Genomic DNA, 57,671 nt, shown 5'->3' with positions numbered 1-57,671 from the left:
CCTGAAGACCGACACGTACGCGACCGACGCGACCGGGAAGCTGCTGAAGAAGCGACTGGTCGGCAACATTGTCGACGGGACCGCCCAGCACCACCCGGACACCGCCATCGTGGGTGTCGCGAACCTCGGCAACGCCGACAACCTGACCGGGCACCACTTCGCCCAGGCGAACCTCTTCTCCTTCGGACGCCAGGCCTGGGACTGGACGCTCGACTCGGCGGACATCGCGACCGAATGGACGCGGATGACCTGGAGCAACGACCGGCGCGTGGTCGACACCATCCGGAAGATGATGATGGGCTCGTGGGAGTCGCTGGTCAGCTACCAGACGCCGCTGGGCATCGGCCACCAGTTCGCCGAGGGCGCCCACTACCGCCCCGACCCCGCCGACTGGGCCGGCCGCGACGACTGGAGCCCGATCTACTACAACAAGGCCGACAGCGTCGGGTTGGGCTTCGACCGCTCCCCCACCGGCAGCAACCTGGCCGCCCAGTACTTCCCCCGGTTGCAGCAGCGCTACGGGAACATCGACTCGGTCCCGGAGAACCTGCTGATGTGGTTCCACCACGTGCCGTGGGGCCACCGGATGGACAGCGGCCGGACGTTCTGGGATGAGCTGGTCTACCGCTACCAGATGGGCGTGCAGTACGTGACCTGGATGCGGGAGACCTGGGACACCCTCCAGCCCCACATCGACGCACGCCGGTTCGCGGAGGTCCGCGCCAAGCTGGCGGTCCACGAGGCGGACGCCGCCGACTGGCGGGACACCTCGGTGAACTACTGGAAGGAGTTCAGCGGGCGGGACGTCCCGGTCGACGACGCGCCGCTGTCGGCGACGATCGTCGTGAACGGGAAGCAGTTCGGCGGCTTCAACCTGTCGGACACCTCGTACACCATTCCGGTGCCGGCCGGGGCGTCGCCGACCATCACCAAGGTGCGGACGACCGACCGGAAGGCCCGCTACAAGGTCATTTCGCAGGCGGCCAGCGTGCCCGGTCAGGCGATCGTCAAGGTGACGACGGAGAGCTTCTTCGGCCCCCTCGTGAAGAACTACGTCTTCAACCTGGTCCCCGACACCACGCTGACGACCCTGCGTGTCGACGGCGAGCGGCTGGCGTCCTTCTCGCCGACCGTGCTGCGCTACAACGCCCTCACCCCGGCCGGCGTCACCACCGTCCCGACGGTCACCGCCAGCGCCGCCGACCCCGCCGCCTCGGTCGCCGTGGAGCAGGCGACCAGCCCCACCGGGCAGGCGCGGGTCACCGTCACGAACGGCGGGGCGTCGTCGGTCTACACCGTGGACCTGAACACCACCCTCACAGGCAGCGACGAGTTCGACTCGGCCCAACTCGGCCCGCAGTGGCAGTGGGTCCGACCGGACGAGAGCAGACAGCGCCTGGCCGACGGTTCCCTGATTGTCACCGCCCAGCAGGGTGACCTCCAGGGCAACACCAACACCGCGCGGAACCTGGCCCTCCAGGACGTCGACGGCGACTGGACGGCCGAGGCCCGGGTCGTCTTCTCCCGGCCCCTCGCCAGCAACAACGAGCAGGGCGGCGTGCTCGGGTACGCGGACGACAACAACTACGTGAAGCTCGCCTGGGAGATGGCCAACGCGACCGCGGCCGTCAACAAGACCCGGATCGTCTTCCTGCGCGAACAGAACGGCACGGCGTCGACCCTGGAGATCACCGGTGCCGACGCCCAGCGAATCGTCGGGGCCGACGGTGCCATCTGGCTCCGCCTGACCAAGATCGGGAACAGCTACCGCGCCTACTACTCCAACGACGGAAGCGTCTACCGCTACCTCGGCTCCACCACTCTGAACACCGAGCCGACGAAGGCCGGGCTGCTGGCCTTCAACCGGGCCGGCACCTCCACCGACCTCGACGTCGCCTTCGACTACTTCCGGATCGAGAGCCGAGGGGAGCCCATCCCCTAACGCCCACGACCGCGACGGGCCCGTCCCCAGTGGGGACGGGCCCGTCGTGCTCCCCCGGTGCGGAAACCCGTGTCGTCAGCCGCCGATCGCGATGGCGAAGATGTGCATGGTCGGCACGTTCGTCGCCGGTCGGGCGCTGATGTTGGGCAGCACCACCGAGGCCACCGCCTTGTTCTGCAACCCGACACCCACGTAGTAGATGCACGCGGCGGTGTTCTGGCGGACGTTGTTGGGCCGGTTCTGGTACGCGGACACGATGGCCGCGGTCCCCCCGGAGTGCGGCCCGCCGTACCAGTCGGGCGAGCTCAGCGTGAACGTCTGGCGGGTGCCGTCGGCGTAGACCACCGTGCCGGTCCCGGACACCGCGCCGTAGGTGCCGGTCAGGAGGAAGCCGAGCGTGCTGCCGGTGCCGGTCACGCCGATGGACTGGCCCGAGGCGACGGCGTTGTCGGGGGACCCGGAGCTGACGTTGGGCCAGCGGAAGGTGACCCCGTTGCGGCTGATCGTGCCGCCCGGGCTGGCGCCGGCCTGGGCCAGCGCCTGCGCGGAGAGCGTCGCCCCGCCGCCGTCGAAGTTTCCGACGTTGGTGTTGTTGTCGTTGGTGATACCGACGTTGCTGAAGCTCTGCTCCAGGGTGGGTGTGGTGGGCCCGGAGCTGGTGACCCGGTAGGTGCGTCCGGCCTGCACGGTGACGTCGATCAGGTCGGAGTCGATCCGGGTGGTCCGGGGCGTCGTACCGTCGGCGGTGTCGACGACCGTGACGGTGCCGCTCAGGATCCGGGAGCGCAGACGCGCGGTGCCGGCCCGGTCCGCCCGGACGAGGATCTCGGTGGCCTGCCCACTCGCCCACGTGATGCCGACCGTGTACCCGCCTCGACCGCGCAGGCCGGTCACCCGCCCGCTCGGCCAGGCCGGCGGCAGCGCGGGAAGGACGTGCAGCTCACCGATGTGGCTCTGCAACAGCATCTCGGCGATACCGGCGGTGGCGCCGAAGTTGCCGTCGATCTGGAACGGCGGGTGCAGGTCGAACATGTTGGGCGCGAGCCGCGCGGTGGTGGCGAGGTAGCGGATCAGGTCGTGGGCCCGCTTGCCCTCCTCCATCCGAGCCCAGAAGTTGATTTTCCAGGCCAGCGACCAGCCCGTCCCGTCGTCGCCGCGCAGCGCCAGGGTCCGTCGGGCGGCCTCGAACAACTGCGGGGTGCCGCGCTTGGTGATCTGGTTGCTGGGTGCCAGCCCGTACAGGTGCGAGATGTGCCGGTGGTTGGGCTCGGTCTCCACCCAGTCGTAGAGCCACTCCATGATGTTGCCGCGGGAGCCGATCTTCATGGGCGCGAGCCGGTCCCGGGTGGCGCGAACCTGTGCCCGGAAGGTGCTGTCCACGTCGAGGATCTCGCTCGCGCGAGCGCACGCGTCGAACAGGTCCCGCAGGATCTGGTTGTCCATCGTGGGGCCGGCGCACACGCTGGCGTTCGAGTGGTGGCTGAGCTCCGGCGAGTTCGACGGGTTGGTCACCAGGTAACCGAGGGTCGGCTCGGTCACCAGGGTGTTGAGGAAGAACTGCGCCGCGCCCTTCATGGCCGGGTAGTTCGTCCGCAGGAACTCGATGTCGCCGTTGAACAGGTAGTGGTCCCAGATCAACGTCGACAACCAGGCGCCGCCGGTCTGCCACATGCCCCAGAACGCGCCGTCGACCACCGCGGTGGCCCGCCACGCGTCGGTGTTGTGGTGGGTGACCCAGCCGCTGGCGGCACCGTACTGCACCTGGGCTGTCCGCGCCCCGCTGACGGCGAGGTCCCGGACCATGTCGAACACCGGGCTGTGGCACTCGGCCAGGTTGGTGGTGTTGGCCGGCCAGTAGTTCATCGGCAGGTTGGCGTTGATCGTGTACTTCGAGTCCCAGGAGGGGGCCAGCGAGTCGTTCCAGATGCCCTGGAGGTTCGCCGGCTGGGTGCCGGGCCGCGAGGACGAGATCAGCAGGTACCGGCCGAACTGGAACAGCAGCGCCGAGAACTGCGGGTCGTTGACGCTGTTGTGCTGGGCGATCCGGACGTCTGTCGTCTGGTCGGCCGCGGAGGTGCGGCCCAGGTCGAGAGTGACGCGCCCGAACAGCGCCTGGTAGTCGGCCACGTGCCGGCTGCGCAGCTGGTCGAAGCTGCTGGACCGGGCGGCGGTGAGGCGCTGCCGGGCGATGCCCTGGTAGTCGCCGCCGACGTTGCGGTAGTTGACGTAACTGGAGCCGATGGAGACCAGCAGGGTCACGCTGTTGGCGTTGGTCACCCGCAGGGTGCCGCCGGAGCTGGACACGCTGCCGCCGCTGATGGTCGCGTTGGCCAGGGCGAGGAAGCGGACCTGGCCGGTGACGCCCTCCTGGTTCCCGGAGACCCCGTCGAGGCCGATCGTGGTGCCGTCCGGGCTGGACACCGTGGTGCGCTGCGGGCTGTCGAAGGTGGCGGTGAAGCTGATCGCGTTGCTGCGGTCGGCGGTCAGCCGGATCACGATGACCTGGTCCGGCGCGCTGGCGAACACCTCCCGCTGGTGCCGAACCCCGTTCAGCACGTACGTCGTCGTGACGGTGGCGGTGGTGAGGTCGAGCGTCCGGTTGTGCTGGGACGCCCCGCTGGCGGACCCGAAGGCGAGCCGGAGGTTGCCGACGGTCTGGTAGGCCAGCTGGCCGCCGGGGTTGCCCATCATGGTCTGGTTGATCAGATCCTGGGCCTGGGTCCACTGGTTCGCGTTGACCAGCCGCCGGATCTCGGCGAGCGCGCCGGCGCCTCTGGGGTTGCTGGGGTCGTGGGGCCCACCAGCCCAGACGGTGTCCTCGTTGAGCTGAAGCCGCTCGGTGTCGACGTTGCCGAAGACCATGGCACCGAGGCGGCCGTTGCCGATCGGTAGCGCCCGCAGCCAGTCGGTGCCGGCCCCTTCGTCGTACCACAGCGCGAGATCCCCGGCGGCCAACACCTGCGGCGGTGCCACCGAGTCCGCCTGGGCCACGGCGGTCCAGGGCACCGGCAGGAGAGCGCCACCCGCGCCGGCTGCGCCGATCTTGAGGGCTTGCCGTCGGGTCAGGTCTGACATCGATCCTCCAAACGGTGACCAGTCCGGCCACCCCGAAGCGTGACAACTATGCGACTCGACACGGGGATCCGCTTGGTGGGGCCAACCGGGACCCTGCCTGAACAGACCGACGCCGGGCCACTGCAGAGCCAGACATCTGATGTGTTTCGGGAAGGTTACTCCGGGGCCACAGAATAGGCAACGGTCGATCAATGGGTGGACACTGCGCCGCTCTCGCCGGTCAGCGGAACGCATGGGCGGGTGAGGAGCAGCGGACCGGCGCGGCACCGCGCGGCGATTCGCCCGAACGGTCCCGGCGACGACCCACCCAGCCGGACATACATCAGATGTACGGGGGCGAGCAGCCGACCCGGGTGTGTCGCACGTTCCGACCTGGACCCGCTGAAGGTCAGCGCAACCCCGGGGGACCCAAGGGCGTGTAGTCGGAAATCCCGATTGCTACGCCACCGGAGGAACCATGAACCTGACCGCGCTCCGCACCCTGCTGCCCGTCGCCGCGCTGGCCGGCCTGACCGCGTGCACCACCCCCTCCCCCGCCCCCACAGCCGGGGCGGCGAGCAGCGCGCCACCGGCCAGCGCCGCACCCACCCCGTCGGCCCAGCCGTCCACCCCTGTCGCCGCGTCGCCGAGCGGCAGCGCGGCACCCGACACCACCAGGACCGCCTGCCCGGTGAGCGCAGCCACCCTGCAACGCGCCTCGGGGTTGGACAGCAGCACCCACCGGATCGACCCGGACCACATCAAGTGCGCGAGGCAGTGGGCCACCGCCGGCGTGATCGCCGTCGACCCTCAGACGCAGGGCGACGGTGTGCTGGTCTTCAAGCACTCGGACGGCAGGTGGCAGAAGCTGGGCGAGGGCAGCGCACTCGAATGCACCCCGTTCGGCATTCCCACCGAGATCGGCGACCAGGTCGGCTGCCGCGACCATTGAGCCGCCGGGGCGGGCCACGCCCGACACAGAGGAGCCCTGACCCGCTGTTTCACCGGTCAGGGCTCCTCGTCGGTCGGGACCCGTCAGTCGCAACCCAGTGTCTGCGTCGTGCGAGGCCAGGCCTCCACCCGCTGGGAATCCGGGTAGACCACGTACGCCAGGTTGTCGGAGTCGCTCGGCGCCAACCACAGTTGCTGCCCGTCCGGGCCGGTGTAATCGGTGGTGCGGGCGTCCGCCGGCAACTCGGCGCGCGGGGCGTAGGTGGCGCGGACCTCCGCGGCGAGCCGTCCCGCGGGGTCCCGGACGTACTGCCGGTTCGCCGCCGGGCCGGTCTGACCCGGCAACGGCCAGGCGATGTGCAGAAAGGTCAGGTCCTGCCAGTCACAGTGCTCGGACCCCGCGTACGACTCGACGGCCTCGCTCTGCCCCGCGCCGTTGCTCCAGTAGGCAACCTCGGCGTCGCCCGGCCCGCAGGCGGCGACGACGAGAGTGCCGCCGATCACCGCGCAGAGGAGGGGCCAGCTGGAGCGTAGGCCGGACACCGCTGACCCCCTTCGCCGATGAGCTGTCCCGTGCGAATTCGCGTACCCGCTACTTGTCGGCCAACGTATCAAGCCGGTTGACCGAGGTGGTGATCTCATTTCCCGGCAGCGAGCGCAGGCCGTTACCCGCGTCGACCAGGTACTGCCCCTGCACCGGGTTGAGCAGCGACGCCGGCTGGTCCGGGTACGTCTCCAGGAAGAGCGTGTACTGACCGTTGTCCAGTAGTGGAACGCCGTGTTCCTCGCTGTAGGTGACTCCGTCCAGTTTGCCGCCCAACTGCTTGACCTGCACGACGTCCCCCGGCTTGACGTCACCCTTGAAGACGCGGGAGACCGTGACCGTGCGGACGGTGACGACCATTCCCTCGCGACGCTCCGCCTCCACCGGCGCGGGCAGCGCCTGCCCCTGAGGTGCGGCCTGCACCAGGCGTACGACCTTGCTGGCGGGCTCGACACGGCCCTGCACGACGAGGCTCGCCCGCTCGAAGAGCTGGTCGTCGCTGGTGTAGGAGGGGTAGTCGGCGCGGTAGAGAACGTTCTGCGGGGCGTGTGCGTCGGAGCGGTCAGTGTCGGCGGAACAGGCGGCGGCTGCTGCCACCAGCAACAGTGCGCCAGCGGCGCGGACGAGCAGGTGCGGCCTCATGCGAAACTCCTGTCCAAGTCGATGAATCCTGGGTGCTGGTCCCGGTGCGCATCGTGTCGGCCGGCCGTCCGCCTAGTAGTAGGCGTTGACGTCCGCGATGTCGTGGGCCTGCGGAGTGGTCATCGAGTTCCGATTGCGGCTGTGATTCATGATCGATGCGGACAGGCTGTTGTGCGCGAGGTTCAGCGCATGACCCAGCTCGTGCACCACCACACTCGTCACGAAATTGCTGAAGTTGCTGGCGTCCCGGTTGATCGTCCGGGAGTTGACGCGCACGTACATGCAGCTGGACCCGCACGCCTGGTAGTAGCCGTACCAGGTGTCGCTGTAGTTCGTGACCGTCAAGGTGGAGCCGGACAGGGTGTCCTTGTAGAAGGACGCGGGACTGGCGGTCGCGTTCCAGTTGGACAGCGCCCGATTGAGCGGGGTCATCCAGGTGCTGTTGTAGCTGTACGGGTAGATGCCGATGTACGCGATGAGTTGGCCCGTGCCGTTCCAGTGGGCGAGCGCCGGAGCCGGCACCGCCTGCACCGCGGCGAGCGCCACGGCCAGTGCCGCCGCGACTATCGATGAGCGTTTGGCGGAAGTTCGACGAAATGGCACAAGCGTCTCCTCATCGTGAGCTCCGAACCGGATGGAGGCGCTTGGGCGTGCGACACACGGCACGCAGTCAGCTCCCCCGTTGAGCCGTCTTGCGAGTAGCGCGGTGCTGGTAGGAAGGTCACCACCGGGATGCCGGACGGCAGTTGCTCTGCCGTTCCCAGGTGGTGCGTCGCCGGCGTGCCGTCAGCATATCTGTAAATAGCCTTTGGTCAATGCCTCCATCGGCGGGCCCGACCTGCCGCACAGCGCGGGCAGCAGCTCCCGTACACAATCGGCTTGTTCTCCGCCGGCACACAGGTGACCATGGTCGGCATGGCAGGGGCGCGGCGGTGAGATCGCCGCTTCAAGGTGGCCTACCGCCGGGCGCCGCGATGGTGGTCGGGGCCGTCGTGGAGATCGCCTGCGACGAGTCGGGATTCTCCGGTACGAACCTGCTGCACTCGACCGCACCGGTGATCACGCACGCGAGCGTAGACCTCGTCCGCGACGAGGCGGTCGCGCTCATCACCGCCCTGCGGTCCGGGTTCCGGTTCGCACCGCACGAGCTCAAGTCCGGGCGGTTCCTGCGCAGCTCAGGCGCGAAGGACGCGCTGGAGTGGTTCCTGGCGGCGTTGACTGGCCGCGCACACGTCCACCTCATCGACAAGGAGTTCTTCCTCGTCACCCGAATCGTGGACTTCCTGCTGACCGAGCCGTCGTACGCGGCCGGCACCCGACTTGCTCCCGAACTCCAGCCGGCCGCTCTCGCCCTGCACGAGGCGGGACGGGCGGCCGGCAGCGACTGGACCGCCTTCCTGTCGGCGTTCGTCGATCTCGTCCGGATGAAGCGGCGGCTTCCGGTCGACCAGACGGTGCACCGGTTCTTCCAGGCCCGGGACGCGCTGCGGCGACACGGGGTCGGCGCGGCGGCCGACGCCGTCCTCGACGGGCTCGACCCGAGCCACGTGCGGGCCGTGGTGGCCCGGCTCGACACCGACGACCGCGCGGTCCCTCCCCCACTGGAGCCGCTGCTGCCGGCACTGGCCGAGACGGTGCTGTCGTGGAGCGGCGGCCGGCGGCAGGTGCTGGTGACCCACGACGAGCAGAGCGCGCTGACGGCCGACCGCCTGACCCGCCTCCAGCGGGTGCTGGCCGACAACGGCACCGCGTCGGCGGCCGACGTCAGCCGGGTCGGCGGGCTGCCGAACGGGGTGTCACCCCTGGCCGGTCTGGTGGTGGTCGACTCCCGCGACGACCCGCGCGTCCAGGTCGCGGATCTCCTCGCCGGAGTGGCCCGGCGGATGCCCGCCATCATCGACGACGCGCTCCGCACCGGCACGGTGATCTCCGAGAACCCGGCGGGCACGCCGGCCGGGAAGCACCCCGACGTCGCAAGCCGGTCGTAGTCTCATCGAATGACGGACATCCAGACGCACACCCTGGTCATACCCGGCGTCGACCTGGTCTACGACGTCCGCGGCCCGCTGCCGCCCGCTGGCGCCCATCGTGCGCTGCTCATGATCGGCCAACCGATGACGGCGGAGGGCTTCGGAGCGCTCGCTCCGCACTTCACCGACCGCACGGTCCTCACCTACGATCCGCGTGGTCTGGGCCGCAGCGTCCGCAAGGACGATCGGGCCGACCACACGCCGCAGCAGCAGGCCGACGACCTGCACGCGCTCGTCGAGGCGCTCGACGTCGGTCCGGTCGACGTGTTCGCGAGCAGCGGCGGTGCGGTGACCGCGCTCGAACTGGTCGCCAGTCACCCCGGCGACGTCGCCACCCTGGTGGCGCACGAACCGCCGATCAACGCCGTGCTCCCCGACGCCACGGCCGCCGAGCGTGCCCGAGCCGGCTTCTACGAGGCGTACCAGGCGAAGGGCTCCGGTGCCGGGATGGCCGCGTTCATCGCGATGACGTCCTGGCAGGGCGAGTTCACCGACGCCTACTTCGCCCAGCCCACCCCCGACCCGGCGATGTTCGGCATGGCCGCCGACGACGACGGCAGCCGCGACGATCCGCTGCTGTCGAAGAACTCCTGGGCGATCACCGACTACCGCCCGGACGCGAGGCTGCTCACCGCCGCGCCCACCCGGATCGTGGTCGCCGTCGGCGAGGAGTCGGCCGGCACGTACACCGCCCGCACCGCCCTGGGCCTCGCGGCGTTGCTCGGCCAGGAGGCCGTGGTGTTCCCGAGCCACCACGGCGGGTTCCTCGGCGGTGAGTTCGGCTACGCGGGCAAGCCCGAGGAGTTCGCCGCGCGACTACGGGAGGTGCTGGACGCCGGCTGACGTCTGCGGGCTAAACCGGCCTCGGACCCACCTGTCGCTCGGCGCTCGTGCAGGTGACCCGACCAGCCGTATGGTGAGATGCGGAGGCGACGATCCGCTGTCTTCGATGAAACACCACGTGCGGCGGTCGAGGAGGACGTGATGATCGGTGTGGCGACAGTCGGCGCGATCGTAGGCGTCCTGCTCGTCGGTCTCGTGGTCCTGGTTCGTCGACCGACCGACACCCGGCCGGTGTTCCGCTGGTCGGCCCTGGCGATCACCGTGCCGGTGGCCGCCTCGCTGACGCCGTTCACCGTGGACGACTCGGGCACAGCGGCCAGCTATCTGCTCGGCGTTCCCGTCGCCGCGGCGCTGCTACCCGTTCTCGCGCAACGGGCCGGTCGGCTGACTCTGGTCGCCGATCTGGTGGCCGCGCTCGTCCTCACCGGATGGGGTCTGCTGCTCGGGCTGGGCATCGGTGTCGCGTTCCTACCAGCGGTGATACTCCTGATCGCCAGCGCAGTGGGCACCTGGGCGCCGCGACCGTCCACCACGTGACCCGGTGACTCGCGGTCAGCCGTCCGGGGTGAACAGCCCCTGAACACCGACGACGATCGCCGGTCACCAGCGCCACGAGGCCGACCACCCACGCGATCGGGGCGGCCCGACCGGCGAGGCGACCCAGGTCGTCGCCGACACGCGGCAGCAGCCGCAGCACCGCCACGGCGAGCAGGAAGCCACCGACGATGTTGGCGGCTCAGCGCGTGCACCGCCACACCAGCGGCCGATACGCCTGGTTCTCGTAGACGGCCCCGACCACCGTCAGACCGTCGTCGCTGATCCCCTCGGCCGTGTACGTGCCCGCCTCGGTCGCTCGGACCTCGGGTCGGCCCGGCAACCGGCGGGAGGTGCCGTCCGGGGCCACGATCAGCGGCGCACCGTCGCCGACCAGCACCTCACCGGTGCCGGCGATGCCGCTCGCCCCGGGGAAGGGCAACAGGCTCACCGCCCCGGTGGCGAGATTCCACCGCACCGGCAGCATCCGCACGGCGCCGCCCTGCTCGTCGCCGGGAACCATGCCGATCGCCCATTCGCCCTGTGCCGATTCGACGGACGCGCGCGGGTAGCCGTCGGGCACCGCCAGCGCCGCCCCGACGCCCTGCGGGGTCCACCGGTAGGGCCGATCGCCAACGGTGCCGACGATCGTGCCGTCCTCGGTGATCCCGGTCGCGGACGACCCCCGCTCGCCAACCAGTCGGTACTTCTGTGGGTTGTCGGTCGACCACAGCACAGCCTGGTGCGAGTCGTCGGACCTGCGGGCCGTGCCGACGATGTCGCCCCGACCGTTGATGGCGTGCGCGAGCACCGCGTCGTAGCCGGGCGGGGTGGCCAGGAAACGCAGCTTCCCATCCCGGTACAGCCAGCCGGTGCCGTCGCCATTGGTGCCGACCACATGGCCACTGGCGTTGACCGCGGCGGCGTGCCGCGCGGTCGCCGGCAGGACGGCCGGCCGACCGTCGGTCCACAGCACGACCCGTCCGTCCTCCTGCCCGGTGCCGATGTCGCCGACGATGTGCCGTCCGGTGGGATCGACTCCGTTGGCCACCGCGACCGGTCCGCCGACCGGCTGCCGCAGCCATGACGCCTGGCAGGTGACCGTGGGGCGCTGCGCGGCGGGCCCGGTCTCCGCCGGTGACACCGCGAGAGCCGGCGTGGTGGGAGCCGGCGGGCTGGCGGTCCCGCCGACCTGGACGGCGCCTACGACACCAACCCCGGCCAGCACCGTCAGCGCGGCGATCCCGCCGACTCGGCGACGCTGGCGGCGGCGCCGGCCGTCGCGGACCGCCCGGCTCAGGTCGACGCGCGGCTCCGGTACGGGCGCCGACCGCAGCAGCTCCGCGATCCGCTGCTCGTCCATGGTGGTCATCTCGGACTCCTCACTGACATCTCGGCGACGTCGAGCACCTGGCGGACGGCTGCCAACGCCCGGGCCGTCTGCGCTTTCACATTGCCTTCGGAGCAGCCCATCGCGGCGGCCGTGTCGGCCAGCGACAGGTCACACAGGAACCGCAGGACCAGCACTGTGCGCTGGCCGCGCGGAAGGCGGGCGAGCGCCGCGAGCAGGCTGTCCCGCTCGGCCAGGTCGTCGTGCGGCGTCACCGGCGAGCGCTCCGGCTCCGGCACCGACCCCAGCAGCCGAACCTTCGCCCAGCTCAACCGCTTCTCATCGACGAGCTTGTGCACCAGCATCCGATGTACGTACGCGTCGACGTTGTCGGCCCGGCTGACCCGGCCCCAGTTCACATAGAGCGCCGTGACCGTCTGCTGCACCACGTCGTCGGCCAGATGGGCGTCACCGCACATCAGGAACGCGGTCCGATGCAGGCTCGGCAGTCGCGCGGAGACGTACTCCACGAACTCACCCTCGGCATCCACCATTGAGGCTCCCTCCTCCGCAGGCTCGACGGGACCGGACGACCATCAGGTTGCGTCCCCGTCGAAGAACTGTCGGAAGCCGGACCACCCGGCCGGCGCGACCGGGCCGGCGAGCAGGCACACCGTGGCGCCACCGACCGACACCGGTGCCGGTCTCAGCCGACGGCGCTGGCCATCCGGCGTACCGCCTCGGTGATGAGCTCGGGTGCGGTGGCCAGGTTGAGTCGGACGTGCCCGCCGCCGCCGGTGCCGAACGTCAGTCCGGAGTTGAGCGCCACCCGACCACGTTCGAGGGGCACGGCGGCCGGGTCGTCGCCGAGGCCCAGGGCACCGCAGTCGAGCCAGGCGAGACAGGTGGCCTGACCGGGTTGGTAGCGGACGGCCGGCAGGTGTTCGGCGAGCAGCGCGGCGAGGAGCCGGCGGTTGTCGTCCAGGCCGGCCACCAGGGCGTCGAGCCACTCGCCACCGTCGCGGAAGGCCGCGGTGTGGGCGATCACGCCGAGGTGGCTGGTGCTGACGCTGACCCCGATCGGGACGCGGGCGAGGTCCCCGGCAGCGGCCGGACCGGCGACGAGCAGGCTGCCACGCAGGCCGGCCAGGTTCCACCCCTTGGAGGCGGACATCAGTGACAGGCGGTTCGGGCACCACTGAACAGGCCACTCATGGCCCGAGCCTAAGGCGCTGCGTCCCGGCCCGACGCCCTGGGCCACCGTCCGTCCATCCACTGTGGTTTGACCGGAACAATTCTTCGGCACGTTATTGCATTGACCAGCATCTTTGCATGCTATTCCGAAATCAACGGCGAAAAACCGCTGCGAGCCGGTAGTTCGTGACCTAGGCTGCCGAACAGCCACATCGACGGCCCGCCCTCACGCCGTGCCAGCTCCCGACCTTGCACGCCGGCCATCGCCATCCTCGACGCCGATTGGAGTATCGATGACCTGGCGTCCCACCATCGCCGCCCTGGCCGGTCTGTGCCTCGCGGTCACCGCCACCACACTGCCCGCGGGTGCTGCCGCCGACGCTGCGCAGGTCAGCGCTCACGCCCCGTTCGCCGGCCCGCCCGGCGCACCGCCCGGGGTCTGCCCGACGGGGGTCGGTTACGGCCCACCGCTGCCGGCCAGCACCGTGACGGCCCCTCGGATCCAGGGCGGGTTCACGTTCCTCGAAGGGCCGGTCTGGATCGCCGACGGCGGCTACCTGCTGATGTCCGACATGGCCGCCGGCACCGGGCCGTACAACGTCCAGCCGTCGACGATCCGCCGATTGACGCCGCCAGCGTCCTTCGACACGTTCATCGCCAACTCCGGCAGTAACGGCCTCGCGCTCAGCGCCGACGCCCAGCAGCTCATCGCTGCCACCCACGACCAGCGCAGCGTGTCCGCGTACCGGCTGAGCGACCGGGCCCGCAGCACCGTCGCCGCGAACTACCAGGGTCGGGCGTTCAACTCGCCGAACGATGTCGCGGTCCGCTCGGACGGCGTCGTCTACTTCACCGACCCGAACTTCCAGCGCGGCAACCGCCCGGACCAGATGAACGGGCGCACCAGCGTCTTCCGCGTCTCCGGCGGTCAGGTGTCGCTGGTGGACGACCGGCTGCGCCAACCCAACGGCATCTCGCTCTCGCCGGACGGGACCGCGCTGTACGTGGGCGCCTACTCCGAAAACAAGATCTACAAGTACGAGGTCCAGCCGGACGGCAGCACCGGCGCCCGCACCGTTTTCGTGAACTACATCGGCGGTCCGGACGGCGGCACGATCGACTGCGCCGGCAACGTGTACTGGACGTCCGGCTCGGACGCCCTGGTCCACGTGTACTCCCCCGCCGGCACCCCGCTCGGCACGATCCGGCCGGGCACCACCGGCACGACCAACGTCGCGTTCGGCGGCCCCGACCGGCAGACCCTCTTCATCACGTCGGGCAGGTGGGGCGACTCCGGCCTGTACAGCGTGCGCCTCAACGTCCCCGGCTACCCGTACTGATCAACGCCGAGGAACCCGCCGACCGGGGTGACGCCAGGCGCCACTGTCGCTGGGCCGCTGGCAGACGACGTCCTCTGCCGCAGCGGCCCAGCGACCCCCCACCAACAAGCGGCTGCCGGATGGGGGCGGTCCGCCGCCGCCGACCCGACGCGCCAGCCATGCCGTGGGAGGAGCCCTCCGTTGTGCTCCTCGCGGAGCTAACCCCTCCCACCGATGGCTCCCCGGGTTTGGCCGACCGGACCGCACACCTCGTCCGGCACGCAACAGGTGTTGAGCCGACCGAGTTCGCACTCAACGCACGCCGCTCCAAACAGGAGCGAGCATAGGCTCACGTTCCGTGCGCGTGTCAACATCTGTGTCGCCATGCCGGCGGTCTGCGACACTGCCGTTTAGGCCACTGAAGGGTGAGGAATCATGGTTGACGATCGGTACGCAGAACCGGAGCTGCCGCCCCTCGACACGTTGGCCGCGAGGCTGGAGTACCTCTTCGACAACATCCGCCCGACGCCCGACGAACTCAGCGACGCCGACGAGTCGGGGCGCAGATACACCAACAGAGAGATCGCCGACAAAATCAACGAAGTGGCGACGGAGACGGGCGTGACGATCAGCGCCGCTTACATCGGAGAGTTGCGCCGCGGCGTGGCCAGCGACCCCCGTACCTCACACGTCCGCGCCCTGGCCGCCGCCTTCGGGGTCAACTCGGGCTACTTCGTCGACGATGCGGCAGCACGACGAATAGAGGACCAGATCGCGCTGCTCAACGAGCTGCGCCGGATGGATGTCAAGCAGGTGGCGCTGCGCCAGGTGTTGACCGACAACGGACTCTCCGCCACGGACACCCGGCTCATCTAGCAGATGGTGGCCCGACTGCGAGCCGTGGCTGCGGGCGCCGGCGCTGGCCCGAGCACCGAGCCGGCCGAACGCGGATAGCCATGCAGATCCTTCGGTGGCAGTACACCGACGAGCAGGAGAACGCTGACGTGAGGTTGCACCGACTACGCAGGCGCTGCGAGCAGATCGTTGCCGAGCTTGAGGTCGCGCTGCCGGTGGGGGCGCAGACCGTCGCCGCGACGCAGGAAACCACCACCCCCCATCAGCGCACTGGAGACGCCCGCCGATGAGAGGCCGCTACGACAACCTGACCCGCACCCGCGATCTCGACCCGGTGCGCGACTACCTGGACATCTACCAGACCATGCTGCGCTACGAGTTTCCGTGGGACATGAAGCTCGGGCTCAACCTCGCCTTCAACCGGTCCTTCTCCATCCCCGCCATCGCCGCTGTGCACACCGCCACCGGCGAGCTGACCGAACGCACCCAGAAGCGGATCGACGACACCGGCCTGCTGATGTACGAGATGGTGCTCAACGGCTTCGACCAGCCCCGCGGCCGCGACGCGCTGCGGCGCGTCAACCAGATCCACCGCCCCTACGACATCAGCAACGACGACTTCCGCTACGTCCTCGGCTGCCTGGTCGTGATCCCCACCCGCTGGTTGCAGGCCTACGGCTGGCGCCCACCCTGCTGCCACGAACGCCACGCCACCTACCTGTTCTACCGCGAGCTCGGCCGACGGATGGGCATCACCGACATCCCCGGGTCGTTCGACGAGTTCGAGACCTGGTTCACCGCCCGCGACGCGGCTCACCTACAGCCCAACGACGACGCGGCGACCATCGAACGGGCCACCCGCATGCTGATGCTCACGCGAATCCCCCGAACCCTCGCGCCACTGGGAAACGCACTGGTCAGCGCCCTGTACGACGCGCCGCTGCGGCGCGCAACGCGAGTCGACACGCCAGCCTGGCCGATCCGGGCAGGGTTGCACCTGGCCTTGAAGACGCGCTCGCGGTTGCAGCGGTGGTTCGGAGCGCCCCGGACGACGCCGTTGTTCGCCGACGGGATCACGGCCAAGAGCTACCCCGACGGGTACGAGATCAGCCAGCTCGGCCCGCACCACCTCGCAGGTCAGCGCTGCGACGACGGATCGCACGACGGCTGGTAGGACGCCGACGGCAGGTTGGCCGCGACCAGGACGATCATCGCGGCCGCCCGGATTCAGCCGTACCCCGGGAATCGGCACGTGGGCGGGTCCGGTCCGCCGACCATCCCCCGTGGATGGTCGGCGGACCGGCTTCAGCGAACGGCGGTGGTGGTCCAGCGTGGGGAGGCGGTGGTGACCGCGACGGTCTCACCGACCAACGTGGTCGACGCCTGGGTGTCGCGCCGCGCGCTGGTGCCGACCCACAGGTCGACGTCGCCGGGCTCCACGACGCGCGTGTACGTGCGGTCGGAGAAGGCCAGGCGGGTGGTGGGAACCGTCAGCTCGACCGTGACGGACTGGCCCGGCTCCAGGTGGACCCGCCGATAGCCGAGCAGCTGCGCCAACGGCCTGGTCACCGAGGCCACGACGTCGCGGCCGTAGAGCTGGACCACGTCGTCGCCGGCGACCGCGCCGGTGTTCGTCACCCGCACGGTCACGTTGAGCTCCCCGTCGGTGGGCACCGTGGCGGCCACCGTGAGATCGCTGTACGCGAAGGTGGTGTAGGACAGGCCGTGCCCGAACGGCGCCACGGGCGTCGCGGCCAGGTTGGTCACCTCGTTGCCCGTACCAAGGGTGGGGTGCAGGTAGGAGTACGGCTGCGCGCCGGCCGACCCGGGCATTGTGATCGGCAGCCGACCTGACGGGTTGACCCGCCCGGAGAGCACTCCCGCGATCGCCCCGGCGCCCTCCTCGCCCGGGAAGAACGCCTGCACCACCGCCGCGCAGCGGGAGAGCGCCCAGCCGATGTCGTACGGTCGGCCGGTGAGCAGCACGAGGACAACCGGTGTGCCGGTCGCCAGCACCGCCTCGACCAGTTCGCGCTGGACGCCGGGCAGTTCCAGGTCGTCCCGGTCGCAGCCCTCGCCGACCGTGCCGCGTCCGAAGAGCCCGGCGTGGTCGCCGACGACCAGGACGGCGACATCCGCGGCGGACGCCGTGGCGACCGCCTCGTCGAAGCCGGACCGGTCGTCGCTGTCCACGTCGCAGCCGGCCGCCCCGGTGACGAGGCCGTCGCCGAACTCGGCCCGCACAGCGTCGAGTACGGTCGGCACCTCGATGCCGGTCTCCACGCCGGGGTGCTGGACGAGGACGTGGTTGAGGAACGAGTAGCACCCGAAGAGCGCGCCCTGCCGGTCGGCGTTCGGGCCGATGAGGGCCACCCGCCGACCCGCTGGCAGCGGCAGCGCGCCCCGGTTGGCGACCAGCACGATCGATTCCTCGGCGAGCCGGCGGGCGATTGACCGGTGCTCGGGCGAGTCGAGGTCGATCGTCTGGGGCGGCTCGTCGTCGAAGGTCGCGTCGAGCAGACCCAGCTCCTGCTTCTGCCGCAGCACCCGCAGGACCGCACGGTCGATGAGCGCCTCGTCGAGCTTGCCCGCCCGCACCGACTCCGGCAGGGTCAGATAGGCGTCGCCGGTCGGCAGCTCGACGTCGAGACCGGCCGTCAACGTCTGTCTGGCCGCGTCCGCGTGATCGCTCGCCACCTGGTGCAACAGGTTGAGGAAGGCGACGCCGTAGTAGTCGGCCACCACCGTGCCGTCGAAGCCCCACTGGTCCCGCAGGATGCCGGTCAGCATCGTCGGGTCGGCGACGACCGGCACTCCGTCGATCTCGGTGTACGAGTGCATGACGCTGCGGGCGTCGCCGTCGATGATCGCCATCTCGAACGGCGGGAGCAGCACGTCGGCCAGTTCCCGGCGGCCCATGTGCACCGGGGCGAAGTTGCGCCCGGCACGCGAGGCGGAGTAGCCGGCGAAGTGCTTGAGGGTGGCGTGCACCCCCTGCGACTGCAGGCCGCGCACGTACGACGTGCCGATGGTGCCGACCAGGTACGGGTCTTCGGCGATGCACTCGTCCACCCGCCCCCAGCGGGGGTCCCGGATCACGTCGAGCACCGGGGAGAGCCCCTGGTGGATGCCCAGGGCCCGCATCGAAGCGCCGATCGCCGAGGCCATCTCGGTGACCAGTTCGGGGTTGAACGCGGCACCCCAGGCCAGCGGGGTGGGGAAGGTTGCGGCCTTCCACGCCGACAGCCCGGTGAGGCACTCCTCGTGGACGATCGCCGGGATGCCCAGTCGGGTCCTGGTGACCAGGTCCCGCTGGAACTTCCACAGCCAGGCTGCGCGTTCCGCCGGGTCCAGGGGGCGCGTGCCGTAGGCGCGGGTGAGGTGACCGAGCCCGTGCCGGGAGAACTCCTCGAGCTTGAAGACGTCGCCGAACTCCCCCTGCAGCGGTGCGACGGCCTCGCCGTCCGCCTTCTGCCAGAAGCCGACGAGCTGGGCGACCTTCTCCTCGATCGTCATCCGGCCGAGGAGATCGTGTAGGCGTTCCCCGGCGTCCTGCCCGCCCTGTCGGCTGTGGTTCGGACCTGCCTGAGCCGGCGCCGATCCGCCCACCAACTCGTGGACCTCAGTCATGCTGTGCCTTCCTCTGGTTGTGCTCGTACCGCTGCCGCTCAGCCCTTGACCGCACCTTGCAGGCCACCAACGATCTGCTTCTCCGCGAGTGTGAAGAAGAGCAGCGCCGGCAGCATCGCCAGCGAGGTGAAGGCGAGTACGCCTGCCGTGTCGGTGGTGTATTGGCTGGAGAAGTTCTGCACGCCCAGCGGCAGGGTGTGCAGGTTGACGTCACTGAGGACGAGCAGCGGCAACAGGAACGAGTTCCAGCTGGCCACGAACGCCAGGACGCCAACGGTGACGAGCGCGGGCCGCGACAGCGGCACCGCGACGCGCCAGAGGAAACCGAGTCGACTCGCACCATCGATGGCGGCCGCATCCTCCAACTCTCTCGGGATGGCCGAGAGGAAGGGGCGCAGGATCACGATCGTCAACGGTAGGGAGAAGGCGACCTGCGGCAGGATCACCGCGTAGTAGGAGTTGATCAGGCTCAGGTCACGCAGCATGAGGTAGAGCGGCAGGATCGCCGCCCCGGCCGGAAACAGCAGACCGAGCGTGAAGAAGGTGTAGAGTCCTTCCCGCCCGCGGAAGGAGTAGCGGGCGAGCACGAACGCGGCGGCCATCCCGAGCACGACGACGGCGAGCGTGGTGCCGAAGGCGATGACCGCGCTGTTGAACGCCTGTTGCCAGAAGTTGCTCTGGGTCAGCACCCGGGAGTAGTTGTCCCAGACGAACGGGTCGGGCAGGCCGGCCGGGTTCGCAACGATCTGCGGGGTGGTACGGAAGCCGCCCACGACCACATAGACGACCGGGGCGATCGACACGGCCGCGATCGCGAGGGCGAGCGCGTAGGTGAGCGGTGTGCCCCAGGAGAACTGTCGGCGCCCGCTGGGCTGGGGGAGAGCGGTGTTCACGGCCATCGTCACTTCGCCCTTCTGGTGATGGCGCCCTCGATGTCACGGCGGAGCAGGAAACGCTGGAACAGCAGCGCCGCGACGAAGGAGATGACGAACAGGATGACCGCCACGGCGTTGCCGTAGCCCCACAGCCGGGCGAAGAACCCGTTGTCCACCATGTAGGTCGCCATGGTGGCCGACGCGCCGAGGGACCGTACCGCGGGCACCGAGGTCACCCAGATCATGTCGAAGATCTGCAGTGAGCCGATCATGGACAGGAACATCCAGATCCGGATCGTCGGGCCGAGCAGCGGGATCGTGACGTGCCGTTGGATCTGCCACCAGCTCGCGCCGTCGATGGCGGCCGCCTCGGTCAGCTCGTCGGGCACATTGGACAGTCCGGCGAGGAGCAGAATGATGGCGAAGCCGACGTATTTCCAGGTGAGGATGGCCAGCAGGGTCCAGATGACCACGTCCAGGTCAGCCAGCCACGCCTGCACCAGGCCACCCATTCCCAGTGACCGCAGCAGCGCGTCGACAGTGCCGTCGCCGGTCAGCAGCAGCTTCCACATGATGCCGACGGTGACCTCAGCGAGCACGTACGGCACGAACACCAGCAGGCGGAACACCGACCGTCCGCGGAAGCGACGGTTGAGCAGCAGCGCGATGCCCAGGGCGATCGGCCCCTGGATAAGCAGCGACCCGAACACGATGATGGCGTTGTTGCGCAACGCGTCGAGGAAGATCGGGTCCTGGAAGGCGAGGGTGTAGTTCCGCAGGCCGACGAACTCGGTGGGCGGCCCGACGCCGCGCCACCGGAACAGGCTGTAGTAGACCGCGAAGCCCATCGGCACCAGCACGAACATCACGTAGACGACGATGGCCGGCGTGGTGAGCCCGATGATCTCGTACCACTTGCGGCGGTTGTCGGCGCGGCGGGCCCCCGCGGGCCTGCGGGGGCCCGCCGGCGACGCGGGGGCGCCGCCGGCGGGCATACGGATCTGGTTGGCGGAGGTCACTTGCTTGCGGCCGCCTTCATCGCCGAGACGACCTTCTCAGGCGTCCCGTTGCCGGCGAAGATGGCGACGACCGCATCGTTCATCGCGGTGCCGACGGTGCTGCCGTAGGCCGTGTCCAGCCAGAGCTGGAAGTAGCTCGCCCCTGAAGTCGCCTCCAGGATGGACTTCAGCGCTGGGTCCGTCACGCCGCCCTCCGAGCCCTTGGCGACAGGCAGGCCCGTGCCGGTCTCGGCGTAGCCCTTCTGCACCTCGGGGCTCACGATGTACTTGAGGAACTCGACGCACTCCGCAGGGGCGTTCTTGGCGCAGGAGAACCCGTCGCCACCGCCGAGGACCGCCTTGGGGTCGCCCGGGGAACCGGAGATCGCCGGCACCGGGAACCAGCCGATGAACGAGGCGAGCTTCGCCTTGTCCGTGGCGACGGTCTCCAGCGTGCCGCGGTTCCAGTCACCCATGAGCTCCATCGCGGCCTTGCCGTTGGCGAGCATGCCGTTGGCGCTGGTCGGGTCGTTCTGGCCCGGGGTGGCGATGAAGTTGGGCTGGAACGGCTTGGTGTCGATGAAGGTCTTGAGGTCCTGGCCGGCCTTCACGAAGCACGGGTCGTCGAAGTTCTTGTCCTTGGCCGCCTTCTTGAGGGTGTCGACCGAGCAGGCGCGCAGCGCCATGTTGTACCACCAGTGCGCGGCCGGCCACTTGTCACCGGCGCCCACGGCGATCGGGACGACGTTGATCGCCTTGAGCTTGGTGACCGCGGCGTTGAGCTCTTCGAAGGTGGTCGGTGGCGCCGCGATGCCCGCCTGGGCGAACATCTCCTTGTTGTACCAGATGCCTTCGATGCCCATCCGGAACGGCAGGCCGTACTGCTTGCCGTTGACCTGCCAGGTCTCCGCGGCGATGCCGACGTTGCCGACCTCGGTCTTGACCTGGTCGGTGATGTCCTTGAGGTAGTCGGCCTCCACCTGCTCAATCATCTCGCCGCCACCCCAGGTCATGAAGATGTCCGGCGGGTCGCTGCTCAGCAGCGCGGCAGGGATCCGGGTGCGCTGGAGCTGGTTCGTCTCGATCGCCTCGATCTCGATCTTGACGGTGGGGTGGAGTGCGGAGAAGTCCTTGGCGACCTTCTCCCAGTAGGTCTTGCCGGGCCCGTCCTGCGAGGCGTTGTGCCACCACGTCAGGGTCACCGGGTCCTTGTACAGCTCGCCCTGCGGTGCCGCTTCTTCGCCACCGCCGCTGCACCCGGCGGCAGCAAGAACACTTGTCATTAACAGTGCAAGGACGGCACTTTTACGCCGCTTCGTTGCCATCGATGTCTCCTCGACTAGTCAGTCGCGGTACTCGGCCTGCGGCGAAGTTTTACAGTCACGTAACTTGATGTCAATCGGTATCGATAACGTTTTCGACTCGCTGGCGATGGACCCCTTGCGGGGCCCTATCATCATCGGCGTGGTGTTTCAGCAGCGCGTCAAGATGTCGGATGTGGCACGTACAGCCGGCGTCTCCGTCGCGACCGTGTCGAAGGTTGTCAATGGCCGCTACGGCGTGGCCCAGGCAACCGTGGAGCGCGTCCAGCAGGTCATCCACGAGCTCGGCTACGAGGCGAGCCTGGGGGCGCAGAGCCTGCGCAGCCACCGCACCAACGTGCTCGGCATCCTGGTCGCGGAGTTCGAGCCGTTCTCGACCGAGCTACTCAAGGGGGCGTCCCAGGAGGTCGCGGGCAGCGGCTACCAACTGCTGGCCTACTCCAGCGGGGACGGCGAGGGTGCCGCGGTGGGGTGGGAGCGGCGCTCGCTGGCCCGTCTCTCCGGCACCCTCATCGACGGCGCCGTGATCGTCACACCGACCGTGGTCGAGACCGAACACAGCTTCCACGTCGTGGCCGTCGACCCGCACACCGGGCCGTCCGACCTACCCACCGTCGACTCGGACAACTTCGCCGGCGCCGTGCTGGCGACCAACTACCTGCTGTCCCTCGGCCACCGGCGGATCGGGCACATCAGTGGCCGCGCCGACCTGAAGTCGGCGCGGCTGCGCGAGGCCGGCTTCCGCAGCGCGATGGCCGACGCTGGCGTGCCGGTGGACGAGCGCCTCGTCCGCGTCGGCGGATTCCGGATCGAGAGCGCCGCCGGCACCGCCGCGGAGCTGCTCGCCCTCGCCGACCGGCCGAGCGCGATCTTCGCCGGTAACGACCTCTCCGCGATCTCCACGATGAATGTGGCCCGCGACATGGGCCTCTCGGTGCCCGACGACCTCTCGGTGATCGGCTTCGACAACGTGCCGGAGTCGGCGCTGGTCAACCCGCCGCTGACGACCATCATGCAACCGCTGCAGCGGATGGGCGCCGAGGCATTGCGCCTCCTCGTCGACCTGATCGCCGGCGTCGACCGGGACACCCACATCCGGCTCCCCACCGAACTGGTCATCCGTTCGTCCTGCCGCGCGCTGCACTGACTGGGGCACGCGACAGGGCGCCCGGGGTACGCGACAGGGTGGCGGAACGTGAAACCCGCCTAAGGCGAGAATTCTCCCCCTAGGTTCGATGCGCAGGAGGCAGCCGAACCGGGGAGAGACGTGGACAGCTATCCGGCGATCGAGGATCACGGACTTATCGGCGACCTGCAGACCGCCGCGCTGGTGACGTGTGACGGGACGATCGACTGGTTCTGCGCGCCGCGATTCGACTCGCCGAGCATCTTCGCCGCGCTGCTGGACAAGGAGAAGGGCGGCTACTTCCAGATCGCGCCACACGACGTGCGGTACGTGACCAAGCAGCTCTACCTCCCCGGCACACCCATCTTGATCACCCGGTTCATCAGCGCCGACGGGGTGGCCGAGGTGATGGACTTCATGCCGGTCACCGGCGAACGCGCCACCGACGCGCACCGCCTGGTCCGCACCGTCACCATGGTCCGCGGCAGCATGCGCTTCCGGGTGGAGTGCCGGCCGCGGTTCAACTACGCCCGCGAAGAGCATCGGCTGGAGCGCCACCAGAACGGCTACGTCTTCCGCGGCCGGACGGCGACGCTGACGTTCAACCCGGTCGACCCGGTGCGGCGGTTGATCGCCGAACAGGGTGACATCCAGCTTGAGGGGGGTGACCTGGTCGGGTACAGCACGCTGAATGAAGGCGACACCGGCGGGGTGGTCCTGGAGACGGGCGGCACCGAACCGCGCATCATCTCGCCGGACGAGATCCAGGGCATGTTCGAGTGGACCCAGGACTACTGGCGGCGCTGGGTCGAACGTTCCCGCTACACGGGCCGCTGGCGGGAGATGGTCGAGCGCTCCGCCATCACACTGAAACTCATGACGTACGCGCCCACCGGCGCGATGATCGCCGCACCCACCGCCGCGCTGCCCGAACTGGTCGGCGGAACCCGCAACTGGGACTACCGCTACACCTGGGTCCGCGACACCTCGTTCTCGGTGCACGCGCTGCTCGGCCTCGGCTTCACCGAGGAGGTCAGCCGGTACATGGACTGGCTGGACGAGCGGATCCGCGAGGCCGGCGACCATCAGGACCCTCTGAAGATCATGTACCGGGTGGACGGCTCCTCCGACCTGCACGAGGAGGTTTTGGAGCATCTGGAGGGCTACCGCGGCTCGCGGCCGGTACGCATCGGTAACGGCGCCGCCGACCAACTCCAACTCGACATCCACGGCGAGGCGCTCTACGCCATGCACCTCGCCGACGAGCAGGGCATCCGCGTCTCGCACCAGGTGTGGAAGAGCACCGTCCGGCTCGTCGACTGGCTGTGCCACAACTGGGACCAGCCCGACGCCGGCATCTGGGAGAGTCGCCACCACCCCCGCAACTACACCTTCGGCCGGGTGATGTCCTGGGTCGCGCTGGACCGGGCCATCCGGCTGGCCACCCGCACCGGTCGCCCCGGGGACATGGCCTGCTGGACCAAGCAACGCAACCGCATCTACAACCAGGTCATGGAACGCGGATACGACCGGCGTCACGGTTCCTTCGTGCAGGCGTACGACGAGTCGGTGCTCGACGCGGCGCTGCTCGCCATGCCGGCGGTCGGATTCGTCACGCCGAGCGACCCACTGTGGCAGTCCACCTTGCAGGCGATCGAACGCGAACTGGTCTCCGACAGCCTGGTCCACCGGTACGACCCGGTCCACTCCCCCGACGGTCTCCCCGGCCACGAGGGCACCTTCAACATGTGCACCTTCTGGTACGTCGAGGCGCTGGCCCGTTCCGGCCGCCTCGACGACGCCCGCCTCACCTTCGAGAAGATGTTCACCTTCAGCAACCACCTCGGCCTCTACGCCGAGGAGATCGCCTCGACCGGGGAGCAGATCGGCAACTATCCCCAAGCATTCAGCCACCTCTCATTGATCAACTCGGCGCTGACGCTCAACGACCTGCTCGACACCGAGGCCGACGCCCGCCGCCGCCGGTAGCGCGGCCATACCGGTCCGTCACCGGCGCTGCCGCGCCGGACGGCGGGAAGGGCTTGACGCCCCCACGTCCATCACGCATGGTCGACACGCATCGACGTTCTCAAATATATTGGACGCTGGAGGAACTGATGAGAGCCTTCCTCACCACCGCCACGGCTGCCGCCCTCCTGCTGGCCACCGGCGGCGCATCCCACGGCCAGCCACCGGCCGACGCACCCTGTGCCGGGCAGATCCACCCGAACCCGGGGTTCGAGCGCGGCACCACCGGCTGGACCGCCGGCCCCCGCATCGTCGTGCTCGGCGACGCGGCCCGACCCGCCCACACCGGCCGCGCGTACGCCGCCTTCGCGGGCCTGGACGTGACGCATTCCGACCTGCTGCGCGCCACCGTCACCGTGCCACCCGACTGCAACCTGACGGTCAGCTTCTGGGTCCGGACCACCACCACCGAGACCAGCCGAGGCGACTACCTCAACGTCGGGCTGGCGGTCACCGGAATACCCCCGAAGACGAGGTTCTCGCTGGCCTTCGACGGCGGGGCGCAGTGGCGGCAATATTCCATGTCCAGCGGAACGGCGACGACCGAGCGCACCGCGACGGCCAGCTTCCTGGCCAGCGAAACGGCCGGCAACGGCGCCACCGCCTTCGACGTCGACGACGTGACCTTCACGCTGAGCTGACCCACGGCGGCGGCAATTTCTCCTGGGCGAAGCGCGGAACCGACCCTATGCTTGCCGCCGAACCCACGACGACCCGGCCGGGGTCGCGGGAAGCACCGATACGAGGATCTGCGAATGCGCCGGAAGTCCGCCCTGAGCAACGGCACTGCTGGCGTCAGGGACGTACCACCGGACGGCCAACCGACGGCCTCCGCCGCGGCAGCTGTCACCCGCCGATCCGCGGTCGCCGAGGAACAGGCGTTCCTGGACCTGGCCGCGGCCCGGCGCGACACGCTGGCCGACCACCTTCAGGTCGAGCTCTCCTCGCCGGCCCTGGACGCGGTGGAAGGGGCCCGGCAGCGGCTGCTCCGCCAGCAGTACGACGAACTTCGCCAAGCACGGGAAGGGCTGGTCTTCGGGCGCCTCGACGGCCTTGACGGCACCGTCCGCCACGTCGGCCGGATCGGTCTCCGCACCGACGCCGAGGGCAGTGAGCCACTGCTGGTGGACTGGCGCGCTCCCGCCGCCCGGCCGTTCTACACCGCGACCGCCGTCGACCCACAGGGTCAGGCACGGCGGCGGCACATCCGCACCACGGGATCGACAGTCGTCGGCGTGGACGACGAACCCCTGGACGGGACCACAACGGCGGAACTCGTCGGCGAAGGCGCTCTCCTGGCCGCCCTCGACCAGCGGCGCACCGGTCGCATGTCGACGGCGATCTCCACCCTGCAACGCGAGCAGGACGACATCATCCGGGCTGAGGCGACCGGCCCGCTGATCGTTCAGGGCGGTCCCGGCACGGGCAAGACCGTGGTGGCTCTGCACCGCGTCGCGTACCTGCTGTTCACCCACCGGACCATGGCCGACCAGGCGGTCCTGGTCCTCGGCCCCTCGCCGCGATTCCTTCAGTACATCGCCCAGGTGCTGCCCGCGCTGGGCGAGACCGCCGTCGTCTCGGCGACCTGCGACACCCTACTGGCCGACGTCCACGTCAGCCGCGACGAGAGCCGACCTCTCGCCGAGATCAAAGGTCGCGCCGTCTGGCAGTCCGCGCTCGAAGGCTACGTCGCGTCACTGCTCCCCCGGCCCCGCGAGCTGAAGCTGCGCTGGGAGGGTGAGTTCTACGTCCTTCCCGCCGAGACTGTGGCGCAGGCGCTCACCTCGGCGGTGCAGGGACGGCCGTACCACCGCGCCCGCGCGGCGTTCGCCGAGCAGGTCCACCACCTCCTCGCCGACGTCGTCGCCGAGCAACGCGAGGCGCTGATGGACGAGATGGAGGAGGGTTTCGAGGACATCCTCGCCCGCGTCGACCACAGCATGGGGCATGACCAATTCCCCGCCCGGACCGCCACCGGCAGCGACGCCGACGGGTTGCTCTCCGAGGAGGAGATCGAGCAGCTCCGGAGTCGGATCGCCGAGAACCCCACCATCGCCCGGTTCATCACGGCCTGGTGGCCGACCCTCGACGCCGCAACCCTGCTGACTGATTTCCTGGCCGACCGCGCCCTGCTGGCCCGGTTCGCACCGCAGTTGACCCCCGAGGAGATCGTCGCCGTCGCGGCCGAGCCCGCCGGGTGGGCGTCGAGCGACATTCCGCTGCTCGACGCCCTCGCCGACCTGCTCGGCGATGTCGACGCCCCACCACCACCGGGTGAGTTCGTCGCCGACCGTGCCCGCCGGCAGCGCAGCTGGGTGTACGGCCACGTGGTCATCGACGAGGCTCAAGAGCTGTCGGAGATGCAGTGGCAGATGGTTCTCCGCCGCTGTCCCAGCCGCTCGATCACCGCCGTCGGTGACATCGACCAGGCGGAGGCGGCGCACCGGCACACCAGTTGGGCACAGGCGGTGCAGGCTGTCTTCGGAGACCGCTGGACCGCCGCGGAACTCACCATCTGCTACCGGACCCCGCGCGAGGTCATGGACCTCACCGGCCCGGTCCTGACGAAGGCCGGCAGCCACAACACCCCGCCACGAGCGGTGCGCTCCTCCGGCATCGCCCCCTGGGAGCTCGCGATCACACCCGCCGAGCTCGCTGCCGCCGCCGTCGAAGCGGTACGGCAGTTGCAGCGACGCTGGCACGGTGGGACGGTCGGCGTCATCGCCCCGGCGAGCCGCATAGCCGAACTCCGGACCGCGCTGGGTGACACGCCGGTCCTCACCGCCGGCCAGTCCAAGGGCTTGGAATGGGACGCGACGCTGCTCATCGACCCGGAGGGCATCGCCGCCGAACCGCGCGGCTGGAACGGCCTCTACGTCGCGCTCACCCGATGCACCCAGGAGCTCGGACAGCTGACACTGACGGAGCAACCACCCGCCACCTGACCTCTCCGCTGGACGGGTGGCCGGTGCACCGTCAGCGACCGTACGTCTCCAACAGCCGCAGCCACACCTCACTGACGGTCGGGTACGCCGGAACCGCGTGCCACAACCGGTCCAGCGGGACCTCACCCACGATGGCGATCGTCGCGGCGTGGATCAGTTCCGCCACGTCCGGACCGACGAGGGTGCAGCCGACGATCACCTTGCGGTCCTCGTCGACGACCATCCGGGCGTGGCCCTGGTAACCATCGGCGTGGAGGGCGGCCCCGGCAACGCGGCCCAGGTCGTAGTCCACCACCCGGATCCGCAGTCCGGCCGCCTCGGCCGCGGCCGCCGTCAGGCCCACCGACGCGATCTCCGGGTCGGTGAAGACCACCTGTGGCACCGCGCGCTCGTCGGCCGTCGCCACGTGCCGGCCCCACCGGCCGTCCTCGACCGTCGCACCCGTCGCCCGAGCCACGATCACATCGCCGACCGCCCGCGCCTGGTACTTGCCCTGATGGGTCAGCAGCGCCCGCCGGTTCACGTCGCCGGCGGCGTACAGCCACTCCCCGCCGCCCACCACGCGCATGGTGTCGTCGACCGCCAGCCAGGCACCGGGCGCCAGCCCGATGCTGTCGAGGCCGATATCGCGGGTGTTCGGTGTACGACCAACCGCCACCAGCACCTCGTCCGCCTCGATCCGCTCACCGGAGGCGGTGTCGAGATGGACGGTTCCGCCGTTGTCGCGCTTGACGGATACCGCCTCCGCGCCGAGGCGTACCGACACGCCGGCGTCGCGCAACGAGTCCGTGACCCGCGCACCGGCGAACGGCTCCGCCGACGGCAACACACCATCGCGAGCCAGCATCGTCACCGACGAACCCAGGGCGGCGAACGCGGTCGCCATCTCGGCCGCCACCACGCCACCACCGATGATGGCGAGCCGGCGGGGAACCGAGCTGGCCGAAGCGGCCTCGCGGCTGGACCATGGCGCGGCCGCACGGAGGCCCGGGAGATCCGGCAACAGAGCGCTGCTGCCGGTGGCGACAACCACCGCGTGCCGCGCGGTCAGCGTCGTCGCGACGCCGTCGACGCCGGTCACCTCGACGACCCTGGCCGACGTGATCCGCCCATGACCACGGTGCAGCGCGATGCCGACCGACTCCAACCACGAAACCTGCCCGTCGTCGTGCCAGTGCGAGGCGAAGGAGTCCCGCCGGGCCAACACCGCGGCCGCGTCCAGGTCGCCCGTCACCGCCTCACGCGCACCCGGTAGGTGGCGAGCCGCCCGCAACGCGGACGCGCTGCGCAGCAACGCCTTGGTCGGCATGCAGGCCCAGTACGAGCATTCACCACCGACCAGTTCCCGCTCGACAATGGCGGCGGTCAGCCCGCCCTGCACGACCCGGTCGGCGACGTTCTCCCCGACCGGACCTGCGCCGATCACGACGACGTCGTACTCGATGGCGGTCATCTCAGTTGTCCTTCGCCGTACGGCCGAGGCGGATGGCCGCGATCAGGAAGAAGATGGCGCCGGGGATGGCGTAACCAGCCGCGTTGGTCAGCGACGGGTGGTCCGCCGAGGCGCCGACGATGAAGGATCCACCAGCCAACACCGAGATGCCACCACTGATGATCATCGGCCACTGGCCGCCCATCGACCGACGGGTGACGCCGACGATCAGCTGGACCAGGCCGGCGACGATCGCCCAGGCACCCCACACCCGCAGGACAGCGGGAACACCGGACGCGCCCGCCACACCCACTCCGACCGCCGTGAGCAGGCTCACCGCGGCGTTGACATACAGCAGGACCGGCGAGCCGGTGGCCCGCGACGACCGGAGGTCGTAGATGGCAGCGCCCACGTCGAACAACGGGTAGAGCACGAACAACGTCACCGCGAGGGGACCGATCTCCTTGGCGGTGGCGATCGTCACGAGTGCCCACACGATGGCGAACGCGAAGCGGACGAAGTACAGCCGCCGCAGCGCGGACGCGGTCTGGGAGAGGCGGGGTGAAGCAGCGATGGTGGTCACGGGTGACCCTTTCAGCGGAGGGATAGGTAGAACGAACGTTCTGTCTCTCCGAGAATGACACCCCGGACCCGCCCTGTCAAGACCGAACGTTCTACCTACCTCCACGGTCATGCCGTACTCCAGGTCCCTTCACCTCCACCAGACCGAACGTTCTATCCGCTACGCTGGTCGGATGACGCGCGGCACACCCGACACCCGGCCCTCCGAGGCGCGCCTCCGGCTGCTCACCACCGCGATCCGGCTCTTCTATTCCGAAGGCATCCACTCCGTCGGCATCGACCGGATCATTTCCGAGGCGAAGGTGACCCGGGCGACCTTCTACCGGCACTTCCCCAGCAAGGACGACCTCATCCTCGCCTACCTGCGGGAGATCCACCGGATGGAGCGCGAAGCGGTCGACACGGCCATCGCCACCCATTCGTCGCCGGTCGACCCACTCCGGGCGATTGCCGGCTCCATCGCCCGAAACATCCAGTCGCCCGGGTTCCGTGGATGCGCCTTCCTCAACGCCGCGGCGGAGTATCCCGCCACGGAACACCCGGTACGTCAGGAGATCATCGCCCACCGGCAATGGTTCCTGGACACGCTCACCACGCTGATGGCGCAGGTCCACCAGGAAACGGCTGATCCAGCCGCGCGCCACTTCGTCATGCTCCGCGACGGCGCCATGGCCGCCGGGTGCCTTTTCGACCCCGCGCTGGTGTCCGAGACCTTCCTGCGCGGCGTCGACGGCCTTCTGGAGATCAATGCCGAGCGTCAGTCGACCGGATCTGCCGGATAGCCGTACGACGTGTCCGCCACCGCCGCGCGCTCACGCCTCGCGGTCGCGAACGTCGGGTGCTGTCCCGCCGATCGGCGAGGCGGGCACCTCCAGTGGCCGCCCCCGGCTGCGCAGCGCGTCGAGTAACGCGACCAGGGCCAGCGCTGCGGCGACCACGATCAGCCCGACCATCGGCACCCCGTGGGCCGACACCGGCGTGGCCAGCAGCAGGACCGCCAGTCCGATGATGCGGGAACGGGAGACCCGGCCGAAGATCTCGTACTCCAGCCGCATACGGGCGACGAGGAAGAGCAGCGGGCCGCCGACGACGAACAGGAGCCAACAGGGCTGCGGCCGTCCGAACGGATCATCGATCACCAGCTCGTAACCGACCGACGTGACGAGCACACTGAGCACGAGCAGCAGGTGCGTCCACTCCGACGCCGCGCCCAGCCGGGCGGGCATGGCCGCCCGATCCAACGTGTCGGTCAGCAGCAGACCGGCACGGTGGAAGTAGATCCGCCAGAGCAGCGCGCTGGTGGTGAACGCGACCGCGAAGGCGACGGCCCGTATCGGGGAGTAGTCCCGGCCGCTGAAGACCACGCCGATGACCAGAATGGACTCACCGAGGGCGATGAGAAACATCTGCTGGTGACGGTCGGCAAGATGGGTCCCCGCGATCTGCCATTGGCGCACCTTCGCGGCCCCGAGCCACGGCAGCGGCCAACCCAGGGCCCAGGCGAGGTAGTCGACGGCGAGGGCGGCAGCCCACAGCGGCAGGCGAAGTCGGTCCGGGCCCAACGCCCCGGCCAGCCACAGTGGCGCGCTCACGGAAGCCCACGCCGCCAGCCGGAGCGGCACCTGCCGTCGGGGGTGGCCACGCAGCGCGGCGGCGATCACCAACGGCCGCACCACCATCACCATCAGGTACGCGGCCACGAACGGCAGCGCCCGCTCCTCCATGGCACGGGGCAGCGTCACCGCCATGATCAGCCCGGCGAACATGGTGCCGACCACGACGGCCTGGATGATCGGCTGCTCCGGCTCATAGCGACTGGTGATCCAGGCGGTGTGCGACCAGATCAACCAGAGCGCCAGGAAGAGCAGCAGGGTACGTCCGAACCCGCTGACAAGCGCCCAGCCGGTGTCATCGCCCAAGCTGGCGAATCGTTGCGAGACCCGGGTGAGGGCCACCACGAAGGCCAGATCGAAGAAGAGCTCCAGGAACGTCGCGCGGCCCGAGCTGGCGGGTGGACGCAGCAGTTCGGCACCCCGCGCCGCCATCGTCCGCCTCCGTCCGCCCGTTCCTAGCAAACGAGCCGGCAGCCAGCGGAGTTGCGTCCGGACCAGCGACCCGAGATCTGTAAACAACCCTTGATATTAATCGTCACGAGCGTCAATATGTGGAGGTCACGGGTCGCCGAAGCCTGGGGAGTGAGCCATGAGAAGCCGTCGGATTTTCGCAGTGGTGGCCGGGGCGGCGATGACCCTCACGGCCGCCGTCGCCTTCGTCCCCACCAGCCTGGCCGCGGTCTCCCCGAGCACCGCCGTCCCGATGGTCGTCTGCACCGCACCGACCTGGGCCGAGGGCACCACCTACCAGGCGGGCGGCCAGGTCACCTACGGTGGCCGGCTCTACCAGGCTCTGGTCACCCACACCGCGCACCCCGGCGCCGGCTGGAACCCCGCCGCGACCCCGTCACTCTGGCGTGACCTCGGCGCGTGCTCGGGAGGCACCCCACCGCCCACCACGACGCCACCGACGACGCCACCGACGACCCCACCGCCCACCACTCCACCACCGACCACGGCTCCCCCCACCACGCCACCGCCGACCGGCGGAACCTGCGCGGTGAAGTCGCGCCCCACCGGCAAGGTGTTGCAGGGCTACTGGGAGAACTGGGACGGCGCCGCCAACGGCGTACACCCCGGACTCGGCTGGATCCCGATCACCGACAGCCGGCTCAACCAGCACGGCTACAACGTGATCAACGCGGCGTTCCCGGTGATCCGCCCGGACGGCACGGTCCTCTGGGAGAACGGCATGGACGCTGGCGTGAAGGTGGCCACCCCGGCCGAGATGTGCCAGGCCAAGGCGGCCGGCGCCACCATCCTGATGTCGATCGGCGGGGCCGCCGCCGGCATCGACCTGAACTCCACCGCGGTCGCCGACCGGTTCATCGCGACGATCGTGCCGATTCTGACGGCCTACCACTTCGACGGCATCGACATCGACATCGAAACCGGCCTGACCGGCAGCGGCAGCATCACCACCCTGTCGACGTCGCAGGCCAACCTGATCCGGATCATCGACGGCGTGCTGGCCCGGATGCCGTCGAACTTCGGCCTGACCATGGCCCCGGAGACGGCCTACGTCACCGGTGGGAGTGTGGTCTACGGCTCGATCTGGGGCGCGTACCTGCCGATCATCAAGAAGTACATGGACAACGGCCGGCTCTGGTGGCTGAACATGCAGTACTACAACGGCAGCATGTACGGCTGCGCCGGCGATTCGTACCCGGCGGGCACCGTGCAGGGCTTCACGGTCCAGACGCAGTGCCTCAACAACGGCCTCACCATCCAGGGCACCACCATCCGGGTGCCGTACGACAAGCAGGTCCCGGGCCTGCCCGCGCAGATCGGAGCGGGCGGCGGCCACCTGTCGACGTCGCTGGTCACGCAGGCCTGGAACTCGGTGCCCGGCCTCAAGGGCCTGATGACCTGGTCGGCGAACTGGGACGGATCGAAGGGCTGGACCTTCGGCGACAACGTGAAGCGCCTGCAGGGCCGGTGACCGGTGAGCGCACCGCCGGCCAGCCTCCCGACGGGCGCGGGCCCAGCGCCGCGACGCCACCAGGTTTGCCATTGACTTGAGTCGATGTAGGGTGGGAACGCTCCCAGATTGCGCCACCACCCACTCACTCGAGGAGCCGACATGTCCCGACGGCGGTATCGCCCGGCCACCATGCTGGCCGGGCTGTTCACTCTGGCCCTGACCGCGATGCTGCTCCCACCGGCATCGGTGGCCGGCACCGCAGCAGCCGGCACATCCCACACCCGCGCGACGCCACTCGCCGAACTGACCGTGGTGTCCGAACGGGTCGCGTTCGGCCTGCAACGGCCGATCGCGATCACCGGGCTGCCGGACGGCCGGATGCTGATCGCGGAGAAGAACGGCACCGTCCGCGCCTACCACCCCGACACCGGCCTGACGGCCGATCCGGTGCTCGACCTGACCGCGCGGATCGACACGTCGAACAACGAGCGCGGCCTGCTCGGCATCACGCCGGCGCCGAACTTCGCGCGGACCGGGATGCTCTACGTGGCCTACACGAGCCTTCCGGCCGGCGCGCTGACCCTGGCGCGGGTGCCCCTCAACGCTCCGGAGCGGGTGCAGGTGCTGCTCACCCAGGAGCACGCCGAGTACGGCAACCACAACGGCGGCCAGGTGGCGTTCGGCCGCGACGGCTACCTCTACTGGTCCCTCGGTGACGGCGGCCACGCGAACGACCCGTTCAAGTCCGGTCAGAGCCTCAGCACCCTGCTCGGCAAGATCCTGCGGATCGACGTCAACCGCTCCTGCGGAGCAAAGCCCTACTGCGTACCCTTCGACAACCCGTTCGTCCGCACGCCGGGCGCGCGGCCGGAGATCTGGGTCTACGGGCTGCGCAACCCGTGGAGGTTCTCCATCGACCCGGTCGACAACTCGCTGTGGATCGGTGACGTCGGGCAGGGCCTGATCGAGGAGATCAACCACATCCGTCCGTCCCAGCGGGGCGCCAACCTCGGCTGGTCCTGCCGAGAGGGCACGCCGGTCTTCGACGAGACGCAGTGCCGCCCGGGCGTGCGCTTGACCGACCCGGTCGTCGAGTACGACCACTACATGACGGAGAACTGCTCCATCATCGGCGGCCTGGTCTACCGGGGGTCGGTCACCCCGGAGGCGCGCGGCACCTACATCGCGAGTGACTACTGCTCGACCCGCGCGTTCGCCGTGCGGGCCAAGCCCACGGGTGGCTACGAGTCCGCTGAGATCGGCACCTTCCCCACCCAGCCGACGGCGTTCGGCGCCGACGTGAACGGCGAACTCTACGTGCTCAGCGACCTGCCGGGCTGGCTGAGCAAGGTGCGGTTCGAGCGGGTCCAGCCGACCCCCGGCGGCGGTACGGCGAACCGCTGAGCCTCGCGAGGTGCCGGCACCAGGGCGGCCCGGCGATCAGTGGCCCTCCGCGGAGGGTTGATCGCCGGGCCGCCCGGCTGTGCGCCGCGCCGGGTGGGCGCGGCTCACCCGGTCAGAGGCCGGCGGCGTGAGCGGCGGGGGTACCGCCGACCACGGGGAGGACGATCTTGCTGCTCTTCAACGCGACCTGCAGGTTCGCGGCGGTGGTGTCCGCCTGGCTGGAGTACTGCGGGTAACTGGCCACGATGATCACACCGATCCGGTGGCCGGGCTTGAAGACGTAGTCCTCCGGCAACAGCGGGAAGCTGAAGTTGTACGACTCCCCCGGCACCAGCGGCACCGCGACCCGGATCGACTGCCGGTTCTGGGCGTCCATGATGCCCTTGGTGACCAGTTCGTAGTCGGCGGTGGCCACCCGCTTCGCCGTCTGCTTGTAGCAGCCGTCGTCGGTCGGGCTGCTCTCGCCCCAGCAGTCCGACGTGTCCAGGGTGATGATCCCCTCGCCGGAAGCCCGGTGCGCGACCCGCTCGTCGGTGCCGTAGTCGACCAGGATCGCCCCGAGGTTGGTGTCGGTCTGGTCGGCGGAGGCCCGCAGTTGCACGGTGGGCGTGCCGGAGATGTGCAGCGGCGCCGAGAGCGGCGCGGAGAGGAACGCCAGCCGGTTGGGCTGCACCACGTCCGGGTTGAGGATCATGGTGTTCTGGCTCTGCGTGCGGCTGTCCTGGAACGCCCCGGTCGCCGGCTTCGCGGTGGGCACCAGCCCGAGACCGCCCGCGCCCGTGGTGCCGGGCTGGAGGAACACCTCGGTGTCGGTCATGCCGGGGATCGGCCAGTCGGCGTGGGTCTCCCACACGTCGGCGGACCGCTCCAGGTCCACCCGCGGCTCGTCCATGATGCCGTTGGCGACGCCCTGCAACCAGAAGTCGAACCACCGGTGCAGCGTCGACACCCACACCGCGCGGCGCGAGTCGAACGGGTCGACGTGGCCCTCCTGCGACAGCCACAGCTTGCGCGGCACGTTGTTCTCCGCCAGGGCGTACCAGAACTTGCTGAAGTGGTCCGGCCGGACGTTGTCGTCGTTGAGGCCGTGGTAGAGCAGCACACTGGCGGTGACGTTGGGGACCTTCTTGACGTAGCTTCGCTCGTTCCAGAAGGACGTGTAGTCGCCGTGCTCGTCGCCGTCGGCGGCGCCTATCGCGTCGCGCACCGGCTTGCAGTAGTCCCGGCGCTCGGGGTTGGTGACCGTGTTGGCCAGCGACGACACGTAGCTGTTGCCGCGGGTGACGACGCCGTTGCTGCGCACGTAGTCGTAGTACTCGGTCGGTCCGCTGATCGGCACGACGGTGGTCAGGCCCTTCACGCCGGTCACCGCCGTGGCCATGGCCAGCGAGCCGTCGTACGACTTGCCGATCATCCCCGTCTTACCGTTGTGCCAGTCCGCCTTGACGATCTCACCGGCGGCGTTACGGGCGGTGGCCCGACCGTTGAGCCAGTTGATGGCCTGCTTGGCGCTCAGGTTGTCCTGGTTGGCGTTGGTGGTCGGGCAGCCGGTGGAGTTGTTCGTGCCGACCATGTCCAGCAGGATGACCGCGTAGCCACGCGGCACGAAGTAGTTGTCGTAGAACAGCGGCCACTTGTCCAGCAGCCCGTCGCCGTCGAGGTCCGCCTTGCACTCCGACTCGTTGCCCCGGCAGACCGTCGAGTAGTACGGGCTGGCGTCCATCACCACGGGGGCCTTGAGCCCCTGCGCTGTGGCCGCCGGCCGCATCAGGTCGAACGCGATGATGTCGCGCAGACCGTCGTTGTCGCTGTCGAAGGTGGAGTCGATGAAGAGGCGTTCCCGGATGGCGTCGGCGTAGCCGAACACCGGCTGGGTGACGCCGTCCTGGACGACGATCGACGGCGGGCCGTCCGCCGCCAGCGCCTGCGGCGCCGCGCCGAGGGCGGCGAGCACCGTCGCGGACAGGACGGCCACGCCTCTGCGCCAGCGCGTTCCCACTGTAGCCATGCATTCTCCTTGATATGTCCGAGGCTGCGTACGCTACGAGCCGCCGGCCGGTGCCACCACCTGCACGTGTAGGAACTTCGCCCGGTGTGGTTCGACGGGTGCGGCCCCCGCTCGCCGGGGAGGTCCGCGCGGCACCGGGCTGGCCTACGGCTGGCCGGCCAGCACCAACTCCCGCAGCCGCTGGTCGAGTGCCGGGGCGTCCAGGCCCCCCGGCCAGCCGCGGAGCAGGGCGCCACCCTTGCCTACCAGGACGATGGTCGGCGGTTCCCGTACCGCGTACGAACGCCAGATCGTCTGCTGGTCGTCCAGGACGACCGGATAGTCCACCCGGTGAGCGCGTAGGTAGTCCTGGACCTCGTCGGCCTCGTCCGCGCCGGCCACGCCGACGAAGACCACCCGGTCGCGGTAGCTGCGGGCCAGCTCACTGAGGGCGGCCTGGCGGCTGGCGCAGGTGGTGCACCAGGAGGTGAAGAAGGTGAGTACGACGGGACGCTGCGCCCACACCTCGGCGGCGGCGAACGGTGTGCCGTCGGTCAGCGCGCCGGTGAACGCCGGGGCGGCCGGGGCGGTGCCGGGCACCGGGCGCAAGGCCAGGTCGGCCGGGACCGGCCCGGGCAGCGCCGCCGCTCCTCCGACCGGCGTCGGCGGGGGCGCGGGCTCGGGCGTGCTGCATCCGGCCAGCAGCGTCGCCGCCAGCACCAGCGGTAGGAGGGCCCGCCTCATGACGGGACCACCGCCACCAGCGCCGGGCCTTCGCTGTCGTCCGGCGTCAGGTCGAGCGTCGGCCGGCCGTCCACCTCCAGGCGGTAGGAGGCCCGCTGCGGTACGCGTACCGGTACGGCGAACTCGCAGTAGGTGGGCAGGCGTTCGACTCCCAGGTCCTCGGCGAAAGCGGCCACCGCGGTCCCCGCCGGCAGTAGCCCGCTGGCCAGCGCCGCCCCGTCCGGGTCGAGCACGCGAAACGGCGCCCGGTTGTGGAAGTGCTGGAACGGACCGGTGCCGGCGCAGTCCACGCCGGCGGCCCGGATGTTGATGTCGCGAACCAGGACCCGGACGGTCGTCGGGGAGACCTTCTCCTGGGCGGCGCCGACCGCTCCGCAGCCGGTCAGGCCGGCCACCAGCAGGGGCAACAGAGTCATGGTGCTTCGCCGCACGTCATCCTCCTCTCGCCCGCCTGCTGGTTCCGCGGCGGTAGGCCGCCGCGGAACCAGCAGGAACGGGGTCAACCTCGGGCGCCGGTCAGGACTTCTCGACCCGGCACTGCTTGGTCACCGTCTTCGTCGGGTCGCTCTCCGAGGTCGCGGTGAGCTTCACGAAACCGGTGTCCGCGGCGGCGGCGGTGGCGCCCACCGACACCTTCACCGTGGTGGCCTTGCCGAACTGCGCGGTGGCGAGCTGGTTGGGCAGCCAGGTCCGCCAGCCCTTGCCGGCCACCTCCGCGGACAGGCGGTAGACGTCCGACTTCAGGTACGCGCTGACGTTCTCCGGGTGCTGCTGCCCGCCGGCCGAGTAGGAACCGGTGTTGGTCAGCTCGAACGAGCAGGTCACCCCACGGTTGGTGGGCTTGCCGCCGCTGGTCACCTCTCCCTTGCCCAGGGTCACGCCGTGGCTGCTCGGCCCGCCGGTGCCGTCGAGCGAGCGCACCGCCACCGTGTAGGACAGCGAGCCGGCCGAGTCCCGCTTGAGGTCGATGATGTAGAAGTGCAGCCGGTTGGCCTCATCGACGTACTCGTACTGGCTGCCGGTGTCCGCGCCGGCGTGGAACAGCGCGTCGGAGAGCTGCCGGTAGTCACCCATGGTGATCTTCTGCGGGGTGCCGTCGGGCCGGTAGAAGTCGACCATGTCGATGTCCTGCGGGTTGGCGTCCACCACCCACTGGAAGGGCGCGCTGTCGGCGTTCTTCGTCTTGCTCAGCAGCACACCGCTGTCCGGGGTGAACGAGTCCGCGCCCATCCGGTCGACGACCTCGACGGTGTAGTTGTTGAAGTTGCCGCCGTCGCACAGCGGGTCGGTGGTGACCCCACACGCCGGCGACAGGTCCTTGTTCAGCGCGATGTTCAGGCCGCTGAGACCCTTCGGGCCGGCATCGACCGCCCGAGCGGTGACCTGCGCGACCACCAGGCCCGAGGAGGCCAGCGACTCCCGGGACAGCCGCAGCACGTGCTCCTCGCCGAGCAGGCCGATCTTGAGCTTGTCCCGCAGGGTGTGCAGCGAGCCCATCGACCCGCCGTTGGTGGGCGGGATCTGCCAGCGGGTGTGCGGACCGCCCGGGCCGTTGAACGACCCGCGCGACATCATGCTCCAGATCCCGGTGTACGCCCGGCGCAGCGGCTCGCCGTACGGGTTGTTGTAGTTGTCGCCGATGCCCAGCAGATGGCTCAACTCGTGGGCGTAGACGCCCATGCCGGAACTCTCCCCCTGCGTCGAGGAACCGCCGCCGGCGTTCGGCCACAGTGTCGCCGCCGCCTTCCAGGAGGTCCAGTCCACGTAGCGGGTCTTCGCCCAGTTCGGCAGGTTGGGGTCCGGTGGGCCCCAGGCGTCCGGCACGTCCTCCTTGTTCTGGAAGATCATCTGCCCGAACTCCTGCCAGGTCGACGACTCGTCCTGGCCGGCGCTGAGGATGAACACCAACTCGTACTGGTTGGCGACCTCGTCGCCGACGGCCGCCCGCCAGGCGCCCAGGCCATCGGTGCGGATGTTCTTGCCGCACACGTCCCCACTCGGGCAGGCGCCCGGGTTGAACCCGTTGTCCAGACCGTACTGGTAGGACTTGGCCGGCATCTGGTATGGCCCGAACCCGGCGAGGTCGACGCCGTAGCGGCCGTTGGAGTCCTGCATCCAGTACTCGTGCAGGGTGTGACCCTTGTTGAGGGCGTTCGGGGTGTTCAGGAAGTCCTGGTAGAACTGCGGCACGTCCGCCCGGGGGATGTTGGTCGCGACGGACTGGGGGTTGCCGAACACCGTCGAACGGGCCCGCTGGGACACCGCGAACGTCTCGTCGGGATAGTCCAGCGCCACCAGGGCGATCTTGAAGTTGCGGACCGACCCCGACACGCTCGGGTCGGCCCAGTTCCTGCCGGGCACAGCCTTGTAGTCGTTCCAGGTCATCGTGTCCGGGTTCTGCCAGGCCTGCGGGTCGAGGACCTGGAACGGCGCGGTGCCGCCGGCCGGGTTGGCCGGAGCGGCGGCGGCCTGCGCCGCCCCGGTCGCCACGAGCGTGGTCACCACGGCTGCGGCCAGTACGGCCCGCCTCAGCCGCGTTCGATGGGGAGTAGCACGGTGCACGGAACCACCTCTCGTCGGAGGGAAACGCGGCGCTGGCGTCCGGGTGGGGGTATCGCGGAACACCTGTCAGCAGGCCGCGCAGCGAATCTAGGAGGGCGGGCCGGTACCGGTCACCGTGCAGATGTCGGCAGGTGGGCCGACGACTTCCGACACCTGAAGGACCAGCGCCCGCCGCGGATCAGCCAGGGCGGTCCCCGAAAGCCGGATCGGCGGTCGCCGCGAGGGCCCGCAGCACGTCCTGGCGCACCCGCTCGGCGGCCGGCCCGGACAGCGGCCCGCGCGGTGGCCGGCACCGCCCGCCGAACCGACCGGCGCACTCCATGGCGAACTTGACGGCCTGCACGGACTCGGGCCGGGAGGCCCAGCCGAGGATCGGGTGCAGCTCGGTGTAGAGCGGTAGCGCCCGGCCCAGGTCGCGGGCGACGCACAGGTCGTACAGGCGCGCGGCCTGGCGGGGCAGCGCGTTGGGCAGGGTGGCGACCCATCCGGTGGCGCCGCACAGCACCAGTTCGAGCACCACGTCGTCGGCGCCGACCAGCACGTCGACGTGCGGGCAGAGGTCCCGCAGACGATGCAGTCGGCGTACGTCGCCGGTGACCTCCTTGACCGCGACGATCCCGTCGATCTCGGCGACGGTCGCCAGCAGGTCCGGGGTGAGGTCCAGCCGGCTGTCGTACGGCTCGTTGTGGGCGACCACCGGCAGGCCGACCGCCGCCACCTCCCGGTAGTGGGCGACCACGTCGGCGGTGCGGGCGGCCGGCCCGTCAGGTGGCCGTGCGAGCACGCCGTGGGCACCGACCTCGGCGGCCTGCTCCGTCCAGCGGCGGGCCTGCCGGCTGCCGTGACCGCCGACGCCGGGCACCACCGCGCAGCCGGACGGCGCGGCCTGCACCGTCGCCCGCACCACGGCGGCCCGCTCGTCGTCGGAGAGGGCCCGGTACTCCCCCATCGACGCGCACGGCGCGACCCCGTGGCACCCCTCGGCGGCGAGCCACCGGACGTGTTCCTGGAGCTGGTCGAAGTCGACCGACAGGTCGGCACGGAACGGCGTGGTGATGGCGACCAGCATGCCCCGCCAGGGCCGACCAGTTCCCACTCGGAAGTCCCCTTTCCGCGCCGGCACCGCCCCGCATCGCACCGTGCGCGGCGGCGCTGGTGCGGTGCGTACCGGAACCCTAGGAACGTCCGTCGCCCGCGGTCTTCGGACAGATGCCGAAACAGTGGCGCGGCCGGCCGTCTTTTTGTCGAGAGTTCGACAGTGGACCTTGCGCGATGACCCACCCGCACCGGAGGGTAAGGACTGGCGGTCGCGCGATCCCTGTCACCAGCGCAACCTGGGGAGTTACATGCACGGTGAGCTCCAGCGAATCGTCGACGCCGTCGCCGCCCGGGTGGGGCGACCCGCCCTCATCGAGGACCGGCGACAGCGGGTGGTCGCCTACAGCGAGCACGACGGCCCGATGGACGACGTCCGCCGGACATCGATCCTGCGCCGGCAGACGACGCCCGAGGTGATCGCCTGGTTCCGGGGCATGGGCGTGCTCACGGCGCACGCGCCGGTCCGCACCCCGGCGTGCCCCGAGCTGGACCTGCTGGCGAGGGTCTGCGTGCCGATCCGACACGACGACCTGCTGCTCGGGTTCGTCTGGTTCATCGACGCGGACGGCTCGATGACCGACGCCGACATCGCCACCGCGACCGGCCCTTTCGCCGACCTGTCGCTGGCCCTCTACCGGGAGAACCTGCTCGGTGAGCTCGCCTCGCAGCGGGAGACCGAGGCCACCCGCACCCTGCTGGTGGAGAGCCGGCAGGCACGCGAGCACGCGGCGCGGGCACTGCTGGAGGAGGGCGTGGTGGCCGCCGACGGGTCGACCGTCGCTCTCGTCGCCCAGCTCGTGCCGGCCGGCGGACGGCAGCCCGACGAGGTGGCCCGGATCGCCCTGGAACAGGCCCTGGTCACCACCCGCCGGTGGATCGGAGTGCGGGAGACACTGCACCTCGTCTGGCACGACCACGGGGTGTTGCTGGTCTGCGGCGACCGGGTCGCCGGCCGCCCCTCGCCGGAGGCCGCCGCAGGGCACCTGAGCGAGGCGCTGGGCACCGCGACCCGGGGCCTGGCCTCGGTGGACCGCACCGTGACCGGGATCGGCCAGCCCCGCGCCGGGCTGTCCAGCGCGATCGAGTCGTACCAGGAGGCCGCGCAGGCCGCCCGGGTCGGTACGCAACTACCCGCGCTGGGCGGAGTCGTCTCCTGGGCCGGCCTGGGCATCTACCGGGTGCTGTCCCAGCTGGACAGTCAGCACCTCGACGTCGCGGGCGTCCACCCCGGCCTGGAGCGGCTGCTGCGCGACGACGCCCACCAGGTGCTGCTGGAGACCCTGGAGGCCTACCTCGACCTGGCGGGCAACGCGCACGCGACCGCCGAGAAGCTCCGCCTGCACCGGACCACCCTCTACTACCGGCTGCAACGGGTGGAACGGCTCGCCGGGACCGACCTCAAGGACGGCAACGAACGGCTGTGCCTGCACCTGGCCATGAAGCTCGGCCGCCTCACCGGTCACTACCGTACGGCGTGACGCCGCCGGCCAGCCCCGAGACGGAGAAGGGTGACCGCGCCGGTCTCCCCACTGCGGCCGGAAGGCCCCCGGCTGCGGAGAGACCTGAGGTTGAGGCCCGTGTCGCGGAGCCCGGTCGATCGGGTCGTCGACATGGCGGCCCGACCCCCCGTAGGTAATCATGAGGCGTGCGCATCCCTGGACGGCTGAGCGTCTCGGCTAAGTGGACGGTCTGCGGGGTTGCCGTGGCGGTGGCCCTGACCGCTTTCCTGCTGAGTCTGGGCTTCGGCCGCACCAACGTACGCGACGCCGCCGACTCACTCGCCAGCGTCGCCTCGGCCATCGTGGGCCTCCTGTCTCTGGTGGTGGCCATCTATTTCGGGGTCCGGGCGCAGACGTCCACGGGTACGCCGACCGACCGGTTGACCGCCGCGGCTGACGTGCTGCGCCATCGGGTCCGCCGGCAGTGGGAGCAGGAGATCGCGACACGGCGGCTCGAACATCCTCGGCCGCTGCGCCTGCGCTGGGTCCTCACCGGCCGTCCGGCTGGTGAGACGTCCTCGGTGGTGACCGACGGGCAGTTGCTGGAACCGGCCGACCGGGTGCCGGCGGCCGGGATGGTGCGGCAGTTCCGCGCGCTGACCAACCGGCAGCTGCTCATTCTGGGCGCGCCCGGCTCGGGGAAGAGCACACTGGCGCTGCTGTTCACCATGGCCGCGCTGGAGCCGGGTGAGAAGGTGCCGGTGCTGCTGCCGCTGGCCGGGTGGCGCCCTGACCTCCAGGACCTGCGTGGCTGGGCGGCCGAATGGATCGGTGACACCTATCCCGAGCTGGCCAACGAGCAGAAGTACGGCCCGGGTGCGGCGCGGGCGCTGGTCGACCACGACCGGGTGCTGCTGGTGCTCGACGGCCTCGACGAGATGCCGCAGGCGCTGCGCGCGGCGGCGGCGCGCGAGCTGGGTGATGTGGCCACCCGCAACGGTCTGAACACCGTGGTGACCTGCCGGGCGGCCCAGTACGAGGAGATCGTGGCCGAGGCGGGCCGCCTGCCGATGGCCGCCGAGGTCACGATCAGCCCGGTCACGGTCGAGGATGCGATCGAGTTCCTGACCGGCCCGGAGCCGGCGGGCAGTCGCCGCTGGGAGCAGATAGCGCGGGTGATGCGGGCCGCACCGGGCGGCTGGCTCGCCGAGGCACTGTCGACGCCGCTGATGATCGCCCTGGCACGGACGGTCTACGGCCCCGGCGCGACCGACCCCGACGAGTTGACCCACCTGACGTCGCGGGCCGAGGCCGAGAGTCACCTGCTCGACCAGTTCCTGGTCGGCACCTACGGGAGCCGCGAGAAGGCCCGCGGCCCGGAGCGGTGGCTGAGCACGCTGGCCCGCCATCTGGAGCATCGACTGTTCAGCCCGACCCTGACGTGGTGGGACCTGCCCCGGGCGGTGCCGTCGGCGGTGATCGTCGGCACGGTCACCTTCGTGATCGGGCTGACGGGGGCGGTCAGCTGCGCCCTGATCGAGCCGTTCCCGGGTACCGCGGGCGACAATGCCCAACTGGGCGCGGCACTCGGCCTGGGCGCGGGCATCGTCTCGGGCCTCGGCGCGGGACGCAGCCGGGCCCGGCGCGACGTGGGCGACCCGGGACGGCTGCGTCGGGTCGGTCGGGTGGTGGCCACCACGGCCCGCGACGCGCTCGCCGCCGTCGTGCTCGTCACCACCGTCGCCGAGGTCATCCGACGGGTCGAGAGCGGCGCCTCGGTCAATCCGGTCACGATGGTCGCCGACACGATCAACGCCGTCGACCTCGGCGGGTCGGTGGACCCGCTCACCGCGTTGCAGGACGCCATCTTCGTCGCGGCCCTGGCCAGCGCGTTCAGCCTGATCAACACGGTGCTCAGCACCTGGCGCAAGGCGTTGCCCACCCGGCCGTCCTGGAATCTGCGCAGACTGCCGGCCCGGCTGCTGTCCGGGATCGCCACCGGGCTCGCCCTGGCGATTCCGATCGGTGCCCTGGTCGGCTTGATCGTCGGTCTCGACGACCTCGACTCCGATGCGGAGATGTGGGCCACGATCATGGCCGATGGCGGCCCCCTCGCCATGTGGACGGTCCTGGCCATCACCGTGGGTATCGGCGTTCCGATCGGCATCGGACGGTGGCTCGCCACGCCCCTGGACGATCAGGCGCCTGTCTCGCCGCGCTCGGTGCTGCGCAGCGACCGCGTCACCTGCCTCACCATCTCCTTGGCCGCCGGGATCTCGGCGGGATCCGGCCTTGCGATCGTGCATCGCGTGGATCCGGAACTGCTCGCCTTCTCGGGGCACTCGGGCGGAACGTCGTTCGGCCCGGCCGGGTTCGGCGGACTGGCCGTCTTCGGCTCGGTTCTGCTGGGCGCGGGGTCACCGTGGACGTCGTACACGGTGGCCCGGGCCTGGTTGGCGATCTGGGGACGCCTGCCGTGGCGGTTGATGGGTTTCCTCGACGACGCGCACCAGCGCGGCATCCTGCGGCAGGTCGGACCGGCCTACCAGTTCCGCCACGACCTGGTGCAGCGGCACCTGGCCGGACAGCCGAGAATCCGCCGCCGGATACGGCCCGCTCGGGAGGCCCGGGAGTTCCCGGACCTCGCGACCCAGTCAAGGGCCGAGCGCGCAGGGTCTCTGCGCTCGCGGATCGGCACGGCGGTCGCCTGCGTCGTCGTGCCGATGGTCGTCGGCACGCTGACCGTGCCGGTGGTCCGCGATCAGGTCACCGACTACTTTCAACGCGTCCGCAGCGCTCAGGCCCACGAGCTCGACCTGGTCGCCGACCGGATCGAGATGACCTCGCCCGAGGACGCGCTGCGGCTGCGCATCGCCGCCGTCGAGATCGACTCCGATCCGAGTTCGAAGAACGAATTGGGCGCCGTTCTGCAGACACCCGCCGGTGTGCCGCGCATGCGCCCTCCTAGTGTCTTCACGGTGGGTCACTGGGCGATCACCCGTGGTGTCGAGCAGCCCCTTCGGGCCTGGGACCTGACCGCCAGCCGGCCGGCTCCGGTCGTCCTGTCCCCGCAGCCGGTCATCTTGGAGGCGGTCAACGACCGCTTCGGAGTGTTCTCGATGAATGATGGTGGCTACACGACTGTCGACTTCGAGAACACGCCGCTGTCTGCGGTCCCGCTGCCGGCCGACATCGATTGGATTCTGAGGCTACGGGCCAACTGGTTGGCCTACCAAGGCATCGACGGGCTCACCTACGTCTCCGACCTCCGTCGTCCGCAGTCCGCGCCTGTCAAGATCGGACCGACCGACCTTCAGCTGCTGGACGACGCGGAAGGCTGGATCGTCTATCAGCGATCCAGCGGCGGTCTGGAAGCCCGACCGCTCGACGGATCCGGGCCAGCGCAACAGATCAGCCCGGACGGCCTGCTGCCGAACGAACAATTGCAGTCAGCCGGGCTGGTGCAGTATTCGACTGACGGGGTGTTCACGGTCCGGGTCCTCCGCTCGGGCCGGGATGTCGCTCTGCACAGCCAGGTCGTCGACGACGCCGTGCTCGGCCCCACCTGGTTCGCTGTCGCGCAAGCCGACGGTTCGGCAGTGCTCTACGAGCGGGACGCACGACAGCAGGACATCTCCCTCGGCGACGACGTCACCGCTCTCGTCGAACTGCCGGACGAATCGCTCGCGGTGACCCACGGTTCGGGGCTCGTGGATCGCTGGCTCATCGACGAGCGCACGGGACAGCCCGCGAAGGAGGAGTTCCTGGCCGGCGTCAATGACGTCGTCCCCGGTGAAAGCGACCATGTGGTCGCGGCCACCCGGCCCGACGGCAGCGTGGCACTGGTCGACCTGCGATCCGACCCGCCGAGCGTGCACGAGGTCGGCGTGGTCGGTTCTGACCCCTGGATCGCCGTGACCCGGGACTGGGCCTTGATTGCTGACGACGACGAGGCGCCCATGACGACGCTGTGGACCATCGCGGACGAGCCACGGGAGGTTGCCGAGCTTCCGGCCAACCCGATCTCCTCGGACACCGCGGATTTCACCGCAGATGAGGTCGACGCGACGCAGTCCTGGATGCTGCTGGAGCGAGCACGGAAGGACGACTACGCGGTCGAGGTGTGGCACCTTCGCGGGACGCCGAGAGCCACCGAGCTCGGGGCGCTGTACAACGGCAGACGGGCGTCGTTCTCGGGCCGCCACCTCGTCTATGCCGACGACGCGGCGGGGACCCGGGTGTACGACCTGCCCGCCGACGGCGACACGCCGCAGTTGCGATCTCAGCGGGAATACGTCTCGGGGATCACCCTCGCAGACGGCGGCGAGTGGGGCCTTCTTGAGCACGGCTCCCAGGAGACGAGCGAAACCTTGATCTCGGTCCAACCACTCGAACCGCGGCCGCCGTCCTTCAACAGGGATCCCTGGCAGGTCGCCTGCGGGCTGGTCAAGACGCCGCTGAGCCAGGAACGGTGGCGGGAGATCGCACCGGCTGGCGCGCCCTACCGGGAGATCTGCAGAGGCAAACTCTACTGAGACCCAGTTGCGCCCGAGCAGCGAAAAGCGAGATCATTCCGCATGCTCGATCCCTCGCCCGAGGACGACGGGACCTCACCGACGGTTTCCACACCACAGTTCGTGGGACGTGATCGGGAGTTGGCGGCGCTTCGGGGCGCCGTGGCCCGACCACCGGCGATCGTGCTGGTGGAGGGCGAAGCGGGGATCGGAAAGAGCCGACTGCTGCGGGAGTGGTTGGCCGCGCCGGAGCAGCGCACCGCCCTGGTCTCGGTGTGCCCACCGCTTCGCGAGTCGCTGACGTTGGGGCCGGTCGTCGACGCGTTCCGTGGGATCGACCGCCCGGTGTCGCGACTGCGGCTCACCGCGCTCGCGGGGGCGTTACGGCCCCTGTTCCCGGAATGGTCGTCGGACCTGCCGCCCGCGCTGCCGCCGTTGGACGACGCGAAGGCGGCCCGCCATCGCCTGTTCCGCGCCCTGGACGAGCTGCTGCGGGCGCTGCGGGTCGACGTTCTCGTGCTCGAGGACGCGCACTGGGCCGACGAGGTGACCTTGGAGTTCCTGCTGTTCGTCACCTCCCGGCAGCATTCGGACGGGCCCAGCCTGGTGATCTCCTATCGGCCGGAGGAGGTCGACGTCGGGTCGCTGTTGCTGCGGCTGACGTCCCGGTTGCCGGCGGGCGTGACCCAGCTGCGGATCGCGCTGGCACCGATGCGACCCGACGACACGGCCGCGCTGGTCTCCTCGATGCTGGACGGCAACCCGATCTCGCAGGAGTTCACGACGTTCCTGCACGAGCGGACAGGTGGGGTGCCGCTGGCACTGGAGGAGTCGGTTCGCCTCATGTGTGACCGCGCTGACCTCGTCGTCCGCGACGGACAGTGGGTCCGGCTGAAGTTGCGCGAGCTACAGGTGCCGCCAACGGTGCGCGACTCCACCCGGGAGCGGGTGGGCCGCCTGTCGCCGACCGCGCAGCAGGTGTTGCGAGCCGCGGCCACGTTGGTGGAGCGGTCGGCGGTGGCCACGATCGCGATGACCGCCGGGCTGGCACCAGCCGCGTGTCGCGCCGCGATCGCGGAGGCGGCCGCCGCCGGCGTCCTGGACGGAGACGACCGCGGCCAGTGGCGGTTCCGGCATGTGCTGGCCGCCACGGCTGTCTACGAAGCGATCCCGTTGACCGACCGCAGACAGTTCCACCTGCTGGCCGGCCGGGCCCTGGAGGCCATCCATCCGCCGCCTGTCGCACGCCTCGCCCACCACTTCCGGGAGGCCGGCGAGACGCAGTCCTGGGCGCGGTACGCCGAGCAGAGTGCCGAACTGGCCATGGCCTCGGGTGACCACACCAAGGCGGTCGACCTGCTGGTCGATCTACTGTCGTGGTCTGCGCTGCCGCTGGCCGATCGGGCCCGAGTCGCGCGCATCGCCGGAGCAGCCGCACTGGGCCGTCGTGAACCCGTCGACGAGGTCTACCACCGCGTGATCCGTACCCTGCGCTCGGTGCTGGAGACCCCCGGTCTCTCTGCCCGCCAGCAGGCCGAGATCCGCAACCCCCTGGGTCGACTCCTGATCACCGGGGGTGAGGCGCAGGCCGCACTCCGCGAGCTGGAGCAGGCGGTGGCCAACCTCGACCACGACCCGGTCGAGGCGGCGCGGGCGATGACCTATCTCGGCTGGGCCTACGCGGGCCCGTGGCCGGCGTCGACCCATCGGCGTTGGCTGGATCGCGCCGCTGAGCTCACCGCCGATTTCAGTTCTCCCGCCGATCAGCTGAACCTGGCCGGCAACCGTGCCGCCGCATTGCTCATGCTCGGCGAGGAGGAGGCCTGGGACGTCGTCGCGGACCTGCCCGTCGACGGCGCGACCTCGGCGGAGCGTCTCGACGTGGCCCGCATCCACGCGAACGTCGGGACCGGCGCGCTGATCTGGGGCCGGTACGCCGACGCGGAGAAACACCTCGCCATCACCCTGCGTCTCGCCGAGGCCGAGCAGGCGGCCCGGTTGCAGCACAACGTCCGGCTCGAGCAGGCCAACCTGGCTTGGCTCACCGGCCGGTGGGAGGGTCTCACGGAGCGCAGCGCGGCACTCGCCGATGCCGACCGCGACCGGCCGGCGCACTACCTCGGCAGCATTCGCCTCGCGGCCCGGCTGGCCGCCGCGTCCGGACGACGGCGCGCCGCGGAGGAACAGTTCCGGCTGGTCCTCGAGGAGTCGGCCCGTCTCGGCGCCGCCGACGACACCATGGAGGCCGCCGCCGCGCTGGCCAGGCTATGGCTGACGGACGGAAACAGCGCCCGAGCGCTGCAGATCACGAACGAGCCGATGGACACCGTCCTGAGAAAGGGCATCTGGGTCTGGGCGACGGATCTCGTCCCCGCAAGGATCGAGGCGTACCTCGCCGCCGGCGACCGCACGGCCGCGACACGCCTGGGCGACCAGTTCGCCCGAGGACTGCGTGGCCGTACGGCGCCTGCGCCGCGCGCCGCCCTCACCGTGTGCCGCGCCCTGCTGCTCGCCGCGGCCGGCGACCACGCCCGGGCGGCGACGGCATTCGATCGGGCGGCGCGCGCCTGGAGCGCCTTGCCGCGCCCCTACGACGCGATGCTCGCCCGCGAGCGTCAAGCCGAGGCGCTCATCGCGCACGGCGAGGTCGACCAGGGCCGAGAGTTGCTGGCCGCACAGTACGAGCACCTGTTCCGGCTTGGCGCCCGCGGCGACGCCGACCGGGTCGCCCAGCGGCTTCGCGAACACGGCGCAGAGGTGCCGCGACTGTGGCGCGGCGGCCGACGGGGGTACGGCGACCAGCTCTCACCTCGCGAGCTCGACGTGGTCCAACTGGTCGTCGCCGGCAAGACGAACCGGGAGATCAGTCGGATCCTGGCCAAGTCGCCGGCGACGGTGGATCAGCAGCTACGTGCGGCGATGCGCAAGCTGAAGGTGAGTTCGCGGACCGCGCTCGCGGTCAAGGCAGTTGAGGCCGGTGTGTTCGCGGAAGAGGACTCCCGCACCGACCCGTCGTGAAAATTGACGTATCCGCTGGATAGCTACGGCCATTCGGCCAGCCGAATATGACTTCATGATCCATAGCCGTAGGGCAATGAATGCCTGAGCGACCTGTCGCGCGTGACGACTCCGCGATCGAGCATCAGCCACCAGCCGAGCTGCCGCGCGACCCGCGCGCCAGCGCCGACGACGACGCCGAGGCCCGCGACGCCGACGGCGTCGGCGACCACACGAGCCACGACCCCTATCAGCCCCTGTAGGCCGAAGGACACTGCATGAGACTCAGAACCCTCACCGCCTCGCTGGCCGTAGCGGTCGGCCTCAGCCTGATCCAGCCGTTACCGGCGTCCGCCGCCGAACCCGATCCCGGGGCGGCGGCCAACAAGATCGCCACGAACCTGAAGGACCGGTTCCGCACGGAGCCGGCGTCCGACTTCTGGATCACGTTCGACACCAACGCCGACCTCGAGCCGGCGAAGAAGATCACCGACTGGACCGCTCGCGGCCAGTTCGTCTACGACGCGCTGACCGCGGCGGCGAAGACCTCCCTGGCATCGATCTCCGGCGAACTTGACCGGGCCGGTGTCAAGTACACCTCCTACCCGATCGCCAACGCCGTGGTCGTCAAGGGCGGCACCGAAAAGCTCGCCCTCACCGTGGCCGCGAAGACGCAGGTCGCCGAGATCCACGCGACGCCGCAGGTCGCGCTGGTCGATCCGGTGGACGAGAAGCTCCCCGCTGACCAGGCCGCCCGCCCCGCCGCCCCGAAGGCCGCCGGGGAGGGCACCACCACGTGGGGTCTGGACGCCATCCACGCCCCCGAGGCCTGGGCCATGGGCGCCACCGGTGCGGGCATCACCGTGTCCAACCTCGACTCGGGCGTCCAGTTCGACCACCCCGCCCTGGTGAACCAGTACCGCGGCTCGAAACCCGACGGCACGGTCGACCACAACTACAACTGGATGGCCACCCGGGGCTCGTGCACGGGTACGCCGTGCGACGACAACGGGCACGGCACGCACACCATGGGCACGATGGTCGGCGACGACGGCACCAACCACGTCGGCGTCGCCCCGGAGGCGCAGTGGATCGCGACGAACGGCTGCTGCGACAACAGCGGCGTCGAGTCGCTGCTCCGGTCCGGCTGGTGGCTGCTCGCCCCGACCGACGTTCAGGGGAACAACCCCGACCCGTCCAAGCGCCCCCACGTCATCAACAACTCGTGGGGCCAGACCCTCGAGCACAACTTCGACGACTTCTTCCAGGCCATCGACGAGGCCTGGAGCGCTGCGGGCATCTTCAGCGTCTGGTCGTCGGGCAACACCGTGCCGTACGCGGACTGCGACACCGTCTCGTCGCCGGGCTCCGCCGAGAGCGCCTACTCCGTCGGCGCGTACACGGAGGATGGCACGCTCGCGCCGTTCTCCCGCAAGGGCGAGGGTGAGGGTGGCCGGGTCAAGCCCGAGATCTCCGCGCCGGGTGACGGCGTCCGGTCGTCCTACCCGGGCAACACCTACACCGAGATGTCCGGCACCTCGATGGCGTCCCCGCACGTCGCCGGCGCCGTCGCGGCGCTCTGGAGCTACGATCCGACCCTCATCGGGCAGGTCGAGGAGACCCGCCGGCTGCTCGGCGAGTCCGCCGTCGACGTCGACGACACCGAATGCGGCGGCACCGCCGAGGTCAACAACAAGTACGGCGAGGGCCGGCTCGACCTCGTCCGCCTCCTCGAGCTCGCGCCCCGGGAGGGCGGCACCCTCACCGGTGTCGTCACCGCCAACGGCACCCCGGTCCCTGCGGCCGAGGTCACGATCAGCGGCCCGTTCAGCCGGTCGATCGGCACCGACAAGGACGGCCGGTTCACCACGAACCTCCCGGTCGGTGACTACCAGCTCAGCACCAAGGTCTTCGGCTACCTGACCGCGACCGCCAACGTCACGATCTCCCTCGGCCAGGACGTCTCCGTCAAGCTGCCGCTCACGGCCGCCGCGAAACACGACATCAGCGGCCGGGTCGTGGACGACAAGAAGCAGTCCGTGCCGAACGCCGACGTCACCATCACGGGCACGCCGCTGAAGCCGGTACGCACGGACGCCAACGGCGCGTTCACGATCGGTGGTGTCCCCGAGGGCACGTACACGCTGGGCGTCAAGCCCAACGCCTGCTTTTCGCCGACGACGGTCCCGCTGACCGTCGGCGCGCAGAACGAATCGCGCGAGATCCCGGTCGGGCTCGTCGTCGACGAGGGCGGCTACAGCTGTGCCGTGTCCGAAGGCGAGTACCTGCGCGGCACCGACCCGGTCACCATCACCAGCGGAGTGTGGGCGACGGTGAAGTTGCCGTTCCCAGTCGCGCTCTACAACGGCAGCCACGACACCCTCGGTATCGGCCTGCGCGGCGTGATCTCCCCGGACACCAGCACCGGACCCGGCAGCGGCGGCGCCGGCATCTTCCCGTTCTCCGTCGAGACCCCCGTCGAGTTCGCCCCCGGCGGAGGAATCTTCACGGCCGCCACCAGGGTCAACGGTGAGGACGCGTTCGTCGTCGAGTACCGCAACGCCAAGATCTGGGCTTACCCGATCCGGTCGGAGTACACCGAGCCGGTCAACTTCTCGGCCACGCTCACCCGCTCGGGCAAAGTGATCTTCGGGTACGGCGACGGCGTCGGCACCGACGACCCGGTCACCGGCGGCGCCCGCGCCATCACCGGCATCCAGGGCTGGGCCGGCGTCGACGGCATCCGGTTCTCCGACAACGCCCCGGTGCTGCATGACGGGATGATCGTCACCTACGACCTTCCCGACTGGGGCTACCTCGACGCGACCGTCGTCGACCAGAACGACGGGCTGCCGGTGTCCGGGGCCAAGGTGTCGTTCGCCGACAAGGACGGGCTCGTCGAGAGCGTCACGACCAACGGGACGGGCATCGTGCACCGCCAGCTCCCGGTCGGCGACTACACGATGACCGTCGAGGCGCCGAACTACACGACCGCGGCGTACCCCTTCTCGCTCGACAAGCTGTACGCCAAGGCCACGGTCGACGCGCGGCTGACCACGGGTGTCGCCGGCCTGAAGGCCGACGGCCTCGACGCGGTGCTGGGCACCGACCAGAAGGGCGTCGGCACGCTCACGCTGACCAACACCGGCTCGGCGCCGCTGACGTACACCCTGGGCGAGGCCGCGCGCCACCCCGAGCTTGACGCCGCCGACGCCACCGCGCGCACCGCGAAGGGTGGGGCCAGCACCATCGACCTCGCCGCGTGGAAGAACGGCGCGGGCGGCATGAAGCCGTCGAACGTCGACGGCAAGGCGGCGACGGTGGCCAAGGCGGAGGCACAGGCGGCCGCCAAGGTCGGCCCGACCTCCGGCGGCGACGTCATCACCCGGATCCCCATCCCGGGCACCATCGCGGAGAAGGAGCCCACCGGTATCGGGTACGACGGCGACGTCTGGGTCCACGACTACAACGCGCGGACCAACACCGCCTACACGGTGACGGGCAAGCCGACCGGCAAGGTCTTCGACGCGGCGTGGAACCCGGGCTACCGGGCGTTCGACATGGCGCTCGACACCAAGACCGGTGACATGTGCCAGATGGAGGACAGCCCGGCCAGCTACATCCACTGCTTCGACCGCACCACCGGGAAGAAGACCCGGGAGATCAAGGGTGACTGGTCCACGCTGCCGCTGACCGGTCTGGCCTACAACCCGGCCCAGGACGTGTTCTACGTCGGCGGCCGGTGGAACGGCATGATCGGCACCGTCGCCGGGACGTCGCACGACAACGCGGGTGCGCTGCTGTCCTTCTGCGCCCCGCCGTTGCCCGAGGTGATGGGCCTGGCCTACAACCAGGCGTCCGACACCATCTGGTACACCGACCTCACCTCGAACCGGCCCACCCGCCTGTTGCAGGTCGACCCCGACGACTGCTCGCTGGTGAACGCGTGGTGGTTCCCGGGCCAGAAGGTGGGCCAGGGCGGCGGCCTCGAGACCGACTCGACCGGGGCGCTGTGGGCGGCCGACCAGCTCGCCGACGACGTCGTGCTCGTCGACGTCGAGGACGACCAGATCATCGACCTGCCGTGGCTGTCGCTCTCCTCGACCGGCGGCACCCTCGCCCCGGGCCAGGCGACGACCGTCAAGGTGTCGCTCTCCTCCAAGGACGCCAAGCCCGGGGTCCTCGGCGCGAACATCGTGGTGCGGTCCGACACCGGACGCCAGTCCAAGACCTACGTCCCGGTGACCCTCACGACCACGAAGTACCAGGTCGGCGTCAACGCCGGCGGCGCGAAGTTCACCGACGGCTCCGGCTTCACCTGGTCCGCCGACCAGGCCGCCAGCAAGACGGCGTGGGGCTACGAGGGGAAGACGAAGGTCGCCTCCACCAGGTCCGGGATCGACCGTACCGCGGACGACGCCTTGTTCCAGACGCAGCGCACCACGGCGGACAAGCAGTTGTTCTACCGCTTCCCCGACGCGCCCAAGGGCACCTACACGATCGACCTCGGGTTCGCCGAGATCGACAAGGCGGCCAAGGGCAAGCGGGTGTTCGACGTCGTCGTGGACGGCACGCTGACGGAGTACGCGTACGACGCGGCCGCGGCTGTGGGGCCGAACGCCGCCGACTGGCGTACCGCCGTCGTGAAGCACGAGGGCGGTCCGCTGACCGTGGAACTGCGGGGCTCGAAGGGCCTGAAGCCCCCGACCATCGCCGCCCTGCGGGTGACGCTCGACCCACGCGCCGACATCGCGGAGCCGGAGCCCCAGCCCGAGCAGCCGGAGCCGGGCCCCGTGCCGGTGGCCCCCGCCGGTCGCTCGTACACGATGAAGGTGACCGAGGGGCTCTACCGTCAGGGGGCGCAGGAGTCCGGGTGGCACGGCGACGACCTCTGCGGCGTGCTGTGGTTCGACACCAGCTTCCTGTTCCCGTTCTACGACACGGCCTGGGACGGCGTGTGCGTGACGACGAACGGTGCGCTGACCTTCGACCGCGCCAACACCTCGGGAGGCAACACGGCACTGCCGGGGCCGTACCCGATCGACGCGATCTACCCGTTCTGGGACGACCTCGTCGTCGACGACGAGGCCGGTATCTACTTCGGTAGGACCGAGGTGGACGGGTTGACGGCGGAAGTCATCGAGTGGCGCAACGTCGCCTTCTACAACGACCGGACGGCTCGTGTGAGCTTCTCGGTCACCCTGATCGCCGACGGCCGCATCCAGATCGGGTACGGCGACGGCGTCGGCGGCGACAACCCCCTCACCCAGGGGTCGTCGGCGACGGTCGGTGTGGAGAGCCTGACCCGCAACCCGGCGGGCCAGCACTCCGTCAACCAGGCCGTTCTGAAGGCCGGCCTGGGCGTGGAGTACACCCTCCCGGCCGCAGGCACGATCGAGGGCACGGTCACCGACAAGAACGACGGCAAGCCGATCGAGGGTGCGATCGTCACGCTCAAGGGGCCGAACGGTGAGCGGGTCATCACGACCGACGTGAAGGGCCGGTGGAAGGCTCAGGCGCTGGTCGGCGAGAACACCGTGGAGGTGTCGGCGCCGAACTACGTCACCGCCAGCCACCCCGTCACCATCGCCAAGAAGGACCAGGCCGAGGTGGTCGACACGGCGTTGACCACGGGCATCGCCACCGTCACCGGCGGTCAGTTCGACTGGCTGCTGGACAAGGGGCAGCAGGCGACGGCCGACGTGACGGTGACCAACACCGGCTCCGCTCCGCTCGAGGTGCGGCTCACCGAGCAGAAGCGCACCGGCGACGGCGGGCACGAGGCCGCCGACCTTCCGTGGCTGACCCTCACGGGCGCGGCCGCGACCGGCCCGGTCACGCTGGCGGTCGGCCAGTCCACCACGGTCACGGCGACGGCCGACAACGCCGGCGTCGCGTCCGGCGTGCTCGTCGGGGACGTGCTCGTGGCGTCGAACGCCGGCAAGGGCGATGCCCAGCTCAAGCCGGTACGCCTGGCCACGTCGGCCTACTGGCAGGGCGTCAACGTGGGCGGAGCCGGGCACGTCGGCACCGACGGCTTCGTCTGGTCGCCCGACCAGCAACTCGGCAAGGGGCCGTGGGGCTACGTCGGCGGCAAGACCCGCACCACCAAGGCCGACATCGCTGGCACCGAGGACGACGCGCTGTTCCGCACCCAGCGGACCGGCGAGACGTTCAGCTACGTGTTCAAGAACGCCCCCGCCGGGACGTACCGGATCGGCCTCGACTTCGCCGAGATCGAGAAGGTCAAGGTCGGCAAGCGTGCCTTCGACGTGCTGGCCGACGGCAAGGTCGTGCTCTACGACCACGACGTGCAGGCGAAGGTGGGTGCGCTGACCGCGGACCTGAACACGGCCACCGTTGAGCACGCCGGCGGCGATCTGACGATCGAGCTTCGCCGCGAGAAGGGCGAGGGCGACCCGATCCTCAACGCCCTGAAGGTCCAGCAGGACCCGCGCCTATGAGTTGACCGGACAATTCGCTAGCAGTGGTCAGAGCCTCCCCGGCATGGGTCGCCGGGGAGGCTCTGACCACGCGCCGACCGGTCACGATGATGGAAGCCCACCGCCGGGACAATGGTTGGCCGCCGCGCCGACTATCCTCTGTGTGATGGCGTTGTTACCCCGACCCCTGCTACGGGCGGTCGCGATCCTGACGATCTTCGCTGCTGTTGCCGCCTGCGACGACACTGTGGATGGCGGCCCGTCCAAGACTGAGGGACCTCCTCCGCAGACGACCAGTCCCGTCGCGACTCCCCCAGCGGATCCCGTTCGCAGCTTCACCGCGGCTGGCCTACGTCTCTGCGAACACCGCGACCTGATCCCGCTCGCCACGCTCTCCCTCACCGTGCGGCGAGAAGATCCCACCCCGCCGCAGGCGGCGCCGGGTGCGGCCTGTCTGGTCGAAATGGAGACGGCGGACGGCCACGAAGCGAATTTTCGGGTTGAGGCATCGACACCGGCGTCGACCGAAGATGCAGTGCGCTTGTATGGGACAGCCCGCCAGGGTGCCAGCATGCGGCGTGCGGGCGATCTGGAAGGCATCGGCGACGAGGCGGAGGCATACACCCGACAGTCACAACCCGGGTTCAAGTATGCGGAGTACATGGCACAGGCTCGGGACGACAACCTGGTCGTGCAGGTCTGGCTCGCCGTCGGAGGTGACGAGTTCGTTTCCACAGAGCTTCTGGCCCGGGAGACGGTGAGGGCGCTCC

Annotated in this window: 40 protein-coding genes and 1 pseudogene (2 of these 41 cut by a window edge); 22 read left to right on the top strand and 19 right to left on the bottom strand. The window is 70.1% G+C overall.

Translation table 11 applies throughout. The features are described from left to right. Positions 1-1,942 carry the 3' portion of an alpha-glucuronidase family glycosyl hydrolase gene (locus tag EV382_RS05535; protein WP_130400525.1) on the top strand. 1,535 nt of this gene lie to the left of the window's left edge, so only the last 1,942 of its 3,477 coding nucleotides appear in the window; its start codon lies off the left edge, out of view; it ends in the stop codon at positions 1,940-1,942. A gap of 75 nt (positions 1,943-2,017) precedes the next feature. Here EV382_RS05535 and EV382_RS05530 read toward each other — a convergent pair whose 3' ends face one another. Further along, positions 2,018-5,017, bottom strand: coding sequence for a glycoside hydrolase family 95 protein (locus EV382_RS05530; RefSeq protein WP_130400524.1), 3,000 nt, complete (start codon positions 5,015-5,017; stop codon positions 2,018-2,020). Positions 5,018-5,474: 457 nt separating this feature from the next. On the opposite strand from EV382_RS05530, the gene EV382_RS05525 reads away from it, so the two are divergent. Then, entirely contained in the window at positions 5,475-5,948 is a 474-nt protein-coding gene (locus tag EV382_RS05525; RefSeq protein WP_130400523.1) for a hypothetical protein, read from the top strand. Between the two features lie 83 nt (positions 5,949-6,031). Here EV382_RS05525 and EV382_RS05520 read toward each other — a convergent pair whose 3' ends face one another. From EV382_RS05520 to EV382_RS05505, 3 genes are all read right to left on the bottom strand, one after another. Then, on the bottom strand, positions 6,032-6,490 hold the full coding sequence (locus EV382_RS05520) for a hypothetical protein (protein WP_130400522.1): 459 nt from the start codon (positions 6,488-6,490) through the stop codon (positions 6,032-6,034). Positions 6,491-6,539: 49 nt separating this feature from the next. After that, positions 6,540-7,133 carry a hypothetical protein gene (locus EV382_RS32600; RefSeq protein ID WP_165435720.1) on the bottom strand — a complete coding sequence of 198 codons (594 nt, stop codon included), beginning with the start codon at positions 7,131-7,133 and terminating at the stop codon, positions 6,540-6,542. Between the two features lie 72 nt (positions 7,134-7,205). Beyond that, positions 7,206-7,736 (bottom strand): matrixin family metalloprotease, encoded by a 531-nt coding sequence (locus tag EV382_RS05505; RefSeq protein WP_130400519.1) that lies wholly within the window; start codon positions 7,734-7,736, stop codon positions 7,206-7,208. 329 nt (positions 7,737-8,065) lie between these two features. On the opposite strand from EV382_RS05505, the gene EV382_RS05500 reads away from it, so the two are divergent. From EV382_RS05500 to EV382_RS05490, 3 genes are all read left to right on the top strand, one after another. After that, the gene (locus tag EV382_RS05500; protein WP_244236553.1) at positions 8,066-9,121 is read left to right on the top strand and encodes a hypothetical protein; all 1,056 of its coding nucleotides are present in this window, start codon (positions 8,066-8,068) and stop codon (positions 9,119-9,121) included. 9 nt (positions 9,122-9,130) lie between these two features. Further along, positions 9,131-10,006, top strand: coding sequence for an alpha/beta fold hydrolase (locus tag EV382_RS05495; protein ID WP_208758318.1), 876 nt, complete (start codon positions 9,131-9,133; stop codon positions 10,004-10,006). 141 nt (positions 10,007-10,147) lie between these two features. Further along, positions 10,148-10,543 carry a hypothetical protein gene (locus EV382_RS05490; protein ID WP_130400518.1) on the top strand — a complete coding sequence of 132 codons (396 nt, stop codon included), beginning with the start codon at positions 10,148-10,150 and terminating at the stop codon, positions 10,541-10,543. Positions 10,544-10,742: 199 nt separating this feature from the next. On the opposite strand, the gene EV382_RS05485 is transcribed toward EV382_RS05490, so the two are convergent. The 3 genes and pseudogenes from EV382_RS05485 to EV382_RS05475 all read right to left on the bottom strand — a co-directional run. After that, the gene (locus tag EV382_RS05485; protein ID WP_130400517.1) at positions 10,743-11,912 is read right to left on the bottom strand and encodes a hypothetical protein; all 1,170 of its coding nucleotides are present in this window, start codon (positions 11,910-11,912) and stop codon (positions 10,743-10,745) included. After that, complete coding sequence (locus tag EV382_RS05480; RefSeq protein WP_130400516.1) at positions 11,909-12,424, bottom strand: SigE family RNA polymerase sigma factor; 516 nt, start codon at positions 12,422-12,424, stop codon at positions 11,909-11,911. The genes EV382_RS05485 and EV382_RS05480 overlap by 4 nt, the downstream gene beginning before the upstream one ends. 152 nt (positions 12,425-12,576) lie before the next feature. Further along, a pseudogene (locus EV382_RS05475) lies at positions 12,577-13,050 on the bottom strand (aminotransferase class I/II-fold pyridoxal phosphate-dependent enzyme); the annotation flags it as partial. A 307-nt stretch (positions 13,051-13,357) separates the two neighbouring features. Between EV382_RS05475 and EV382_RS05470 the strand changes: the two are divergent. The 4 genes from EV382_RS05470 (at position 13,358) to EV382_RS05455 (ending at position 16,412) form a co-directional block, all read left to right on the top strand. Continuing rightward, entirely contained in the window at positions 13,358-14,404 is a 1,047-nt protein-coding gene (locus EV382_RS05470; protein ID WP_130400515.1) for an SMP-30/gluconolactonase/LRE family protein, read from the top strand. Positions 14,405-14,818: 414 nt separating this feature from the next. Then, a complete protein-coding gene (locus tag EV382_RS05465) occupies positions 14,819-15,259 on the top strand; it encodes a hypothetical protein (protein ID WP_130400514.1) in 441 nt (146 codons plus the stop codon). Positions 15,260-15,339: 80 nt separating this feature from the next. Continuing rightward, on the top strand, positions 15,340-15,528 hold the full coding sequence (locus EV382_RS05460; protein ID WP_130400513.1) for a hypothetical protein: 189 nt from the start codon (positions 15,340-15,342) through the stop codon (positions 15,526-15,528). Next, complete coding sequence (locus EV382_RS05455; protein WP_130400512.1) at positions 15,525-16,412, top strand: oxygenase MpaB family protein; 888 nt, start codon at positions 15,525-15,527, stop codon at positions 16,410-16,412. Before EV382_RS05460 ends, EV382_RS05455 begins: the two co-directional genes overlap by 4 nt. Positions 16,413-16,543: 131 nt before the next feature. On the opposite strand, the gene EV382_RS05450 is transcribed toward EV382_RS05455, so the two are convergent. Genes EV382_RS05450 through EV382_RS05435 form a run of 4 tightly spaced genes read right to left on the bottom strand, consistent with a single transcriptional unit; the run spans position 16,544 to position 22,066 of the window. After that, a complete protein-coding gene (locus tag EV382_RS05450; RefSeq protein WP_130400511.1) occupies positions 16,544-18,868 on the bottom strand; it encodes a beta-xylosidase/alpha-l-arabinosidase in 2,325 nt (774 codons plus the stop codon). 38 nt (positions 18,869-18,906) lie between these two features. Beyond that, entirely contained in the window at positions 18,907-19,773 is an 867-nt protein-coding gene (locus EV382_RS05445; protein WP_130400510.1) for a carbohydrate ABC transporter permease, read from the bottom strand. Then, complete coding sequence (locus EV382_RS05440) at positions 19,770-20,762, bottom strand: carbohydrate ABC transporter permease (RefSeq protein ID WP_130400509.1); 993 nt, start codon at positions 20,760-20,762, stop codon at positions 19,770-19,772. The genes EV382_RS05445 and EV382_RS05440 overlap by 4 nt, the downstream gene beginning before the upstream one ends. Then, entirely contained in the window at positions 20,759-22,066 is a 1,308-nt protein-coding gene (locus tag EV382_RS05435) for an ABC transporter substrate-binding protein (protein WP_130400508.1), read from the bottom strand. Before EV382_RS05435 ends, EV382_RS05440 begins: the two co-directional genes overlap by 4 nt. 139 nt (positions 22,067-22,205) lie before the next feature. Here EV382_RS05435 and EV382_RS05430 point away from each other — a divergent pair, with 139 nt between their 5' ends. From EV382_RS05430 to EV382_RS05415, 4 genes are all read left to right on the top strand, one after another. Next, positions 22,206-23,210 (top strand): LacI family DNA-binding transcriptional regulator, encoded by a 1,005-nt coding sequence (locus EV382_RS05430; RefSeq protein ID WP_130400507.1) that lies wholly within the window; start codon positions 22,206-22,208, stop codon positions 23,208-23,210. A 120-nt stretch (positions 23,211-23,330) separates the two neighbouring features. Next, entirely contained in the window at positions 23,331-25,178 is a 1,848-nt protein-coding gene (locus tag EV382_RS05425; protein ID WP_130400506.1) for a glycoside hydrolase family 15 protein, read from the top strand. 128 nt (positions 25,179-25,306) lie between these two features. Beyond that, complete coding sequence (locus tag EV382_RS05420; RefSeq protein WP_130400505.1) at positions 25,307-25,858, top strand: hypothetical protein; 552 nt, start codon at positions 25,307-25,309, stop codon at positions 25,856-25,858. A gap of 114 nt (positions 25,859-25,972) precedes the next feature. Beyond that, the gene (locus tag EV382_RS05415; RefSeq protein ID WP_130400504.1) at positions 25,973-28,162 is read left to right on the top strand and encodes a HelD family protein; all 2,190 of its coding nucleotides are present in this window, start codon (positions 25,973-25,975) and stop codon (positions 28,160-28,162) included. A 31-nt stretch (positions 28,163-28,193) separates the two neighbouring features. Here the strand turns inward: EV382_RS05415 and EV382_RS05410 are convergent, their stop codons facing one another. Then, positions 28,194-29,615: a dihydrolipoyl dehydrogenase family protein gene (locus EV382_RS05410; protein WP_130400503.1), complete on the bottom strand. Its 1,422-nt coding sequence runs from the start codon at positions 29,613-29,615 to the stop codon at positions 28,194-28,196. 1 nt (position 29,616) lies between these two features. Continuing rightward, entirely contained in the window at positions 29,617-30,177 is a 561-nt protein-coding gene (locus EV382_RS05405; RefSeq protein ID WP_130400502.1) for a hypothetical protein, read from the bottom strand. A 172-nt stretch (positions 30,178-30,349) separates the two neighbouring features. On the opposite strand from EV382_RS05405, the gene EV382_RS05400 reads away from it, so the two are divergent. Further along, entirely contained in the window at positions 30,350-30,958 is a 609-nt protein-coding gene (locus EV382_RS05400; protein WP_130400501.1) for a TetR/AcrR family transcriptional regulator, read from the top strand. A 30-nt stretch (positions 30,959-30,988) separates the two neighbouring features. On the opposite strand, the gene EV382_RS05395 is transcribed toward EV382_RS05400, so the two are convergent. Beyond that, a complete protein-coding gene (locus EV382_RS05395) occupies positions 30,989-32,221 on the bottom strand; it encodes a low temperature requirement protein A (RefSeq protein WP_130400500.1) in 1,233 nt (410 codons plus the stop codon). A 157-nt stretch (positions 32,222-32,378) separates the two neighbouring features. On the opposite strand from EV382_RS05395, the gene EV382_RS05390 reads away from it, so the two are divergent. Next, positions 32,379-33,731 (top strand): carbohydrate-binding protein, encoded by a 1,353-nt coding sequence (locus EV382_RS05390; RefSeq protein WP_130400499.1) that lies wholly within the window; start codon positions 32,379-32,381, stop codon positions 33,729-33,731. A gap of 141 nt (positions 33,732-33,872) precedes the next feature. Then, positions 33,873-35,117 (top strand): PQQ-dependent sugar dehydrogenase, encoded by a 1,245-nt coding sequence (locus EV382_RS05385; RefSeq protein WP_130400498.1) that lies wholly within the window; start codon positions 33,873-33,875, stop codon positions 35,115-35,117. A 112-nt stretch (positions 35,118-35,229) separates the two neighbouring features. On the opposite strand, the gene EV382_RS05380 is transcribed toward EV382_RS05385, so the two are convergent. The 5 genes from EV382_RS05380 to EV382_RS05360 all read right to left on the bottom strand — a co-directional run bounded on the left by EV382_RS05380 (position 35,230) and on the right by EV382_RS05360 (position 41,506). After that, a complete protein-coding gene (locus EV382_RS05380) occupies positions 35,230-37,125 on the bottom strand; it encodes a CocE/NonD family hydrolase (protein WP_130400497.1) in 1,896 nt (631 codons plus the stop codon). Between the two features lie 144 nt (positions 37,126-37,269). Further along, the gene (locus tag EV382_RS05375; protein WP_130400496.1) at positions 37,270-37,848 is read right to left on the bottom strand and encodes a TlpA family protein disulfide reductase; all 579 of its coding nucleotides are present in this window, start codon (positions 37,846-37,848) and stop codon (positions 37,270-37,272) included. Then, complete coding sequence (locus EV382_RS05370) at positions 37,845-38,279, bottom strand: hypothetical protein (protein ID WP_130400495.1); 435 nt, start codon at positions 38,277-38,279, stop codon at positions 37,845-37,847. The genes EV382_RS05375 and EV382_RS05370 overlap by 4 nt, the downstream gene beginning before the upstream one ends. 85 nt (positions 38,280-38,364) lie before the next feature. Next, positions 38,365-40,350: a M6 family metalloprotease domain-containing protein gene (locus EV382_RS05365; RefSeq protein ID WP_244236552.1), complete on the bottom strand. Its 1,986-nt coding sequence runs from the start codon at positions 40,348-40,350 to the stop codon at positions 38,365-38,367. 238 nt (positions 40,351-40,588) lie between these two features. Next, on the bottom strand, positions 40,589-41,506 hold the full coding sequence (locus tag EV382_RS05360; RefSeq protein ID WP_208758317.1) for a dihydrodipicolinate synthase family protein: 918 nt from the start codon (positions 41,504-41,506) through the stop codon (positions 40,589-40,591). 250 nt (positions 41,507-41,756) lie between these two features. Between EV382_RS05360 and EV382_RS05355 the strand changes: the two genes are divergently transcribed. The 6 genes from EV382_RS05355 to EV382_RS05335 form a co-directional block, all read left to right on the top strand. Continuing rightward, positions 41,757-42,986: a PucR family transcriptional regulator gene (locus EV382_RS05355; protein ID WP_165435719.1), complete on the top strand. Its 1,230-nt coding sequence runs from the start codon at positions 41,757-41,759 to the stop codon at positions 42,984-42,986. Between the two features lie 167 nt (positions 42,987-43,153). Next, positions 43,154-47,482: an NACHT domain-containing protein gene (locus tag EV382_RS05350; protein ID WP_130400493.1), complete on the top strand. Its 4,329-nt coding sequence runs from the start codon at positions 43,154-43,156 to the stop codon at positions 47,480-47,482. A gap of 102 nt (positions 47,483-47,584) precedes the next feature. Further along, the gene (locus EV382_RS05345) at positions 47,585-50,479 is read left to right on the top strand and encodes an ATP-binding protein (RefSeq protein WP_244236551.1); all 2,895 of its coding nucleotides are present in this window, start codon (positions 47,585-47,587) and stop codon (positions 50,477-50,479) included. 80 nt (positions 50,480-50,559) lie between these two features. Then, positions 50,560-50,721: a hypothetical protein gene (locus EV382_RS32595; RefSeq protein WP_165435718.1), complete on the top strand. Its 162-nt coding sequence runs from the start codon at positions 50,560-50,562 to the stop codon at positions 50,719-50,721. A 15-nt stretch (positions 50,722-50,736) separates the two neighbouring features. After that, on the top strand, positions 50,737-56,922 hold the full coding sequence (locus EV382_RS05340; RefSeq protein WP_130400491.1) for a S8 family serine peptidase: 6,186 nt from the start codon (positions 50,737-50,739) through the stop codon (positions 56,920-56,922). A 145-nt stretch (positions 56,923-57,067) separates the two neighbouring features. Then, on the top strand, positions 57,068-57,671 hold the 5' portion of the coding sequence (locus EV382_RS05335; RefSeq protein WP_244236550.1) for a hypothetical protein. The gene runs 32 nt beyond the window's last position; the window shows 604 of its 636 coding nt (coding positions 1-604); its start codon is at positions 57,068-57,070; the stop codon falls past the right edge of the window.

Origin of the sequence: Micromonospora violae, from assembly GCF_004217135.1 — a bacterium.
Taxonomy (GTDB): domain Bacteria; phylum Actinomycetota; class Actinomycetes; order Mycobacteriales; family Micromonosporaceae; genus Micromonospora; species Micromonospora violae.
Note: the sequence above shows the minus strand (reverse complement) of the source record. Positions and strands in the feature narration are given on the sequence as shown.

Coding starts and splice junctions, on each gene's coding strand:
- EV382_RS05435 (WP_130400508.1), bottom strand. CDS start 22,066: ATGGCAACGAAGCGGCGTAAAAGTGCCGTCCTTGCACTGTTAATGACA.
- EV382_RS05410 (WP_130400503.1), bottom strand. CDS start 29,615: ATGACCGCCATCGAGTACGACGTCGTCGTGATCGGCGCAGGTCCGGTC.
- EV382_RS05490 (WP_130400518.1), top strand. CDS start 10,148: ATGATCGGTGTGGCGACAGTCGGCGCGATCGTAGGCGTCCTGCTCGTC.
- EV382_RS05525 (WP_130400523.1), top strand. CDS start 5,475: ATGAACCTGACCGCGCTCCGCACCCTGCTGCCCGTCGCCGCGCTGGCC.
- EV382_RS05420 (WP_130400505.1), top strand. CDS start 25,307: ATGAGAGCCTTCCTCACCACCGCCACGGCTGCCGCCCTCCTGCTGGCC.
- EV382_RS05395 (WP_130400500.1), bottom strand. CDS start 32,221: ATGGCGGCGCGGGGTGCCGAACTGCTGCGTCCACCCGCCAGCTCGGGC.
- EV382_RS32595 (WP_165435718.1), top strand. CDS start 50,560: ATGCCTGAGCGACCTGTCGCGCGTGACGACTCCGCGATCGAGCATCAG.
- EV382_RS05530 (WP_130400524.1), bottom strand. CDS start 5,017: ATGTCAGACCTGACCCGACGGCAAGCCCTCAAGATCGGCGCAGCCGGC.
- EV382_RS05480 (WP_130400516.1), bottom strand. CDS start 12,424: ATGGTGGATGCCGAGGGTGAGTTCGTGGAGTACGTCTCCGCGCGACTG.
- EV382_RS05375 (WP_130400496.1), bottom strand. CDS start 37,848: ATGAGGCGGGCCCTCCTACCGCTGGTGCTGGCGGCGACGCTGCTGGCC.
- EV382_RS32600 (WP_165435720.1), bottom strand. CDS start 7,133: ATGAGGCCGCACCTGCTCGTCCGCGCCGCTGGCGCACTGTTGCTGGTG.
- EV382_RS05355 (WP_165435719.1), top strand. CDS start 41,757: ATGCACGGTGAGCTCCAGCGAATCGTCGACGCCGTCGCCGCCCGGGTG.
- EV382_RS05385 (WP_130400498.1), top strand. CDS start 33,873: ATGTCCCGACGGCGGTATCGCCCGGCCACCATGCTGGCCGGGCTGTTC.
- EV382_RS05415 (WP_130400504.1), top strand. CDS start 25,973: ATGCGCCGGAAGTCCGCCCTGAGCAACGGCACTGCTGGCGTCAGGGAC.
- EV382_RS05495 (WP_208758318.1), top strand. CDS start 9,131: ATGACGGACATCCAGACGCACACCCTGGTCATACCCGGCGTCGACCTG.
- EV382_RS05460 (WP_130400513.1), top strand. CDS start 15,340: ATGCAGATCCTTCGGTGGCAGTACACCGACGAGCAGGAGAACGCTGAC.
- EV382_RS05400 (WP_130400501.1), top strand. CDS start 30,350: ATGACGCGCGGCACACCCGACACCCGGCCCTCCGAGGCGCGCCTCCGG.
- EV382_RS05380 (WP_130400497.1), bottom strand. CDS start 37,125: ATGGCTACAGTGGGAACGCGCTGGCGCAGAGGCGTGGCCGTCCTGTCC.
- EV382_RS05485 (WP_130400517.1), bottom strand. CDS start 11,912: ATGACCACCATGGACGAGCAGCGGATCGCGGAGCTGCTGCGGTCGGCG.
- EV382_RS05450 (WP_130400511.1), bottom strand. CDS start 18,868: ATGACTGAGGTCCACGAGTTGGTGGGCGGATCGGCGCCGGCTCAGGCA.
- EV382_RS05340 (WP_130400491.1), top strand. CDS start 50,737: ATGAGACTCAGAACCCTCACCGCCTCGCTGGCCGTAGCGGTCGGCCTC.
- EV382_RS05455 (WP_130400512.1), top strand. CDS start 15,525: ATGAGAGGCCGCTACGACAACCTGACCCGCACCCGCGATCTCGACCCG.
- EV382_RS05390 (WP_130400499.1), top strand. CDS start 32,379: ATGAGAAGCCGTCGGATTTTCGCAGTGGTGGCCGGGGCGGCGATGACC.
- EV382_RS05470 (WP_130400515.1), top strand. CDS start 13,358: ATGACCTGGCGTCCCACCATCGCCGCCCTGGCCGGTCTGTGCCTCGCG.
- EV382_RS05465 (WP_130400514.1), top strand. CDS start 14,819: ATGGTTGACGATCGGTACGCAGAACCGGAGCTGCCGCCCCTCGACACG.